Source organism: Afipia sp. GW822-FHT03D08 (assembly GCF_058801645.1).
In genome coordinates this window covers 516,341-574,011 of record NZ_JBXANK010000002.1, presented here as the reverse complement: position 1 = coordinate 574,011, position 57,671 = coordinate 516,341, and the positions used below count along the sequence as shown (strand labels likewise).

Sequence of the window (57,671 nt, the reverse complement as noted above, 5' to 3'; positions counted from 1 at the left end):
TCATGCTCCTTCTGCGAACGGATCAGGCATCTGCGGCGCTGACCTTTGCCACGCTTAACACCACGCGCGCGCGGCTGGATCTGATTCAGCGTCTGGCGAAGATCACCATCCGGGACCCAAATCTCGAGAAGGCGCTTTCCAAGATCATTGAGCGGTTTAATGAGTCGACCGTTGTCCGTAACGAATTCAATCACTGCATGTATATTGTCGACGCGAGCGGCCAGATCACCCACACGCAATCGATGCGCATCGTGCAAACAAAGGATAGTCTTCGGTTCGGTGAAATGAAACCGATGGATGAAGCGCGGCTGAAAAGCATGGTGAAGGCGACAAAGGACATGACGCGCATCAACCGCGATATCTGGGATTTACTGCCGCGCCTGGAAAGTCATTTGGGTTCGGCCAAACCATCGCCTTGATATGGCTTGGTGCAGTTCCGCAATTACAGGTGAGGCGACGGGTTTCGGTGGACAAGCCGCCGAGCTGATTACATTGCCGCTGCGTTCTCGCGTTCCTGCGCGTAGGCTTCTTCTGCCAGCTGTTGCCATGCGCACCGCGATTGCCACAATCCTGACGTGCAAGATTATCCGTTTGGGTGACCCTGACTAGTCGAAAGGATTAGCTTGGGGACTCTCGAATGGCTTAGGAGCCGCTGGAATCACATCGATCGGTGACGTTCGTCTAATGCTTAAGACGATTCGTAATGCTCGAATGTGCGGCTATTCCCCGCCTTCTACATAAGCAACGCTGACGATGCGGAGTCTCGCAAATAATTGCGAGGGGATCGCAGTCGGGAGACCGACCTCAACCGCATCGTAGCGCGTTGACGATCGCAGACGTAGAAGATCAGCGATCTTCGAGGCGATGAGATGCTCCTACCCCATAGGAGTTCGTCATGGGTTATCCGAAGCCGAAGAAGAACGATCCGAATCAAGACCAGAAGCAAGACCAGGATCAGAAGCAGGCCAACTTGCAGGGACAGCTTCAGGGACAAGGTCAAGGTCAGGCCCAAGGTCAAGCCCAGCTCGCTGTTCAGTCGCTCGATTCCAAGAGTGACAATAAGAACGGCAACGACAACAGCAACGATAACAAGAACGACAACAAGAACAGCAACACCAACGACAACAAGGTCGACAACAATCTCGACAACAAGGTAAGCAACAAGGCCGACAACAGCGTCGACAACAATGTTGACAACAAGGTCGAGAATACCGTCGACAACAAGGTCAATGTCGCTGTTGATGTGAAGGTTGACCTTGACCTCAAGGCTGACGGTCTGAGCAGCCCGGTTATTGATCTCCACGGGATCAACGACATCCACAACTCGGTGATCATACCGGAAGTGGTGAACCAGACCCTCAACGGCGGGTACAGCAACGCCTTCGATCTCAATCAGATCAACAATCTGGTTGACAACGACCACCTGAGCGATCCGAAGGTTTCGTTCAAGGGCGGCGAAGGTGACTTCCATATGGACGGGAAGGCCGAGGGCGGCGACGCCAAGCTGGACTCCAAGATGGGAGATGTCATCGGTGCCAACGCAAGCGGTGCAGTTTCGCACGCCGACGCGGCCCTGACACAAGACGCATTCAACCAGACCATCACACAGGGTGCGAACATCCAGTTCAACAGCATGACCATCCAGGCGGCAGGTCACGATATTCAAGACAGTCACGATCTGCACAGCTAATTGACACAATTAGACCCGCGCGGCATCCGCCGCGCGGGTTTTCCCTGAACCATCATGCTCACACGACCAAAAACGATTTGATGTCGCGGCTAGCTCCGCAGGATCGTCGATTCCTTGAGCCTGAAATAGGAGGCTCTCATGGTGCCCGGCGGCATTACCGAAGTAGTTTGGCATTTCGCAGGCTATCTCAAAATCATAAACGACATCGCGCGAGATCGTATCGACTACGATCAGTCGTCGTTTCGGCAAATTCAAGACGATTACGTTGCGAAGCTGCCAGATTACAATGCAAATCCGGATTTCGCTGGTCTTGACGGCCGGGGCTTGGGGGGGCCGGAGGCTCTTCCATTTGAAGACTATCAAGCGTCCCGGGTTCATCCAACAAAATCATTGAGCCCGCCGCCACTCCGCCCCGACCTGGATGATGACGGGATCGGAGGCCTTCCAAGATTGTCATGGCCTACTGCGGCCGGCGGAGCCGGAGGCGTGGGATACGATTTTCATATCACCGTCCAGTATCAGCCGGGCGGAGAGCAGACGTTGCTGCATGTTCATCAAGTCAATGCTCTATCAGATGATGACAGCCTTCTTGTGTTGCCTGCTGGATGTGGAGATGCGGCCGCCGCGCTTGTATCTATTCAGGCCGAACAGCTTACAGCTCATACCGAAGCGATCCTTCAACGAATGGCGGACGAGGCCAACGATCAGATTCCGAAAGAGTGGTGGATTCCCCAAAATGGAACCGGCCTCACGGATCTCGCCAACTCGCACGACGACAACCTTGTCTTGCGCGCTGGAGCACCTGATATCCATTCCGTCGAGCCTGGCTATTATCTGAACGGTGTGTTGCAGGACCCGGCTATGACACCGCCGGACCAAGTGCCGCTACCACCACCTGACCCCGCTCCAGATCTAGGACACGATCTCGGACAGTGGGCGTTGGCCGGAGGCAACAATAGCTGGAACGCCTCGTTGATCGTCGATCTGAGCGAGTCCGGACGCTCGATGATCGTGATGGGCGACTACTTCAAGACCAACGCGATCTTCCAGACCAATTCCACAATGGATCACGACCACGTCGATGTTATGGGAGGGCAAGGGCTTCCAATCGCGACAAGTGGCGATCAGGCAACCAATATCGCCGATTTCGTCCAGCATCCCGGCATTTATGCCGATTTGAAAGCCACCTTCGCTGGGCCACACTGGAATGTGGATGTCGTAGACGGCAACTACTACGACGTGCACACCCTTGTTCAGATGAACTATCTGTCTGACAACGATATCATCGCTCAGAGTAGTTCAGACTCGCACTACGTCATTCAGGCGGGCGGTAATGAGCTTGGTAACCTGGCTCAGATTTTTGATGGATCGATTCACTATGATCTGATCATTGTGACCGGTGCGTATCACGGGATGAATGTGATCTTCCAGAACAACATCCTGTTGAACAATGATTACATCAAGATGCTTGCAGACGGTACAGATCCGTCACAGTCCGTCGTGTCGGGCAAGAACGAGTTGAGCAATACGGCAACGATCGAAAACTATGGCGATAACAATTTCGATCCGATGAATGACAATCTCAAGAGCCTTGTTTCTGCGGTCGGAGACGGTGCGACAACCCTCGATCCTTCTTACGGAAAATTCGTTGACGGGTCCGGCGGCGTATTCAACGTGCTGTACGTCAAAGGTGACTATTACGATCTGAATGCTATCTGGCAGACCAACGTCACGTCTGACGTCAATGTCATCGCGCAGCTCATAGGCGCACCGTCGGCTGCTGCCCAGACCCTCCACCCGGATGGAAACGAAATTCAGTCTGTGACAAGCGGGAAAGACAGCTTGAGCAATGACGCGGCAATCGTCGATGTTGGCGCGACCAACACTTTCGTCAACGGTCAGGTGTACGGCGATACGATTCTTGTGCAGGCAAATCTCCTGCCGGAAGACAAAGGTCATGTGCTGAATCACGATGCACAGGCCCTGGTTCCCGAACTGATCGCTTTCGTCAACGATAGTCAGGAGGAAGCGCCAGTGGCGCAGCCGGTACTAAGTACGCCGGTGCACGAGGATCCAATAGCAAGTGTCACGCACTGAACGGTAAAGGTGCTGTGAAAACGAAGTCATCGAGTTGAACCAGATCGGCGTTGTGGAGGCTGGGGTACATGACACGGGGCGACAACGAACCTCACATTAAGGCCAGCACGTCTGTGCATTTGACCGACGAAGAGAGCGCGAAACTGCGCACTGCGGAGGTTGTCCCTTTTCCCGCCCGTCACGATACGCCAGACGGCACAAACGATGTGGCGCATAAGGAAGCTTCCGAACTGGCGAAAGATCAGTCCGGAGTCGCCGTTTCAATCCAGAAAGCCCTGTCCGCGGCGGACAGCGCAGCCAAGCGATCCGACGATCCCGCGCCACCCGAGGTGGCGAAGACACCACCAGAACCGCGAAGTGATGCGCGTCCGCCGGCAAGCGGCTCACCCGTCAGCCCTGGTGCACCAGTCCCATCCGTAGTGAATGGAGGCGGGGGTGGAGGTAACGGAGCGTCGAACGGCGGGGGAGGCGGAGGAGGCGGCGGCGGTTCGACACCCTTGCATAAGCGTTCCAGCGATAATGAATTCCGAGATGCTCTCGGCAAAGGCCTCGCCAACGCGCGGCGCAACCTTGTGACCGTCGGGATATTCTCCATCGCCGTCAACCTTCTCGTCCTCGCGATCCCCGTCTACCTTTTCAACATGTCGGATCGCGTCATGACGAGCAGAAGCACCGACACGCTTGTCATGCTGTCGATGATCGTGGTGGTGGCGATTGGTGCGCACGTGCTGATGGATATGATGCGCCGTATTATCCTGATGCGCGTTGCAGTCGAAACCGAAGCGCGGCTGGGTGGTCCTGTTTTAAGCGCAGCTGCGAAGGCAGCACAGGGTGGGTCCAGTCGTGAGTTTCAGACACTTGCGGACCTTCAGCATCTGCGCGCATTCATCACCGGCCCGGTGCTTCTGACGATGTTCGACGCGCCGGTAGCTCCTGTGTACTTCGCCGTTGTTTTTCTGATCCATCCCCAACTCGGGCTAATCGTTCTGTCGTCCGGCTTGGGTCTTATGGCTGTCGCCATACTGAATCAAAAGATCACCGCCATTCCGTTTACACGGGCGAATGCTTTTGGAACCCGCGCCAACCTTCAGGCAGAAGCGATGGCGCGCAACGCCCAGGTCATCAATGCCATGGGGATGATCCCGGAGGGCGTTCAGGTCTGGGGCAACGAAACGGTCGAGTCTTTGAAGGCGCAGGTCGCCGGGCAAGATCTCAACATCATGATGACGGGAATCTCGAAATTCCTGCGCCTCTGCACACAAATCGCGATTCTGGGCTGGGGCGCGTGGCTGGCATTGGAGAGCCAACTGACCAGCGGCATGATCATCGCGGCCTCGATCGTGGCGAGCCGCGCGCTTGCTCCAATGGAAGGGACCATCGAGGGGTGGCGTGGCTTTGTGCAGGCGCGTTCCGCCTACGGGCGTGTCAAAGCCCTTCTGCAAAATTCACCGCTGAACATGGACCGTTTACGGCTTCCGCGCCCGCAGGGTCATCTCAGCGTCGAGCGCATTCTGTACGTTCCGCCGCCCACCAAGAAAGTCATCCTGAACGGGATCAGCTTCCAATTGCAACCCGGAGAGTCGCTGGCGATCGTGGGCGACTCGGGAACCGGAAAAACCATGCTTGCGCGCATGCTTGTGGGTTCAATTATCCCGACGGCCGGCAATGTGCGCCTGGACATGATGGACCTTCGGAACTGGGACACGCGTCAGTTCGGCGAAAGCGTCGGCTACCTGCCGCAGGACGTCCAGCTTTTCCCCGCGTCCATCAAGGCGAATATCGCACGCATGCGGCAGGATGCGATCGATGAAGATATCTTCGACGCAGCAGAAACAGCCGACGTTCACGAGATGATATCGAGTTTCGCCCAGGGCTATGAAACCATTGTGGGCATGGACGGAAGCCCGTTGTCCGGCGGTCAAAGGCAGCGAATTGGGCTCGCGCGCGCATTCTATGGCAATCCGCGCCTGATGGTTCTCGATGAACCAAATTCAAATCTAGATGCGAATGGCGAGCGGGCGCTGGCCAAGGCGCTCATTCGTGCAAAAGAGAAGCAGATAACGGTCGTGACGATCACGCAGCGTGCCGCGCTTCTTAGGAGCGTCGACAAGATCATGATCCTCAACAATGGTGCGGTACAGGCGTTCGGTACGCGCGACGAGATCATCCCGCTCATTTCCGGACGCAAACCGAGCGGCGGTGATGGGCCGCCAATGCTGAATTCTTAATGAGGGAAATCTGAATCTAACAGGATTATCGAGGTGCCGTTGTGTCAGACAAAAAACTCATTGCGCAGGGGCCGGTAGCTGAAGGCACTTGGTACGATTCGCTTCCGCGGTCGACGCGTCTCCCGACGATTGGCGGCGTGCTCATTATGGCGGTTATGGTCATGGGTTTCGGCGTATGGGGCAATATGGCTCCGATCGCCGGCGCCATTGTCGCGTCAGGTGTGTTTGTCGCAACAGGCCAAAACAAGATCATTCAACACCTCGAAGGCGGCGTCATACGTGAAATCTACGTGCGCGAGGGCGATATCGTCGAGCAGGGACAGTTGCTGGTTGATCTGGATGAAACCGCTCCGCGCGCCGAGCTGCGTCGCCTGTTTCTCCGCCGCATGCGACTGACGGCTATGGATGCCAGGTTGCAGGCCGAAATGAGCGAAGCCGATGAAATCACGTTTCCCGATGAACTGATTCAGGCGATGGATGAGCCCGAAGTGAAGGAAATTCTGGGTAGTCAAAAACTGACCTTCACAGCCCGCAGGAATAACATGAACAGCGATATCGCGGGCATCAATGAAGGCATCAACGCGCTGAACGAAAGAATTCAGGGTTCCAGGATTCAGCTTGACGGTGTCCGCCGCCAGATCAAGTTCATCGAGGAGGAGATCGAAGCCAAGGAGTATCTCCTGAAGACCGGCTTGGTAAGGAAGCCGGAGGTTCTGCTGCTGCAAAGGTCGCAAGCGAACCTTGATGGAGAGGTCGGCCGGATCATGGGCGATATCGGCGACGCCAAAGAGCGCATCGCGAAGGCTCTTGAACAGATCAACGGCGTCAAGAAGACCGCGATCAAGACCGCAGTAGAGCAAATGCATGAGGTGCGGGGCGAATTGGTCGATGTACGCGAGCGAATGCTGAGTGCAAAGGGTGTGCTAGACCGCATTCACATTGCGGCGCCCGTCAGAGGGGTAGTCGTCAAGTTGCGGTATCACACGCAAGGAGGCGTGATCGAAGCCGGCAAGAACATCATGGAAATATTGCCGCTCAAGGATGAACTTATCATCGAAGCCCGCGTGCGCCCGCAGGATATCGACAGCGTCAGGCATGGGCAGCACGCAACGGTTCGGCTCAGCGCTCTCAATCAGCGCATTACGCCGATGATATCGGGAGAAGTCATCTATCTTTCAGCCGATACGCTGGCCGACGAGAAAAAATCCCAACAAGTTGGGCCGACCGACATCTATATCATCCGCGTCAAGCTGAATAATGAGGAAGCAGCCGCAATCCCGGGTTTCAGCCCGACGCCAGGTATGCCGGCGGAAGTCTACGTCAAGACGACTGAACGAACGTTCTTTCAGTACATCGTGAAGCCGATCCACGACAGCATGACACGCGCGTTCCGCGAGCGATGAGAAAGCGCGTCTACGGTCTTAAATGAGGTTTGCTTAGGAAGGTTGAGGCGTTGATTTGAGGTATTGAGCATAACAAGCGAGGTCATCCTGTGCGCATTGATGTCATAGACACATTGCCGGATTTTGCCCGGCTGGAAGAGAACTGGAACGCAGTCTATGACGCGGATCCGGATGCCCAGTTGTTTATGTCCTGGAAATGGCTTTCAGGCTGGCTAGGGCAGATCTCAAGCCCCTGGTTTGTCCTTGGCGCGAAAGCGAGCGAGAAGGCAGACGCCCCGTACGTAGCCTTCCTGCCGATGCGGATTCAAACCAAATTGGAGAATGCGCGTTTTCACAATGAACTGAACATGGCCGGTAACTTCTCGGCCGACTATACCGGCGTTCTTTGCGCCCCCGGAGCGGAGCATCAGGTCATTCCTGCATTTGCCCGGCACCTGAAGCGGATGAACTGGGCGCGTCTCAATCTCGAAAACATTCGTATGTCAGAGCCGCGCATCCGGCTTCTTCTGGCGCATTTTCCGAAAGCCGGTTTCCAGACCAGTGAAATCAATCGTATCGGTAAAGTCGACAACATCGACAACAATCTCTGCCCGTTCGCGGCACTTCCGCCGGACTGGAACGCTTATCTCAATATGTTGAGTTCCAACACCAGACAGAAGATCAGGCGTCTGTTGAGGCTTGTCGACGAAACCGGCGAGTATCGCATCACCGTGGCAACGCCAGAGACGATTGAGCGCGACCTCAATACGTTGCTGCGATTCTGGGAGATCAAGTGGACCCCGCGCAAGGGTGATCTCGTTCACACGCTTATACGTTCGAACCGGGCCATGCTGACGCGCAGCTTCAGGGCCGATCTGCTGTTCCTGCCGACGCTTTGGAAAGAAGATCGGCCGCTTGCTGCGCTCGCGACGCTGATCGACAGGCGCAAGCATGCCTTTCTGTTCTATATGACCGGGCGAGACGAAACCTTCGACGGCCCGCCGCCGGGTGTGATCTTGCATTCCCACAGCATCCGGCATGCGATCGCCAACGGGTTCACCGAGTATGATTTCCTGCGGGGCAATGAGCCTTACAAGTACTCATTCGGTGTGAAGGAGCGCCGTATCCGGTACGTCATGGTCAGCACCAAGAACGGACTAAATCTCGGCGGCAAGATTGATCAGCGAACCATTCCCGATGTTTTGACAGAGTCAACCGAGCTTCATCAGAAGGGCAGGCTTGTGGAAGCCGAACATGGCTACCGGCAAGTTATGGATGTGGAACCGAAGAATGCGGACGCGATCCATCGGCTCGGTCAGTTACTGGCCAGCAAAGGTGATCATGCCGCCGCAAAACGGCTTTTCAAGACGCTCACGGCGATCAGGCCCGAAATTTACAAACCGTGGTTCTGTCTTGCTCAATCGTGCGATGCGCTGGGACATCATATAGATGCCGTAAACGCTTATCGGGAGGTCATTCGGTTGAAGCCGGATCTGCCCGAGGCTTTCGCGAACCTGGCGGCGATACTCGTCAAACTTGGCCGGATCGAGGACGTCAATGCGGCGCTCGTGACTGCTCTTGGTCGGACTGATAGCGCTCCTAAACTGAATGGTCGCGAGCCGAAAGTACGGCGCGTCACCAACGGCAGAATGGAGCAAGGCGAAGTAGCAACGGCATAGCCAAGAATGGCATGAAATCGAGGCACCAGAACCCACATGAGTAGCAATCTCAGTATGCAGGGGTTGGCCGGAACCGCAATTTCAGACGGATTTGTGTTCGCTGCGAACTCAATCGAATGTCCCGCCGCATGTTCGCCGGCAGCCTTCGTCAATTCCGAACTGCTATTTTCCGGAAATTATGACAGGGTCGGCATTGATCTGATCATTTCCAACGAAATGGAAAGCGTTACAGTTCAGGAATATTTCAAGGGCGATCATCGCGCGCCGCTGATGTCTCCGGAAGGAGCGAGCCTGTCGGGTCGTGTAATTGAAGCGATGACGGCTAGGGCCCAATATGCTCAAGCTGACCAGATCGCAAGTGCGGTCCCTGCTGTGGGCAACGTCGCGAAAGTGAGCGGTACCGCGGTGGTTACGCGCAATGGCTTTCCTGTCGAGTTAAAGCAGGGTGACAAGCTTCTCAAGGGAGACGTCGTCCAGACCGGACCGGATACCACGATCGGAATCAGCTTCGTTGACGGTACGGCGCTTGGTCTTGCATCGAATGCGCGCATCGTCCTGGATGAGATGACGTATGACCCAAACGGATCGTCCAACTCGTCGCTTTTGAGCTTGATACAAGGAACGATTACCCTCGTCGCCGGGCATACCGCGAAGTTCGGGAACATGCGCGTCGAAACACCGGTTGCCACGATGGGCATCCGTGGCACGGCGATTATGGTGGAAATCGCTTCGGACGATGGACCGAGCAAATTTTCCGTATTGAGAGAGCCGGATGGAAAAATCGGATCGTTTCATCTTTACGACAAGGCAACCGGAGAACTTCTCAAGGTGGTGTCTCACGCCGGCCTCGTAACGATTGTCTCGCCGCTCGGCGCGGGACAACCCGTCTCCGCTGTTGATCAACTCAAAACGCTTGCCGATATCCAAAGCGAGAAAAGCCTCATTCAGCAGGTTTTCCAGATTTACTACCCCAACTACAATCCGGACGGCCCGGGAGGCGAAAAAACCGGCTCCAGCGCCAACGCGCTGGCAAGTTTTGCCAGCAATTCCTTTGGCCCGGGAGCCGAATCCGGTGTGCCAGGGTTAATCGCTCTTGCAAGCGGTGTCGCCATCATACCGGTTATCGCGACGGCGCAGGATCTCTTGATTTTCCCTGAAGCGCCCCCGCCTCCGGTTGTGCGCGCGATCGCAGTCGCAAACGTGGTGGACGTCCAGGCATCGCAAGGTCCCGTCGAACGAAACTTTGCCATCAGTGATCAGGTCACGGTTTCGGTCGATGGGCAGGTGGTCGATCGATCGGCGGGGCGATACGTGCCCGGCACCGCCACCGTTACCGGGGTGGAAAGCAATGTGCCGATACCTCAGGGCGTCGATCTCGCCAAGCTGGTGCATGTCGATCCCGCAACTGGCGTCGTGACCTATGATGCGAGCCAATTCGCGTTTCTGGGTGTTGGGGAATCGGCAATCTATACGATTGGCTTCGAGAGCCAGCCTGGATCGTCTGCTGTTCCGGAAACGCTCACGCTGACCATCAACGGATTGAACGATAAGCCAACTGTCGAGCATCCGATTCCGGACCAGCGGGCCAAGGAAGGTTGCAGATTCGAGTATGTCATCCCGGCCTCTGTATTCGCCGATATCGATGCCAACGATACTTTGACGTTCCGCGCGACGTTAGCGAATGGCGATCCGCTTCCGAACTGGCTCACGTTTGATCCGGTGTCGATGACATTCTCGGGAACGCCGCCCGAGGGCGAGGAATGCGTTATCCATATCAAGGTCATCGCGAGTGATGAGCACAACGCCACTGCGGTTGACCAGTTTGACCTCGTTATTGCGGAAAGCCATGATCATCACCACCACCATCACTATTTTGATGACAGTCCGATTGATGCAGTTTCCGGAAACGACCAGGATTTCATCCTGGCAAGCGACAGCCGTGAGCTGTCGGCAGGAACCGACGACATCGTTTCCAATAGTCAGGAACAAGATCACCACAAGTCAGAGCTAAGAGAGGTGGATTCAGCCGGTTGCAACGAAAGATGCTCGAGGGAGCCCTCGCAGGAGAAGGATGATCGCTCAAATTCGTCGAGAGACGTGGGTTCATCATCGTCTGTAGAACATGCTTCGCATGAGTCGTCGTCGAGCGAGAGCCGCGGAAGCGGCGCGATTGATGTGCGAGCGCACGGATCAGCCCAGATCCCCGCTCCAACAGATTTCGACTCAGGCCGTTCTATCTCTACGGATCTACAAACCAGCCTGTCTCGCATGGCAACCGATTATTCAAGCCAGAGCAGTTCGTCTCACCATAGCCACAGTTTTTCAAGCTACGCATTTTCCTGGAACAGTAGCTCTGATCAGCGCGACAGCTTCGATTTCAGATCGGACCTCGGCCGCAATACCGACCATAACGTTCAGTCGACATCCGACCTTATGCAGTCTGATAGATCCTGGTCTGGTGACGGGGTTAATGTGGCTACTCTTGTTCAAGCCATGACAAGCTTCGACTTTTTCACCAGCCATGACGATCACGGGATAACGACCCGGCTCAGTTCGTCGGCAGAACTTCACACGCATCAACACGATTTTCATTTAACCTAGGCCGGTCGGTGAAAGCACGACGGTTCGGGCGGCTAGGGCCCTGCTGCGGCCGGCTGTGCGGCGGCCTTCTTTGCCTTACGCTCGGCGCGCCGGTTCTCTAGCCGCTGTATCACGACAAAGAATGTTGGAACGAACAGAACCGCAAGGCAGGTCGAAGCGAGCATTCCGCTGAACACCGTAATGCCGATTGACTTGCGGGCGCTCGCGCCGGCGCCGGTCGCGAACACCAGCGGAGCTACACCGAGGATAAAGGCAAACGACGTCATCAGGATTGGCCGGAACCGCGCCCGTGCTGCTTCCACAGCAGATTCCAGCAGCGGCTTGCGATCCCGGACGTGAAGTTCGAGCGCAACTTCCACAATGAGAATGGCGTTCTTGGCCGAGAGTGCGATCAGCAGGATCAGGCCGATCTGCGTATAGAGGTTGTTCTCGATCCTCAGTCCCGTCAGGACTGCCATCGGCCCGAGCAGAGATAACGGCACCGCCAGAATGACCGCAATCGGCGCGAACCAGCTCTCATACTGGCCAGCCAGAACCAGATAGACCAGCAGCAAGGCGAGGCCAAACACGTAGTAGATTTGGCTGCCGACGGCTTTCTCCTGATACGACATCGCGGTCCACTCATAGCCCGTGCCCGGCGGCAAGGTCTTGTCGGCGATCTGTTCCATCAGCGTGATGGACTGGCCGGAACTGTAGCCCTGTGACGGCAGTCCAATGATGGTGGCGGACGGGTAGAGATTGTAGAGGCTGATGAGAGAGGGACCTACCGCCGGTGTGACCGTTGCGATCGTGCCGAGCGGTATCATCGCGCCTTGCGAGTTGCGTATCGTGAGATTCTCGATGTCCTTTGTCGTCAGGCGAAACTGGGCGTCGGCTTGCGCATAGACCTGAAAGGTGCGTCCAAATTTGTTGAATTGATTGACATAGGACGACCCGAGATAGGCCGCCAATGTGGAAAACACCTGATCGGTCGTGATATGCAGCGTTTGTGTCTTGATCCGGTCAACCTCGACGTCGAACTGCGGGACCATGGAGCGGAACGGCGAACTGACGCGTTGCAACGCGCTCTGTGTCTGGGCGTTGGCGACGACCGCCTGGGTGACGGCTTGAAGTTTGCCGAAATCGGAGTTGCCGTCACGCAGTTCAACCTGCATGGCAAAGCCGGCGGCATTACCGATGCCCTGAATAGGCGGGGGCGGAAGCACAAAAATCCGCGCCTCCGGTATCGCTTCGAGCTTCTGGTTCAGCCCGACAACGAGCGATCGCAGATCTTCTCCGGGGCCCCGCGCGTCCCAATCCTTCAAAATGAGATATGCAACACCGGCATTGGCGAGACTTGAGCTGTTGTCGAGTGCCGATATGCCGGAGATCCCGATAACTTGCGCTACGCCGGGTGTTTTGCCGGCGATCTCGGTCACCTGATCGAGAACGCGCTGGGTGCGGTCCAGCGCAGCGCCGTCCGGCAACTGCACGGCGGCCAACAGGTATCCCTGGTCCTCGATCGGGATAAATCCGGTCGGCACGCGGGAGAGACCATAGCCGCCGATCGCAATCAGGATCAGCGCGACGACCACCGAGACATTGCTGTGCTGGACCATCCGATCGATGATTGAGGTGTAACCTTTCTCGATCCGGTCATAGATCGAGTTGAAGCCGCGATAGAACCAGTTGCGTTGCTCGGGCGGAACCGGACGCCGGAGCCACAGCGCGCACTGCGTGGGTTTCAGGGTCGCAGCATTGATGGCGCTGATCAGAGCAGTTGCAGCGATCACCAGCGCAAATTGTGCATAGATGCGGCCTGTCAGGCCGGGCAAGAAGGCGGCCGGCAGGAACACCGAGACCAGGACCAGCGTGATCCCGATGATCGGCGCAAACAACTGATCCATTGCCTTGATCGCTGCGTCATGGCCAGACATGCCTTGTTCGATGTTGTGGGCGGCACCTTCGACGACGACGATGGCGTCGTCGACCACGATTCCGATCGCGAGCACGATGGCAAACAGAGTGGACAGGTTGATGGTGAAGCCTAGCGCCGCCATCGCGGCAAAGGCACCGATAATGGTGACGGGGACCGTCGTTGCCGGAACCAGCATGGCGCGCCAGTCTTGCAAGAACACAAGAATGACGACAAGCACCAGAAAACCAGCCTCGATCAGCGTCTTGTAGACTTCGTGGATGGATGCTGAGACAAATTTCGTTGTGTCGAACGGGATGTCGAACTGCACGTCCTGCGGGAACCCGCGTGCCAGCTCGGCCATCTTCTTCTTTACGGCTTGCTGGACCTCAAGAGCGTTCGCTCCGGGCGACTGGAATACGCCGATCCCGGTCGCTGGCTTTTTGTCGAGCGAGAATATCTGGCTGTAGGTCTGGGCGCCGAGTTCAACGCGCCCGACGTCGCGGACGCGCGTGACATCGCCGTTGCTGCCCGTCTTGACAATGACATCGTCAAATTCGCTCGTTTCATCCAGCCGGCCCTGAACATTCAGCGTGTACTGGAATGCCTGTCCCTGCGGTGTCGGCGGCATTCCTATCTGACCGGCCGTGACCTGCTGGCTTTGCTGCTGGATCGCTTGAATGACGTCTTGCGGCATCAGTTCGAGGGCCTGCAGCTTGTTCGGATCAAGCCAGACGCGCATTGAATACTGGCCGGCGCCGAAGACGTTCACGCTGCCGACACCGGGCAGCCGCGAGAGCTCATCCCGGATGTTGATCGTGGCGTAGTTGCTCAGATAGAGGCTGTCGTAGGTGGCATTCGGCGACGTCAGCGTCACGAACAGAAGAATTGCCGTCGATTTCTTCTGAACCGTGACACCCTGGGTTTGAACCGACTGCGGCAACTGCGACAGCGCGCTGGAGACCCGGTTCTGAACCAGCACCTGCGCAAAGTCGAGATTGGTGCCGATCCTGAATGTCACTGTGAGCGTATAACTGCCGTCGGCGCCGCTATAGGACTGCATGTAAAGCATGCCCTCGACGCCATTGACCTGCTGCTCGATTGGCAGTGCCACGGTGTCAATGACCGTCTTGGCGCTGGCGCCGGGGTAGCGCGTTGTGACCTGCACAGTAGGAGGAACCACATCGGGATATTGCGCAACGGCCAGGCTAAACAGCGCAACACCGCCGATCAAAATCATCAGGATCGCGATGACGTTTGAGAGTACCGGCCGTTCGATAAAAAATTTCGAAATCATGGCCGTCCTCGGTCCCTAGTTCGCCGAAGCGCGAGGCTGATCTATCTTTTGTAGCTGAGGATCGACCTTCTGACCGGGGATTGCGCGAAGCAGGCCGGCAATAACGACAGGATCATCGGCCTTCAGGCCGCTCTCGATCACTCGCAATTCGCCCTCGAGCGGCCCGGTCTGAACCTTGCGCTGCTCGACGACATTTTCCTTGTTGACAACAAGAACATATCGTCCCGCCTGGTCGCTGCCGAGCGCGACATCGGGAACGAGCAGGGCATCCTGCTTATCGAGCGGAACGCGGACGCGCACATAATATCCGGGAATCAACACACGGCTAGCGTTTTGAAAGATCCCGCGTACCGCAAGTGTGCCCGTTGCCTGGTTGATGGTTGGCGAGGCGTAGTCGAGTTTACCCGTGTGCGGATAACCAGCCTCGGTCTGTAGACCGACTTCGACGGGAGTGTCTTTGAGGTCTTTCGGTGTCATCCCTCTTTTGGCGGCGGCCGCGCGTATGCGTAGAACGTCCTGTTCGTTGACGTTGAAGTTTACGTAGATTGGATCGAATGCGACAATTGTCGCGAGCTGGGTTGGAGAGGCGGCGCCCACCAGTTCTCCAACCGAAACAAGGTGCGCGCTGACGATCCCGTCAAACGGCGCCGTCACATTGGTGTAGCCGTAATTGACGGCCGCAATCTTGGTGTTGATCTGAGCCTGTTGCAGATTGGCCTGCGCGTTATCACGCGCGGATGTGGACTGTTCGAGCGTAGCTTGCGAGACGACCTGTCTGGTGACCAAGTCCGATTGACGTTTGAAATCGGCTTCTGTCTGCTTCAACGAGGCCTGCGCACCGGCTTCGGCGGCCTGCGCCTGCTCAAGTTTCAATTTGTAGGTTTCAGGCTCGATCGTGAACAGGGTTGTACCTTGTTTTACGAACGCGCCGTCTTCGTAGCTGATTGTCTGAAGGACACCCTGTACGCGCGCCACCAGATCGACTGACTTGAATGGAGCGGTGTTGCCGGTGGCTGTCAAATACCGCGTGATTGTGCGCTGCACGGGAACACCGACATCAACTTTCGGCGGCGGCGGCGGGACGAAACTATTCTGTTCGCAAGCAGTTAGCGCGGCCAGTGAAAATATGACGAGAGGAATACGCGGGATAGCAGATGCGTTGCGCCTGGCGGCGCCGGGAAATTTGATGCTGGCCGGACACGAAGCTCTCATTTCGGTGCCCTATTCAAAATTTTTTGCGGAAATTATTCCGCTCGGAAATTGCGTCCGCAGCCTTATGGATAACAACAATCCACTTGCGGTGGAACCCAAAAGAGAAAATGATATCGCCAACTAAGAATTTGCTGACAAGTTTTTTCGAATTGACTTCTGTTGCGGGCATTGTCCTTCGGACGCCAATAGGGATTTCTTCAAATGACCGACACGTTGAAACGTGTGGCAGCGCTATGGTCGCTCTCTGTAATGATCGTTCTGGCGACAGCAATGTCAGCGATATCCCAGCAACCTACTGACGAACAACGAAATGCCATCCGCTCGGCGTGTCGTTCGGATTATGAAGCGAACTGCGCCAGCGTACCGCCGGGTGGTGCAGCGTCGTTGCAGTGCCTGCAGAAAAACATTTCGAAACTGTCCGGCTCCTGTCAGCAAGCGGTGAAGGCCATCGAACCCGCGGCCGCGCCGAAGGCAGAAACCGCTCCGGCACCTGCCGCTCCCGCACCGGCGAAAGCTGCTGCGCCTGCAGCAGCTCCGAAGGCCGCTGCGACGACAACCTCGCAAAAGCCCACAGACGCACAGACTGCAGCCATACGCAGCGCCTGCCGCTCCGACTATCAGAAGAATTGCGCGAGCGTCCCGCCTGGAGGCGCACCGGCTTTGAATTGTCTGGAAAAGAACAAGTCGAAACTTTCGACGAGCTGCCAACAGGCGGTGAATGCTGTCAGCGGCGGCACTGCCGCTCCAGCCGAGGGGAGCGCAGCACCGGCAGCAAGTTCTGCGGCGGCTCCCGCGCCTGCATTGGTTTTGCGGCCGATGCGGCCACGCGAGGAGCTGTTTGTCCTGCGATCAGCCTGCGGTGGAGACGTTCGCACGCTTTGCGGAGGCGTCGCGCCCGGTGGCGGCCGTATCGTGCAGTGTCTGGCTGTGCGGGCTGGTTCGCTGTCACCCGCGTGCAAGGATGTACTAAGCCAGTTCGCGGCGCAGTAATCGCCAAACCGGCAGTTACTCTCCGCGGAAGGCAAGGATCAACTGGACCAATCGGACGCTCAAGACGATGTAACAGATCGACATGGCGATTTGGTAAGCGATATGCCAATTCAACTTTGAAAGTTTATACAAGCCGTCGAGAAAGTTCAGAACGAGAAGAACGATACCAAACAATTCCACGCCGCGGCCAATGAGGCCGTGACGTAAGTAGCCGAACAAAAGTATGGCGGGGTCAGTGCTGGAGACATGTGCGCCTGCCGATATCACCAATGTAGCCACGATCATCTTCTCGACGTGACCAAACATTTCCTTCGAGGCTGGTTCGACATGGTCAGCGTAGAACGTAAGCCACTTGGCTCTGATATTCTCCATGGTTTTTCCCCACGACTGTGGCCGGTTTCGGATGCGCCGGCTTTGAGCGGTTGCCCGATCAAAGATTTTAAATCGTCTTAGTACAACGGCTACCAGACAAAGAAGCAAGAACCTCCGCCTGTCGTTTCCCCAAGGCGACTGCGGGCGTAATGGGGACTTTGCCTGCCGCGTAGGATCAACTGAATCGGAAAAGGAGCATACACACATGCGACATGTCATACTGATTGCCGCTCTTCTGTGCGTTTCCGGAGCTGCGCATTCGCAGGATTTGACGGCCGAGCAGCGTAGCGCCTGCATGGGTGACTATGAAAAATTCTGTAAGGGCGTCGAGCCGGGAGGGGGGCGAATTATCGCTTGTCTGTCCAAGTCAAGCGACAAGCTCACCGCGGCATGCAAGAAAGTCCTAATCGCTGCGGAGAAGAAGTAATTCAGCGGCGCTGACGGCTTGAGAAAATCGCTTGCTTCAAGGATCAAACAAGACAGCTTTGGGAGTTTGCCATGCGCTCATTTCTGCTTATTGCGTCTGCCGTTCTGGCGTTTTCCGGGACAATGGTTATTCGAACGACGGACGCCGGTGCGGTGGTTTGCGCGAAGGGTGTATACCGCGCCGGTTGCGCTGGAGCTCGGGGAGCCGTTGTTGTTCGCCGTCCACCAGCTGTAGTTTGTCGTACGGTGTGGGTTGATGGCGTGCGTGTACGCCGCTGTAGGTAACACGGGCTCTGCTTGTTGCAGGTCGTCTCTCGGCGTATCGGCTTGATCAGATGTTCAAGACGATGAGTTGCCTTTATCTTCCGGCAAGGCGTCGATACGGTGGGCGACATTCGCACAATGTTTGTGACGGATGGAGCGAGGTGTTCAAGCCAAACACCGACGACATGCGTGATGCACCGCCCATCCCGCTGATCACGGCGCTTCAGGATATGGGAGCAGTCGTGAACGTCTTCGGCGATCATGGCCACTCCCGTCATTGTGGATCTTCGCAATATCTACTCGCCGGACGAAGTCTCGCGAAGTGGCATTCTGTATTGCGGGGTAGGGCGACCGCAGCCGGTAGCAGACGGATTTCCATGATTGCAGAACAGCGCGCGGCGCTAGATGCAGCGCAGCACGCGATCCATGCTCAATTCTGGAAGCGAATTACGCAGCCAACGCTTGCCCGAATTGCTAGTGTGCGGATGAAGAATCGCTCCCGGCGATTGTCATGCTTTCGTGAAGCCATCGGTGCCCGCTCAGCAGACGTGACCAGCTCTTCCTCTACCTCCAATTAACAGGTGCGACATAGATGACAGTCTATAGCGGTCCGGTTTTTGAGATGGCTGTGAAGCAGTTTGGTGTCATCGCGGACTATCTGGCGATTCCGAAGGACGATCGCGACAGACTTCTCATGCCGAAGCGCGCGATTGTTATTTCATGCCCTGTCCATCGCGATGATGGATCGACCGCGGTCTTTGAGGGGTATCGCGTTCAGCATCACCTGACGCTCGGTCCGACCAAGGGCGGAACACGCTTCGCTGCAAGCGTTGATCTTGGTGAAGTTGCCGCGCTCGCAATCTGGATGAGCTGGAAGTGTGCACTTGTTGGCTTGCCATATGGCGGCGCCAAGGGCGGTATCGGCGTGGATCCCTTGAGCTTGTCCGCACGGGAGCTGGAAAATCTCTCTCGCCGTTACATGCAGGAGATGATTCCGTTTGTCGGGCCTCACGTCGACGTGATGGCGCCGGATATGGGGACGAATGAACAAGTGATGGCGTGGTTCATGGACACGTATTCGATGTATCAAGGACGCACCGTCACCGAAATCGTAACAGGCAAGCCGGTCAGTGCGGGCGGGACCTTGGGGCGGCGGGAAGCGACGGGACGCGGGGTGGCTCATCTGGCCAAGCGGGTGATGCTTGAACGCGCCATCACCTTGAACAATGCAACGGCCGTGGTTCAAGGCTTTGGAAACGTCGGATCGATCGCAGCCGCAGAACTGCAAGCAATGGGCGTGACTGTCATCGCAGTCAGCGATCATACCTGTGCCTTGCATCGTGCCACGGGTCTGGATGTCACCTCCTTGATCAGGCATGTCACCGAACACGGGAGCCTTCAAGGATACTCCAAGGAACTGATGTGCGACCCATCTACCATCCTGACGCTGCCTTGCGATGTCCTTGTACCGGCAGCTACCGAGCGCGTTATTGACGCGACCATCGCCGAAAAATTGCAATGCAAAGTTCTCGCGGAGGGTGCGAATGGTCCCACGACACCCGATGCTGACCTCGTGCTCGAAAGACGCCAGGATGAAATTTTCCTGATACCCGACATTCTTTGCAATGCCGGTGGTGTCGTGGTCAGCTATTTCGAATGGGTGCAGGATTTGCAACAGCTCTTCTGGGAAGAAGAAGAGGTGATGCGGCGTGAATATCAGATTCTCGATCGAGCTTTCGATCAGATGGCTGTGCGCGCGAAACGCGACAAGATCTTTAATCGGACGGCCGCCATGGCCATCGGTGTGGAGCGTGTACGCGCCGCAAAGACGACGCGCGGGCTGTTTCCATAGGTGGAAGAGCGGCACTCCGCAATTTCAAATAAATCCCGGCTGTATTCTGAATCCGGGCGATCTCCACCTGCCGAACGATCTTCGCACACAGGGATCATGAAGCCCCGTCTCTGACGATCGTGCATGAAGGCGCCGGCGAGAGTTGTGCGCGGGCCTGTTGTGCGGGTATTTCCCTTTGAAGCGTTGATAAGATTTGGCGTCGGAAAAAATTTCAAAGGCCTTTGCCCGGTATCAGCGGCACCCTCAGACTCGTTTTGACGCGGTTCATCGCGACAAACGTATTGAAGTGCTTCACGTTCCGGTTTTCGAGGAATAGGCGGCGGCTTAGCTGCTCATACTCTTCCATGGTCGACACGGTGAGGACGAGGATGAAGTCCGCAGCACCTGTCACGTAGTAGCATTGCTGAACTTCAGGTGCCGCGGCGAACTCACGACGCGCCGAGTCCATCAGATCCGCCTGTTCGCTGTCGATCTGTACTTCCACGACAATCGTAATAGGCCGCCCAACGCTGGCGGGATCAACAATTGCCACGTTGGATTGAATAACGCGCGCGTCTTCCATCCGCCGGACACGCCGCTGCACGGCGGCGGCCGACAGATTGACGGATTTTCCGATCTCCTGAAGCGAGGTGCGGTTGTTGACCTGCAACTCCTCGAGAATGGCGAGGTCGAATTCGTCCAGTTGGATGCTTTTTGAAGGTGCCATCGATTTCCCGCAAAATTGTTGCGCTTAGACCATAAAATCAGGGGTAAAATAGCACGTCAAGTAAGCTAATTTTGCATCAGAAAGAGGTGCAGATATGATTGAACGCAACAAGAGCATCAACCGCGGCAAGACCCTGCTGGCCCTGGATCAGGAGATGTTTGGACCGGTGGCCGCCGAAAAAGCGCTGGCAATGCTGCGGCTGCACCCGAGTTATCGGCCGTCGCCGCTGCGCTCTCTGGGCGAGGTGGCGGCCACGGCGGGCGTGCGATCGGTTCATATCAAGGACGAGAGCGGGCGGTTCGGGCTTGGCAGTTTCAAGTCGTTGGGCGGTGCTTACGCCGTGGTTTGTCTCGCGCTTGAAGAGGCGGGCCGCGTGCTCGGCCGCTCCGTGCTTCCCGGCGAATTGCTCGACCCCGACGTGCGCGCTGTTGTGCGCAATATCAATGTCGGCTGTGCGACAGACGGCAATCACGGCCGGTCCGTTGCCGCCGGAGCCAATCTCGCCGGATGCCAGGCCAATATCTTCGTTCATGAAGGCGTCAGTCCCGAGCGGATCGCGGCGATTGCGCGCTTCGGCGCCAATGTTATCGAAGTTGACGGCAACTACGATGACGCGGTCGCTGAAGCAGAACGCGTCTGTCATGCCAACAACTGGATCATTGTATCCGACACGTCGTGGCCGGGTTACGAGCGCATTCCTCGTCTCGTGATGCAGGGCTACACCGCGATGGTCTCCGAGATTCTTGATGAAATGGCGGAACTGCCGACGCATGTATTCTTGCAGGCAGGTGTTGGCGGGTTTGCCGCCGCCATTGCTGCAAATCTCACGCTCCGCAGCGGCACTTCCCGGCTCAAATTCATCATTGTCGAGCCGGATCGCGCGGCGTGTCTGCTCGCCAGCAATGAGGCCGACGCGCCGGTCAAGATCGCGCCAGTCGAACCGACCGTGATGGCGATGCTTGAATGTTACGAACCATCGATGCTGGCGTGGGGAATTCTTTCCCGGCTGGCGGAAGCCTACATGACCGTGCGTGATCCCGATGCGATCGCTGCGATGAAGCAGTTAGCTCGAGCGGAAAATGGACGAAGCCGCGTGGTCGCAGGTGAAAGTGGTGGCGCAGGCTTGGCCGGTCTGCTCGCTGCGGCCTCTGATCCGCAGGGCCGCGAATTGCTCGGATTGAACGCGAATTCGCGTGTGCTTCTCTTCAATACCGAGGGTGCGACCGATCCCTCGATCTACAAGAGCCTCACCGGCGTCGATCCGCGCATTCTTGTCCCAGCCTGATCGGGAATTCCTGATCAAGCCATGGCGTCGACTACGCCATCAATCAGGTTGCACGTATATAGCGCCTTGAGATTGATGCCCTGCATCTCGCTTACGGGCCGGATGTCCTGAATGATGTTCAGGACATCCTGATGCTCCGCCCGGCGGATCGCTTCGGCTTCTTCCCGTGAGACAGCTTTGAATCTCACGGTGCGACCGGCGCCGCGGACGCCGAGCAGCGGCAAGTCAGCGGAGATGACCGTGGCGATCTTTGGATAGCCGCCTGTCGTCTGGGCATCGACCATCAGAACAATGGGAAGCTTCGAGCCGGGCACCTGAATCGATCCGGCAACGATACCGTCCGAGACGATGTTGTAGTCGCTCTTGTGTGCAAGAGTTGGGCCGTCGAGGCGAAACCCCATCCGGTCGGATGCCGGCGTAATGGTGTAAGTGCTCGACAGAAATTCGCGGATGGCATCTTCAGTGAAATAGTCATCCTGCGGGCCGAGCACGACGCGGATCGGCTGATCAAAACGCAGATTGCGCTGTTCGCTCAGAGTGACTTCTTCGCGCACCGCGACGTCCTCGATTGATCCGTCGAGCACATCGCCACCGCGGAGCTGCCGTCCGGACATTCCGCCAAAGCCGGCGCGCGTATAGGTCGATCGGCTGCCGAGGCACAGCGGGACGTCGAATCCGCCCTCAATCGCGAGATAAGAGCAGAATGCATCGCCGCCCAGACGCACGCGTACGATCTCGCCTTTGGTCAACCGGATCGACTGTCCTGAAGGGATAAAGGGATCCTCGCGCCCGACGATATCGAGCCCGCCGCCGCTCCCGACAAGGGCCACGCGGACGGATGAGCTGACAACCTCCAGTTCAGGACCGGAGCCGATGATTTCCAGACACGATGCGTTCTGCCCGTTTCCCACTAGCGCATTTGCCAGCGTGAAGCCGCTGCGGTCGAGGGCGCCGGAAACTGGCACCCCGACGTGCTGAAAGCCGCGCCGTCCTTCGTCCTGCACGGTGGTGTGAAAGCCGGGCGCGATAACTTTGAGCACAGAAATCACGCCGCAAGCTCCGTGCTGTCCGGAATGTAGTCATTGCGGTCCACAGCTTTGCGAATTCGGTCAAACTCTTCCGGTGTGACCGGCTCGAACTTGACGCCGTCACCGGGGCCGAGCAGGGACCCCCTTGCCGATGCCGCATCAAAGAAACGAACGGGCGAGGTTCCGATCAAATGCCAGCCTCCCGGGCTCTCGTATGGGTAGACGGCGGTCATGCTGGTTGCGATCGCGAGCGAGCCGGGAGGAACGCGCAGGCGAGGGTCCGACCTGCGCGGCAATTGCAGTTTCTCCGGCAAATCGCCCATGTAGGGATAACCGGGGACAAATCCGATCATGTAGACATGATATTGCGTGCCGGCGTGGAGCGCTGCGACTTCAGAAACCGAAAGACCTTTGGCCTTTGCTACCTCTTCGATATCGGGTGCGAATTTCGGATCGTAGCAGGCGGGGATGGCCCATAACCGCTTATGGTGGGTTGATTGCGTGGGTTGGTCCACGAATGCTGCAATAGCTTGCTCAAGTTCGCTGCCGGTTGTCGTCAGCGGGTCGTAGTTCACGCTGAGCGAACGGAATGTGGCGATCACCTCGGTCACGCTAGGCAATCTGGCTTGTTCCAGAGCCGCGGCCAAGGCCAGGACGCGATCGCTAATCTTGCGGTCGATGGCAGATCCGAACTCGATCACAAGGGCGCTGTCCGCCGCCTTTAAAATCCGGAAATCAGCCATGCGGTCCACATTCGTTTGATTGATATTATAGTACTAAAGATAGTATGACTTCGTCAAATCCTCCTTGAATATCCGTGCAGGCAGGACGAAAATCGAGCGGCATCCAATCGGCGAAAGTTCACGCTTTGGCTCATGTCGCCCCGCCAGCTAGCGCATTGCTTTGATGTCGGCGTCAGTTATGATCTTCGCTGCGAGTCCCAGATTCCAGAAGAAGTAATAATGTGTCCAGACTGTTAAAGGCATACGACCGCAGCAGAGTGCCCCTGTATATTCAGGTCGCATCGGTGTTGAGGACACGGATTCAATCCGGGCAGTGGAGCGCTGGGGACAAGATTTCCACGCTTGAAGAACTCGAACGCGAGTTCGAGGTGGCGCGCGTCACGGTAAGGCAAGCTGTGGACATTCTGCGCGAGGAGGGCCTGCTTCAGGCGCGCCAGGGACTCGGCACCTTTGTTTCGAAGAAGACCCAGGACCGGCATTGGGTCAAGCTTGCGACCAGTTGGGCCACCTTGATCGAATCGCTCAAGGACAACGTGCCGCGGCGGCTGGCGATCGATGAGGGCGTGGCTCCGCCTGTTCTGGGGGAGTCCGATGGCGATCTCGCCTCCAGCTACGTCAAGCTGCGCAGCGTTCAGTACCGCAATGAGGATCCTTATTCGGTCGTCAATCTTCTTCTGGCGCGGGAAATCTTCGATCTGAACCCCGTACGGTTCAAGAATGCGGCCGCGCTTGTTGTCATCGACGCCATGGATGAAATTACCCTGTCCGAGGCGCATCAGACGCTGACGATCGGTAGCGCGGACCCCGAAATCGCAGATCTTCTGAAGATTTCGATCGGCGCCCCGACCGTCGAGGCCCACTGCGTTGTCATTGATGACGGCGGTATCGCGATCTATGTCGGCGATATCATTTACCGCAGCGAAAGCATCAAGCTGCAAATGGACCTTTTGGGTACCAAGCCGCTGCGGGAAAAGAAATCCCGGAACGGGCATAAGGCCGTCAACCTGACGCGGCGGAAATCCGGAAAAGCCTAGTTCCGGTGCACTGAGCAGCTTTTTTCAGCAGCTTTACTTTGTTCCTGAATTGACGTGAAGGAGGTCTTGCTATCGTCCTAAAAATAGGATGAATTTGGCGAGTGGTGTTCCGCCTTCCGTTGAAGGAAATTGGCATGGTTGAGCAAGGGGTAGGCGCGCGGCTTCTCCGCAAGGAAGATGACCGCCTGATGCGCGGACGGGGCGAATTCGTCGGCGATATACGGTTGCCCGGCATGCGCGATGTGGCCTTCGTCCGGAGTCCTCTGGCTCACGCGCGGATCAAGGGCATACGGATTCCGCCCGAGTACCGCGACAGTGTTTTCATTGCGGCGGACCTTGAAGGTGTGAAGCCGATCCGCGCTGTATCGGGCCTGCCGGGTTTCAAGGTTTCCGAGCAGCCGATTCTGGCCTTCGAAAAAGTGCGTCAGGTCGGCGAGCTGATCGCCATGTGCGTCGCGGATACGCGGGCGGAGGCGGAAGACATTGCTGCCGCCGTGGAGGTGGATTTCGAGGAATTGCCCGCCGTTTACGACATGCTGCTCGCGAAGCGGCCGGATTCGGCGCTGCTCCATGAGCACTGGGGGGATAACATCTTCCTGGAGACGTTCGTCGATGTGAATATGGAAGCGGCGTACGATGCGCCCATCAAGATTACCCGAGAAATTTCCACGGCTCGCCAGAGCATGGCGCCGATGGAAGGTCGCGGTACCGTTGCCATGTGGCACAAGCGCATGGACCAACTGGTTCTCTACACCGGAAACCAGCAGCCGCACATCGTGCGCAACGGTCTTTCGGAGTGTCTCGGCCTCGAACAGATTCAGGTGCGCATTGTTTCGCCGGACGTCGGTGGTGGCTTCGGCTACAAGGGCATCGTGCTGACGGAAGACGTCTGTCTCGGCTGGCTTGCAAAGCGTTGCGGCTATCCAGTGCGCTGGATCGAGGACCGCCGCGAGCATCTCACCGCAGGCGCCAATTGCCGCGAGCATCACTACAACATCACCGTCTATGCAGACCGCGACGGCAAGCTGCGCGGTGTTGAGTGTGAGGCGACGGTCGATTCAGGGGCCTATTCGTCCTATCCGTTCTCCGCCTGTCTTGAGGCCGCGCAGGTCGCGAGCATTTTGCCGGGACCTTACGATTTTCCGTCCTATCGCTGCCGGACTTGGTCTGTCGCGACCAACAAGTGTCCGATTCTGCCGTATCGCGGCGTTGCCCGCACGGGCGTCTGCTTCGCCATTGAACTGATGATGGACGCCATCGCCCGTGAAACCGGTCTCGAGCCCTACGAGGTGCGGCTGAAAAACCTCGTGCAGCCGGAGCAGATGCCGTTCGACAATATTACCAAGAAGCATTTCGACAGCGGCGATTATCCGGAGTCGCTGCGTAAGGCGCTGGCCAAGATCGATTTGCCGGCCCTGCGCGAACGTCAGAAGAAACCCGAGGCGGATGGGCGCCTGATCGGCGTCGGCCTGTCGGTCTATTGCGAGCAGGGCGCACACGGAACATCGGTTTACGCCGGTTGGGGCATTCCAATGGTGCCAGGCCACGAGCAGGCGACCGCGCGCATGACGCCGGACGGCGGACTCGAACTGCGCGTCGGTGTCCACTCCCACGGGCAGAGCATGGAAACCACGCTGCCGCAGGTCGCGCATGAGATTCTGGGCATCGATACGGCCAAGATCAAACTGGTGCACGGTGACACCGAATATACGCCGTACTCGACCGGAAGCTGGGGATCGCGCTGTGCGGTAATGGCCGGTGGAGCGGTTGCGACGGCGTCGCGCGAACTCGGCAAACTCGTGCTTGGAATCGGTGCGCATCTGCTGCAGACGGATATCAGCAACGTAAAACTCAGCGACGGCGTCGTGGTCGGGCCGAGCGGCAGCGTCACCCTGCAGGAAGTCGCCTACACCTGGTATCGCCGCCCGCAGGATCTTCCTCCGTCGGTCGATCCGCGTGGCCTCGAAGTGACCATCGGATACAAGCCGGTGCGTGACTCCGGCACGTTCAGCTACGCCTCCCACATCGCTGTCGTCGCGGTCGATCCGGAAATGGGCGGCATCGAGCTCCTCGATTACGTGATCGTCGAGGATGGCGGGAAACTCATCAATCCGATGGTGGTGGACGGCCAGATTTATGGCGGGCTCGCGCAGGGGATCGGCACCGCGTTGTACGAAGAGATGAATTTCGACACATCCGGTCAGCCGCTTGCGTCGACGTTCGCGGATTATCTGTTGCCCGGTCCGACCGAGGTGCCCGAACCCAAACTCGGCCACATGGAGACCTTGGCGCCATACACCGAGTTTGGTGTGAAGGGCCTCGGCGAGGGGGGGGCGATCGCGCCTCCGGGAGCTATCGGCAATGCGGTCAATGACGCGCTGAAGTCGCTCGGTGCTGAAATACGTCACTCGCCGATCACACCGCGCAGGGTGCTGGAGGCAATCGAGGAAGCCAAGAGCACAGCACGCGCAAAGGCCGGTGAAGGAGTGCTCGCGTGAAGCCGGTTAACTTCGATTACGCGCGTCCCGGTGACGTCGGTGCAGCTCTCAAGCTGATCAGTGACGACAGTCTCACGGTCAAGATCATGGCTGGCAGTCAGTCGCTGGGGCCCATGCTCAACATGCGCCTCGTGCAGCCAGATCTTTTAGTGGATATCACCGGTATAGACGAGCTTCGCAGCGTTGATCAACGGTCCGACGAGATCGTGCTTGGCGCATGCATCACCCACGCGGACATCGAAGATCGGCGCGTGCCGGACGTGACCTGCGGTGCATTGCCGACAGTGGCGCGCGGCATTGCCTACCGCGCGGTGCGCAATCGCGGGACCATCGGCGGCAGCCTGACCCACGCCGATCCTTCGGCGGACTGGCATTCGATCATGGCAGCCGTCGGCGCCAAGGTTATGCTGCGTGGGCCAAAGGGCGAGCGTACCATCCCGGTTGAGGAGTACATGGTCGGCGCCTTGGAAGCCGATTTGCAGCCGGGCGAGATGCTGGTCAGCGTCACGGTCCCCAAACTCAGCAGTACGGCGCGATGGGGTTATTACAAGAGCTGCCGGAAAACCGGTGAGTTCGCGCATGCCATCGGGGCATTCCTTTCCGATCCGGATCGCGGGGTCAGCCGTGTCGTCATCGGGGCGACGGAGAGCCGGCCGATCGTGGTCGCTGAAGCCAGCAACATCCTTGGCGACGGACGCGCCGAGCGCCTTGGCGCTGGTTTCAACAGTCAGGCGGTTGGCGAGGTCATTGAAGCGGCGGGTATGACCGATCCGCTCGACAAGCAAACACATATTGTCGCGTTGCGGCGCGCTATCGAACAGGCGCAATCGGCATGAATACAGTCAGCCTCACACTTAACGGTAAACAGGTCAGCGCGAATGTTCAGCCGCGCACCCATCTCGCCGATTTCGTGCGTGAGACCCAGAATCTCACCGGCACTCATCTTGGCTGCGAGCACGGCGTTTGCGGTGCTTGCACGATTTTGGTCGATGGTGTGCCGACGCGCTCGTGCATCACCTTTGCGGTTGCCTGCCAGCAGGCCGACGTGACCACGATCGAGGGTCTCGACAACGACGAGATCGCAACTGAATTGCGCGCCGCGTTCACGCAAGAACATGCGCTGCAGTGCGGCTATTGCACGCCGGGAATGCTCGTGTCCGCTCGCGATGTGGTGCTGCGGATGCAAGCGCCGAGCGAGCATGACATTCGTGTCGCGATGAGCGGCAACCTCTGTCGCTGTACGGGCTATGTCGGCATCATTCGTGCGGTGCAGCGCGTCGTCGAAGCGCGCCGCAGCCGGGGTATTGCCGCGATTCCAAACGGCAATCGGACGCGGCTTGGCCCGTCAGGGTCGGGACATTCGGTCCCGGTGGCTGCCGGCTCTGCGCCCCGTGCAGTCGCGACGCTAGGAACTGCAAAGAAAGTCAGCGCGCCCTCCGCGTCCTCCGCGCGTATGGATCCCGACTGGAAGCCGCAGACAACATTCAACCAGAGCTTTACCGTTGCGCACCCGGTCGATGTCGTGTGGGACTTCTTCGGCAATATCGCCGGCGTTGCCTCTTGTCTTCCCGGCGCGTCGCTGGCGGGGGAGCCGATTGACGGCCATGTCGAAGGTCAGATGAAGGTCAAGGTCGGCCCGATCTCAGCGGAGTTCCAGGGCGTCGCCGATATCACTCGCGATGATGCGAAGCGGACTGGGACCATTATGGGTTCGGGCAAGGACAAGCGCAGCAACTCTGCGACGCGTGGCATGGTCGGGTACGCCGTTAAGCAGGGCGACAACCCCAATGAAACACGTGTGGACGTTAGCATTGGGTTCACGCTGACGGGCGCACTGGCGCAGTTCAGCCGCTCCGGGCTCGTCCAGGACGTCGCCGGACGCCTGATCGCCATGTTTGTCCGGAACCTCGAGGCAAGGCTTTCCGGGAATACAGAGGCAATACAGGGAGAGGCCCCGGGCCTCGATGCAGCTTCGCTCGTGTTCGACGTCCTGAAGGCGAGGCTCAAGCGCCTGTTCGGGCGGCTTTTTGGCTCCCGTTAAGCGACGATATCGATAAAAGATATTGTCTTACTAACAATAGTACCTTATGTTCGGCGGGACCTTAAAAACAAGCACTTCCGCCAATCGCGCTAAATCCGGAGTGAGCAATGACCATCAAGATCAACCTCAACGCAGACATGGCGGAAGGCTTCGGCGCTTATCATATCGGCGACGATGACGGAATTCTGAAGATCATCGGGTCCGCCAACATCGCCTGCGGTTTCCATGCCGGTGATCCGCTGACCATGCGTCAGGTCGTTGCTGATGCTAAGCGCGCGGGCGTCAGCGTTGGTGCTCATCCCGGTTTCAACGATCTCTGGGGCTTCGGCCGCCGGCGGATCGACATGCGCCCCGACGATCTTGAGAATATGATAGCTTATCAGATCGGCGCGCTTCAGGCTCTGGCTTCCTATTCCGGTGTGAAGGTGACGCATCTGAAGCCGCATGGCGCGCTCAACAACATGTCGGCTGAGAACTACGATTACGCGCTTGCGATCGGTCGTGCGATCAAGGCGGTCGATGACAGCATCATCTATCTCGCGCTGTCCGGCTCCGAGATGGAAAAAGCCGGGCGCAGCCTCGGACTGAAGGTCGCGTTGGAAGGCTTCTGCGACCGCCAGTACGAAGAAGACGGTAATCTTACCTCGCGCAAGATTCCAGGCTCGGTTATCAAGGACCCGGCGGTTGCGACCAAGCAGGTCGTCGACATGGTGGTGAACAACACGATTACCACGCGGACCGGCAAGCAGATTCCCTGCAAGGTTCATTCGCTCTGCGTTCATGGTGACGAGCCGACTGCTGTCGCGCTGGCAAAGTCGGTGCGAGAGGGTCTCGAGAAGGCCGGTGTCAAACTGGTGCCGCTGACCGAAATGGCGCTCGACTGAACATTTGCAACTGACGTCGTATCTGAAGAAAGGCCGGTTACATGAGCGCTAAGCCAAGCATTGCTATTCTCGGAGGCACTGGCGATCTCGGTTCAGGTCTCGCAAAGCGATGGCTTGCTGCGGGGTATTCCGTGGTCATTGGTTCGCGTTCGGCGGAGAAGGCTCAGGCCTTTGCCAAGGAGCTTGGCGGCGGTGCCCGCGGCGACGACAATGTCGGCGCGGCGAAATCTGCCGACATAGTGGTGCTTGCCGTGCCGTTCGGCAGTCATGATGAGACCTTGCGCGAGGTAAAGGACGCGGTGCAGGGCAAGATCGTGGTTGATGCGGCTGTGCCGCTGGTGCCGCCGAAGGTGTCGGTCGTGCAGCTTCCTCCTGAGGGGTCGGCGGCGCAGATCGCGCAGACTCTGCTCGGCGAGGGTGTTAAAGTGGTTTCCGCGTTTCACAACGTCGGCGCCACGAAGTTACATGCAGGCGGTCGCGCGGATTGCGACGTGCTTGTATTCGGTAACGACAAGGAATCCCGTGACGTCGTGATCGGACTGGCGAACGAGGTTGCCAGTGCAGGTATCGATGGCGGCGTGCTCGCCAATTCGGCTGCTGCGGAGGCGTTGACGTCGGTTCTGATCGGAATCAATCGCCGTTACAAGGTTCCCGGTGCGGGCATCCGTATCACCGGGCTTTCTCCACCCGCTCCACAATGATCGTTCGCAATGGCGAAGAGCGTCACATATCATGCTGTACCCGGCATCCCGCTGATTGCTCCGGGCGATGATCTTGCTGCGCTCATTGTCGAGTCTCTGAACAAGGCGGAGCTTTCGCTGCTATCCGGCGACATCGTCGTAATCGCCCAGAAGATCGTCTCAAAAGCAGAGAACCGCTACGTTGCATTGAAGGACGTGATTCCTTCGGACAAGGCGCGAATGCTTGCCGATCAGGTCGGCAAGGACGCACGTTACATCGAAGTCGTTCTGTCGGAATCCGACGAGGTCGTGCGCCATCGTCCCAACGTCATGATCGTTGCGCATCGGCTTGGATTCGTGATGGCCAATGCGGGAATCGATCAATCGAACATCGAGCACATTAATGGCGAGGAGCGCGTGCTGTTGTTGCCGCGCGACCCGGATGGTGTTGCGGTGCAGTTAAAGGCCAGGTTTGACGCAGCATTCAGTGCAAAGGTTGGCGTCATCATCAATGACAGTTTCGGGCGTCCGTGGCGCAACGGCGTCGTAGGTGTTGCGCTCGGTGCTGCGGGTCTACCGTCATTGCTCGATATGATCGGTCAGCCGGATATGTTCGGCCGAAAGATGCAGATGACCGAAATCGCGGTGGCGGATGAGATCGCCGCCGGCGCGTCGCTGTTGATGGGGCAGGCGGCCGAAGGTCTGCCGGTGGTTGTGGTGCGCGGTCTGACATTCGACGCAGCGCCGCGTTCTGCATCGGCGCTGGTGCGCCCTCGCGAACGGGACATGTTCCGATGAGCGTCCAACCATCATCGCTTCGTGGACGGCCGGTCGTCGCGCTCTGCGGCGGCGTTGGGGGCGCCAAGCTGGCGCTCGGATTGGAGCGTCTTATCGGCGCCGATCTGACTGTAATCGTCAACACCGGCGATGATTTCGAGCATCTTGGACTTCATGTCTCGCCGGACATCGATACAGTTCTGTACACGCTCGGCGGTCTCAGCGATATCGAGCGCGGCTGGGGCAGGGCAGACGAGACCTGGAATTTCATGGAGTCGCTCGGCGGCTTGGGTGGCGAGACATGGTTCCGGCTCGGCGATCGCGATCTCGCGATGCATGTTGAGCGTACACGCGCGCTGCGCGCGGGAATGTCGCTGACGGATTTCACAACCGCGATGGCGCGCCGGCTCGGGATAGCTTCGCGCATCCTTCCCATGTCGGATGATCGCGTCGAGACCACGGTAATGACAGCCGATGGGCCGCTGCCATTTCAACGCTATTTCGTCGGGCTGCAATGCGCGCCGGTGGTGAAGCGGCTTGAATTCAAGAATGCGGAGCATGCCGCGGCTTCCGATCAGGTTCTGGCGGCGCTCAATAACCCAAACCTTGCTGCTGTCATTGTTTGTCCGTCGAATCCATATCTGAGTGTCGATCCCATTCTGGCCGTTTTGGATATTTGGAATGCTCTCGAGCGCGTGACCGCGCCGATTGTCGCGGTCTCTCCGTTGATCGGTGGGCAGGCGGTGAAGGGGCCAACGGCAAAGATCATGGCTGAGCTAGGTGTGCCGGCGGACTCTGTCGCGATCGCCCGGCACTATCGCTTTATCGACGGATTGATCATCGACGAGACCGATCGTGGCGATGCCGGCAAGATGGATATGCCTGTGCATGTGACATCAACGTGGATGCGGAGCCTGGAAGACCGTGACCGGCTGGCAGCCGATTGCCTCGAGTTTGCGGAGCGGCTGGCAACCGCGGATAGAAGGAAAGTGACGTGATGGAAACGTTCGCTGAAAACCCTTCAAACATCTGGGCTGTTGTTCCTGTTAAACGGCTGAGCCAGGCCAAGCAGCGGCTCGCGCCGATTTTGTCGCACAACGAGCGGGTCAAGCTTGCACGTACCATGCTGCACGAAGTTCTGACGACGTTGTGTGCCTCCGAACTTGCCGGCATTGTGGTCGTTACAAGCGATCCGATGGTTGCAAATCTTGCGTCGTTGTTCGATGCGCGGGTCGTCCACGATGGCACGGAAGCAGGTGTCAATGCGGCGGTTCAGCAGGGTTTGGAATCACTCGATGCAGCGGCAAGTGCACTGATTGTTCCGGCCGATGTGCCGTTTGCTACCGCAAGTGATCTGCGGGCGATCATCGCTGAACTTCAGCACAATCCTGTGGTGTTGGCGCCGGCCTTGTCCGATGGCGGCACCAACGCTCTCGCCATGCGCGCGCCAGATATGATCGTGCCGAAATTCGGCGAGGACAGCTATCTGCGTCATCAGATGCAGTCACGGGCGAAGGGCTTTGCCTGCGGCGTCGTCAGCTCGGACGGCATCGGGCGGGATATCGATCGCCCACAGGACCTGGTCGCGCCGATCGCGACCAGAAGGTATTCGCTGACAGCGGCGCTGCTCGCAGAACTGAATGTTTCAAACCGGCTGGGTGTTGGCGCGCTGCCGCTTTGCGTGAGGCATATGTGATGACGGTCCTTTCTTTGTTGAAGGAATTTCCGCTGGACCACCGATTGAGCCGCGACGAGGCGTCCGAACTCATTCATGTGGGCGATCTCGATCAGCTTCTTGCCGCCGCTGCCGCACGGCGCGACGCTGTCCATGGGCATCAGGTATCGTATTCGCGTAAGGTCTTTATTCCGCTCACGCAGCTTTGCCGCGACGTTTGCCATTACTGCACCTTCGCGCATGCGCCGCGCAATGGCGAGAAGCCTTATCTCTCAATCGAGCAGATGGTTGCCATTGCGCAAGCAGGCAAGAAGGCCGGATGCAGGGAAGCGCTGTTCACCCTGGGGGACAAGCCTGAGTTGCGCTACCGCGTCGCTCGTGAAGAGCTGGACAGGCTGGGACATCTCACCACGCTGTCCTATCTCGCGGAAGCTGCAGCTGCGGTGTTTCGTGAAACGGGTCTGCTGCCGCATATCAATCCCGGTCTGATGAGCGGAGAAGACATCGACGCTCTGCGTAAGGTTTCGGTATCGCAGGGGATCATGCTGGAAAGCATCTCGGACCGCCTTGCCGAGAAGGGCGGTGCCCATCATGGCTCACCGGACAAGATTCCGGCCGCTCGCCTCGAAACGATGCGATTGGCAGGTGAACGGAACGTACCGTTCACGTCCGGGATTCTCATCGGTATCGGAGAGACGCGGCAGGAGCGCATCGACTCGTTGCTCGCCCTGCGCGATCTCAATGATCAGTACGGACACATTCAGGAAATTATCGTCCAGAACTTCCGTCCGAAGGCCGGCACGCGTATGGCGAATACCGAGTCGCCGGATGTCGAGGATCATCTCTGGACGATTGCGATCGCGCGGCTGATTTTCGATCCGGAAATGAACATTCAGGCGCCGCCCAATCTGAGCCCCGGTGCACTGGGCAGGCTTGTGGCAGCGGGCATCAACGACTGGGGCGGGGTGTCGCCGGTCACGCCGGATCACGTCAATCCGGAAGCTCCGTGGCCGCATCTGCGGCTTCTGGAAGCGGCAACCAAGGCGGCGGGCAAGGATCTCGTCGAGCGCCTTGCGATCTATCCGTCGTTCGCGCGCGATGCATCCCGATGGGTTGATGCTGGTTTGCGGACCTCGGTGCTTAATCACATTGACGGTGATGGTGCGCCTCGTGTCGATGACTGGTGCCCCGGCCACGTCGGGCAATTGCCTTCACGTGAACTCGGCTGGATTCAAAGAGCGCCATCGGCCACACCATCCGCGAACCTTGGACAGGTGTTGGCGAAAGCGCAGCGCGGAGTCACGCTGGGCGAAGCAGAAATCGTCCGTCTGTTTCGGGCGCGTGGTGATGACTTCGCGGCCGTCTGCCGTGCAGCGGATGAACTGCGCCGTGAGAAGAATGGCGACACGGTGAGCTATGTCGTCACGCGCAATATCAACTACACCAACATCTGCTCCTTCAAGTGTCAGTTCTGCGCTTTCTCCAAGGGCAAGATGAGCGAGAATCTGCGCGGCAGGCCTTACGATCTGGAGATGAGCGAAGTCGCCGGCCGCGTGGTCGAGGCTTGGGAGCGCGGCGCGTCTGAAGTCTGCATGCAGGGTGGCATTCATCCGTCCTATACCGGACAGAAGTATCTCGATATCTGCCGGGCGGTGAAACAGGCTGTACCGCAGATGCACATGCATGCGTTCTCGCCGCTGGAGATTCATCAGGGCGCTCAGACGCTGGGAATTCCTGTAATTGATTTTCTGCGCGAGCTGAAGGCGGCGGGCCTTGGCACATTGCCGGGAACCGCGGCCGAAATTCTCGATGATGAAGTGCGGGCGGTGCTGTGCGCCGACAAGATCAACACCCAGCAGTGGCTCGATGTGATGCGCGCCGCGCATCAGGTGGGCTTCCGTTCGACCGCTACCATCATGTTCGGTCATATTGAGGGTTATCAACATTGGGCGCGCCACCTGCTGCGCATCCGCAATTTGCAAATGGATACCGGCGGCTTCACGGAGTTCGTGCCGTTGCCGTTCGTTCACATGGAAGCGCCGATCTATCTCAAGGGCCGCGCGCGGCCAGGCCCTACGTTCCGCGAAGCGATCCTGATGCATGCGGTCGCGCGGCTGGTGCTCAATCCGCATATCCCCAACATTCAGGCTTCCTGGGTAAAGCTTGGCGCCGATGGCGTTCGCCAATGTCTGATGGCGGGTGTCAACGATCTCGGCGGCACTTTGATGGACGAGAGCATTTCGCGCTCAGCAGGTGCATCCCATGGCCAGGAAATGACGCCGCAAGACATGGAAGCGATCATCCTTTCGGCCGGGCGCAATCCGAGGCAGCGCACGACACTTTATCGCAACGCGGAAGAGGACGTCCGGTTGCGTTCGTTTGACGCGGCTGCTGCGCGAATGGCGGTCAATGGTGACAAAAACGTGCATGCCGCAAGTATTTCATAGGATCGGACAGCACCGGTCTGGACATCCTATTTTACTAACGTTAGTATCATTCAAATCGGTGTGAGCCTGAAAGAAGTTTGGTATGTCTTCGGTCATCAATCCCGACATAGTCGATAGCAAGCAGCGCGCGAGAGCCATTGCGCGGGTGCGCGAGCGGGGCGTGGTGATGCCGACGTTCTCGCAGCTTGCCAACCCGTCCAGCATTCCCGCCGCGGCGTCGAAGGTGCTGGTGGATATTGCGCCCGACGAACCTCATGCCGCAAATCTCTGGCGGGTCCATTGGTACAACGGGGCCGATCGCACCAGCCGGATCGATGTGCCGGGTTATATCGTGCTCCCGGAAGCGCTCACCGGTGTGAAAGCGCCGATTGTTGTATTGCTCGGCCGGCGTTTTCCGATGATCGGCGCGCACAAAGTCCTGCCTGCCTATTCGGCGCTGGCAGCGCAGCTTGTGACGGGGCGGTTCGATCCGGAGCAGCAAAAGGCGATCTGGCCTTCGACTGGGAATTACTGCCGCGGCGGGGTCTCGGTGTCGCGTGTGCTTGGCTGCCGCGGTGTGGCCGTGCTTCCCGAGGGCATGAGCCGCGAGCGGTTTGAGTGGCTCGAAAAGTGGGTTGCGCATCCGGATGATATCGTGCGCACACCCGGCACCGAAAGCAACGTCAAGGAAATCTACGACAAGTGCGCTGAACTTGCTCGCGATCCGCAGAACGTGATTCTCAATCAGTTCTCGGCATTCTCGAATTATATCATTCACTATGCCTGCACGGGCAGTGCGGCGGAGCAGGCGTTTCTCGCTTTCAACGGCAGCGGCCAGCGGCGTCTCGCTGCGTTTGTGTCGGCGACCGGCTCGGCCGGCACCATTGCGGCAGGCGACTATCTGAAGACGCGGCATGGGACGAAGATTGCCGCGGTCGAAGCGCTCGAATGCCCGACGATGCTGAACAACGGCTACGGCGAGCACAATATTCAGGGTATCGGCGACAAGCATATTCCATTCATCCATAACGTGATGAATACCGACGTTGTCGTCGGCGTCTCGGATCGTGTTACCGACAGCCTCAATCTGCTGTTCGGCTCTGATGTCGGCCGAAAGTATCTTCAGGGTCGCCAGAAACTCGACGGCAAGCTGATTGCAGCCTTCGCGGATGTCGGCATTTCCGGCTTCGCCAACATTGTCGCCTCGATCAAGCTCGCAAAACAGCTTCACTACGGACCCGATGATGTCATCGTCACCGTCGCGACCGATAGTGCGTCGCTTTATGACAGCGAGCGTGACAGCTATCGCGCGAAGCATTTTCCGTCGTTTGACGAAGTTAATGCGGGAGAGATTTTTGGCTCCTGCCTAACGTCGATCGCAACCGACAATGTCGTGGAATTGACCGATCAGTTGCGCCGGCAGGTTTTCAATCTCGGCTATTACACCTGGGTGGAGCAGCAGGGCGTCAGTGTCGACGATTTCGAGCGCCGCAGGCACCAGTCGTTCTGGAATGGTCTCGTATCGAGCCTTCCGGAATGGGATCGCCTGATCGAGGATTTCAACGTTGAGGCCTTCGGGCCGCAGTACAAGACCGAAATGGCAGGCAAGGCAAAGTCATGAGCGTAGGTCAGGATATCGTCCAGCCATATCAGAAGCTGCGAGAGAACCTCGCGCGCCGAGACCGAAGTCTTCGCGAGAAGGTTGTGAGTCTGGAAGAAGCGGCATCATTCGTCGGCGACGGCGCATCGGTTGGGATTGGGGGTTCGACCATATCGCGCACGCCGATGGCCATGATCTGGCAGTTGATCCGGGCGCGGAAGAAAGAACTTTGCTGTTCGCGCTGCATTATCTCGACTGACGGCGATCTGCTGCTGGGATCTGGTGCAGCCAATCACATCATTTCGAGCTGGTTCGCCCAAGGCATCCTGTGGGGCCTTTCGAAGGTGATGCGCCACTATGTTGAAGGCGGAACGGCACGTTACGACGAATGGAGCCACATGGGTGTCGGCATGCGCTTCCGCGCCGGTGCGATGGGTGTTCCGTTCATGCCGATGCGCTCGATGCTGGGCTCCGATGTGGCCCGCATTCGTCCGGAAGCCAAGGAATTCGATTGTCCCTTCACCGGTGAGAAAGTGCTGCTGGTCCCCGCGCTGAATCCGGACGTTGCGGTGATCCATGTGCAGCGCTGCGATGCTTATGGCAATGCCCAGATCGATGGCTTGCAGTTCATGGATATCGATCTTGCGATGGCAGCCAACCGCGTGATCTTGACCACCGAGCGGATTGTTTCCAACGATCAGATCCGTCGCGCGCCTGACCAGACCAAGATTCCATTCTTCTGCGTCGATGCGGTAGTTGAGGTGCCTTACGGCTCCGCGCCGCACGAATGTTATGGCGTCTACGAGCCGATGATGAACCATCTCAATGCGTACGTGGCGCAGGTGAACGGCGATCCCGTTGGTGGAATGAAGAAGTATCTCGACGAGTACGTCTACGGCCCGAAAACCTGGAACGATTTTCTTGCGAAGATCGGGATGGACGAAATCGTGACGGCGAGCCGCAGGGGCAGGAGCATTTTCGATGACTGAACAGAATCGTCATACAGCTTCGGAGATGCTGGCGATCCTGAGCGCGCGCCAGCTCAAGGAAGGTCAGGTTGTATTTGCCGGCATTGGCATTCCCTTGCTGGCTGCGACGCTGGCGCAGCGTCTGCGTTGCCCTGGCCTGACAATCCTGTTTGAAGGCGGCGTGATCGGTGCGTTTGTCGAGCCCGGCAAGTTGCCGCCATCGACCAACGATCAGCGTTGTACCAAGCGTGCCAACATGGTGCTGGGCAGCGCCGAAGTTCTTCTGCTGCTGCAGCGCGGATATGTCGACGTCGGCTTCATGGGCGGCGCCCAGATCGACAAGTACGGAAATCTGAACTCGTCCTTTATTGGCGATTCCGAGAAGCCCAAGACACGACTTCCGGGGACTGGCGGCGGAAACGACATTTCCAGCCTGACCAACATGATCGTTGCGATGAAGCACGAGAAGCGCCGCTTCGTTGATCAGGTCGATTTCATAACTAGCCCTGGCTTTATCCGCGGCGGAAAATCCCGCGCTGAAAGCGGGCTGCCGGAAGGCGGCATGTTCCGTGTGATCACTGAACTTGCGGTGTTCGGCTTCGACGAGACCTCGCGCCGGATGAAGGTACTCGCCCTCAATCCGGGCATCACGCGCGAACAGGTCCAGGACAACACCGGTTTCGATCTGATTTTTGACGATCAGGTCAACGTTACTGAGCCGCCCACCGAGCACGAGCTGACCACGCTCCGAATGCTCGATCCCGATCGTCTCTTCATCGCATAAGAATAAACGAGGAAGCAAACATGACCCTACTGTCGAACACGTTCGGTATCGCCGCACGCAATTTCACTGCCTATCCCGAAATGCCGGATGCGAAAGCGCTGGTGGACTACGGTGTGCGCGTCGAGGAACTGGGCTACGATTCGCTCTGGGTCTGGGATCACATTCTTCTTGGTGTGGACCCGCACTTTCCGATCCTGGATTCGCTGACAACGCTGACCGCAATCGCCGCGCGCACCAGCAAAATCAAGCTCGGCACCGGCATTCTTGTTCTGCCGCTGCGCAACCCGGTTGCACTGGCCAAGCAGTTGTCCAGCATGGATCAGTTCTCAGGTGGCCGCCTGCTGATGGGCATGGCGTCAGGCTGGTACAAGCGCGAGTTCGATGCCATGGGTATTCCGTTCGACAAGCGCGGCAAGCTGATGGATGAAAATCTGGAAATCATGCGCCGTCTGTGGTCGGAGCCGATGGTCGATGGAAAGTACATGGCTCACGACATCTCGGCCGCGGTCATGTATCCTAAGCCGGCACAGCAGCCGACTCTGCCTATCCTTATCGGTGGCTATGTCGACAGGGTCCTGCAGCGCGCAGCAACTGTTGGCGACGGCTGGCTGACCTACTTCTATCCGCCCGAAGCTTTCGCAAAATCTTGGGCCAAGCTCCGCAACTTCGCCAAGGAGGGCGGCAAGGATCCTGACAAGCTTCTCAACGCTTCGCAATTGCCGATCATGATCGGTCCGTCCAAGGCTGCCGTTCAGGATGAGATGAACGAGTGGCTGATTAAGGAATGGGACTTCCCTGAACACAGCGACTGCTCGCGCGAGAGCGCCATCATGGGCAACGTCGATGAGTGCGTCGAGCAATTGAAGGCTCACCAGGCTGTCGGCGTTCAGAAGATCATCTTCGTGCCCTACAAGTACCGGATGGATCAGGTCGAACTGATCGCGAAGGAGATCATTCCAAGGCTGAGGGCGAAGTAACAACCCAAGCTGGAGCGGGCGATGCCCGGTCACCTATCATGATCAGTGTTTTTGATCTGTTCAAGATCGGGATCGGGCCGTCATCCTCTCACACGGTCGCCCCAATGAAGGCCGCAGCGGCCTTCATGTCAGCCCTTGATGAATCTCAGCGCTCGCGCCTGAGACGCTTGCAAGTCACGTTGCTTGGATCCCTTGCGTGGACCGGGCGTGGTCATGGAACGGACAAGGCCGTTATGCTTGGGCTTTCTGGTTTCTCGCCGGAGACTGTCGATCCTGATGATGCGGACCGCCGCATCGCTGTCGTTGCTGCCACGGCCAAGCTCGTACTGAAGGATGGATTGACGATCCATTTCGACCCGGTACAGGATATCGTTTTCAATTTTGATGAGCCGACGCCGGTTCATCCGAATACGCTCCGATTTGCGGCCCTTGATCAGGATGGCCACGAGTTGTGGGCCGAAACCTGGTACTCGCTCGGCGGCGGATTCGTTCAGCGAGAGGGCGAAACGGGTTCTGCAGCAGAGTCGTCCGCGGCCATTCCATTCGACTACCGAAGCGCGGCTGAATTGATCGAAATGTGCGACCGCTCTGGTCTCTCGATCGCGCAGGTAGTGCTCGCGAACGAAACCGCACTTGCGGATGAAGCGTCAGTCTACGATCGGCTCGATCGTCTCGTTGCGGTGATGTTCGACTGTATAGACCGCGGGATACGCACCGATGGTCAGTTGCCGGGTGGCTTGAAGGTCAAGCGTCGCGCTCGCTCGCTTCATGCCCGGCTGCAGGCGTCAGAAAGCCGCAACGTGCGGCATTCCATCGCAGCGATGGATTATGCAAGCTTGTACGCGATCGCTGTAAACGAGGAAAATGCGGCAGGCGGCCGGGTTGTTACTGCCCCGACCAATGGCGCCGCTGGCGTCATTCCTGCAGTTCTGAGGTATTACACCGACCATTGTGAGGGCTCCTCCCAGGACGGCGTCAGGATTTTTCTCCTGACCAGCGCAGCGATTGGCGGGCTCTGCAAGATGAACGCTTCCATCTCCGGCGCTGAAGTCGGGTGTCAGGGGGAGGTGGGTGTGGCATGCTCCATGGCTGCGGCCGGCCTGACAGCGGCACTGGGCGGCAGCAGCCGGCAGATTGAAAATGCCGCGGAGATCGGGATGGAGCACCATCTCGGAATGACCTGCGATCCGATTGGCGGGCTGGTGCAAATCCCCTGCATCGAACGCAACGCATTTGGCGCGATCAAGGCCATTAATGCGGCGTCGCTGGCGCTGAGCGGCGATGGGTCGCATCACGTTAGTTTGGATCAGGTTATCCGTACGATGCGGGATACCGGGGCCGATATGCAAACGAAATACAAGGAAACGTCGCGCGGAGGGCTCGCAGTCAGTGTGCCGGATTGCTGAAAAAAACTTGACGGCGAACGGCCTTTGCAGATGATACTAAGATACTAAAAATAGGACTATCTGGGTTCAGGATAACAGTTAGATAAATACAAGCGGACAACTGGCACAAGCTTTGCTTGAAAAAGACCTGATTTCCGCACTCAAACGGAGGAAATGGAAGATGGCGAAACACACCAAACTACTTGCGACAATCGCGTTGCTGTCGGCCGGCGTTGCCGGCCAGGCCGCAGCCCAGACGATCAAAATCGGCGTCAACGAACCGCTGACCGGACCCTTTGCTGCGTCGGGTACCTATGTCGTCAACGGCGCCAAGATCGCCGCTGATGAAATTAATTCCAAGGGCGGCATTCTCGGCAAGAAGATCGAGCTTGTCATCGAGGACAACAAGAGCAACCCGACTGAAGCTGCAGCTGTAGCCGAGAAGCTGATTACGGCCGACAAGGTGCCGGTCATCATGGGCGCCTGGGGATCGAGCCTGACGCTGGCCGTGATGCCGAAGCTGATGGAATACAAGGTTCCGATGGTGGTTGAGACGTCTTCGTCGGGCAAGATCACGACGACCGGCAATCCCTACATCTTCCGCATCTCGCCGCCGTCGTCGGTCGAAGCCGCGGCGTTCAAGCCAATTCTTCCCAAGCTGTCGATCAAGAAGGCAGACTTCCTTGTCATCAACAATGATTGGGGCCGCGGCGCCGCTGAAGATTTCGGAAAGGTCTTGAAGGCTGACAATATTCAGGTTGGCCTCGTCGAGACGATGGACCAGTCCGCTCAAGATATGAGCGCTCAGTTGTCGAAAATTAAGGCAACCGACTCTGACACGATCATGGTGACGACTGCTGTCGAGCAACTCACGCTCGTTCTGAAACAGGCAACAGCACTCGGCATCAAGAAGCAGATCGTGACGACTGGCGGCTCGCAGAATCCCGATCAGTTGATTGATCAGGCTGGCGTCGCTGCCAACGGAACGTTTCACCTGACGACGTTCGCTCCGTGGTATCCGGACGAGACGCCGAATCCGCCGGCGACCAAGTACTTCCTTGGCGAATGGAAAAAGCGCGGCTTCAACTTCGCCGGCGCGACCGAGAGCTTCCGTGGATACGACGGCATCCGCACGATCGCGGCTGCTATCGAGAAAGCAGGCAAGGCAGAGCCCGAGGCGATCGCTGCCGCATTGTGGCAGACTGAACTGCTCGGCCTGAACGGCAAGATCAAGTTCGAGAAGCAGGGGCCCTCCGGCAAGGAGAGCGGGCAGAGCATGCCCAACGTCTACCTGATCAAGATCGACAACTCGAAGGTCGTTCTTCCCAAGCTGTAAGCATGGAGGCGCGAGCATCGTCTCGATGCCCGCGCCTTTCCATTCCAAAGGCACGGCGGCCTCCGCCGAACGATGAGTTTTGACCTGGATAAAGCTCGATGACTGAATTTCTGCAACACATGATCAACATGCTGATCCTCGGCAGCACGTATGCGCTGCTCGGAATCGGCCTGACTTTGATCTTTGGCATCATGCGCGTGGTGAACTTTGCGCACGGCGAGCTTTATGCGTTCGGTGCGTACTTCGTGTACTTCATCGCTGTGATGCTTGGGTTCAACTTTTTTCTGGCGCTGCTTTTTGCGATTGTCGCCGGATGCCTTCTTGGCGCGCTGATTGAGTTCGTTCTTCTGCGTCCGATGCGAGGTGCCGATATCGACACTACCATGCTGATCATGATCGGTGCGATGATCGTGATGCAAAACGCAGAGCAGTACGTCTGGGGCGGCGTCGCGAAGGCAGTCAATACGCCGTTTCCGGAGACGCCGTTGACGATTGGTCCTTTCTCGGTGTCGTGGTTGAGGCTTTTCGTATTCTTCGCGGCGCTGGCGTTGATCGCCATCTCGTACTTCCTGATCAACCGCACCAAGCTCGGCAAGGCGATGCGTGCGACATTCCAGGACACCGACACCGCCTCGCTGATGGGTGTCAACATTCAGGCGATCTACATGGCCACCTTCGCCATCGGTTCGGCGCTCGCGGCGGCCGCAGGCGCGCTGCTCGGGCCGGTTTACGTGATCTCCCCGCAGATGGGCAACATCGCGTCGCTGAAGGCGTTTGCCATCGTCATTCTCGGCGGTCTCGGCAGCATCGGCGGCGCAACAATCGGTGGCTTCATCCTGGCCTTTGCCGAGGAGATGGGCGCCGGGTACATCTCGTCGGGTTACCGCGACGCCATGGGCTTTCTGATTATCATCGCGGTCTTGCTATTCAAACCGACCGGACTCTTTGCACGATCGGAGCGAATTGGATGAAACGGCTTCTCCCCTGGGTTGCGATTGTCGTATTCGCATCGGTTCCGTTGTGGCTGAAGGATCCTTATCTCCTGAATGCCTTTATCACGACGGGCATCTTCATCATCGCGGCGATGAGCCTCAATCTGCTGCTGGGTTACACCGGCCAGCTGAGTCTCGGTCATGTCGCCTTTTTCGGTATCGGGGCTTACGTCAGCGCGCTGACGGCGCTCGGGTTCGACGTGGAACTGATCGGCGGCATCCGCGTCGTTCATGAGCCATGGCCCGTCTGGCTTGGCTTTATCATCGCCATACTCGTGTCCGGGCTGTGCGGATACATTGTGGGCAAGCTGTCGTTCCGGGTTCGCGGTGCCTACTTCGTCATTGTGACGATTAGCTTTGCGGAAGTCGTCCGACTTGTGGCGTTGAACTGGGTAGAACTGACCCAGGGTCCGCTGGCGCTGACTTCGATTCCGCCCATGACACTCGGACTTCCCGGGCTCGGCTATTTCGATTTCTTCAGCAAGCAATCGAACTACTATCTGGTCCTCGGCGTCGTGGTTATCTCCTACATCATCATCAGCCGCCTGGTGAATTCGCGGGTCGGGCGCGCGATGGTGGCGCTGAAGGAGAATGAATCGCTGGCGGTTTCCGTCGGTATCGATGTCACCCGCTATCTGGTATTGGCGGCTGTCGTATCTGCCGGCATCGCCGGAGCGGCAGGAAGCCTGTACGCGCACTATCTGAAAATCATCGATCCCGACGTCTTCCTCTTTCTCTACACCGTTACCATGGTGATCATGGTGATTACCGGCGGCAAAGGAACGTTGGCAGGGCCGCTCGTCGGCGGATTGATTTTCGGGTTCATCCCCGTTGTTGCGCGCTCGTTCGCCGCTCCGGAAATTCAGTGGATTCTCTACGGGGTGTTCATGATCCTGATCGTGTTCGTGCTGCCGCAGGGGATCGTTCCGGCCATTGAGAAATGGTTCGGGGTCGATGAAACCAGGGATCCTGCCATTGCGCCGGAAGCCAAGATGCAGGATGCGCCATGATGCAGGCTCAAGCAGCTAAGGTTCAAGCAGCCAAGACGCTACCAGCACTCTCGATCGAACACATTGCGGTTCACTTCGGCGGTCTTGTTGCGATCTCGGACATGAACTTCGTCGTTAACGAAGGCGAAGTCGTCAGTCTGATCGGGCCGAACGGCGCGGGCAAGACGACCGCATTCAATGTCATCACTGGCTTCCTGCGGCCGACAAAGGGAGAAGTGATTTATCGCGGCACGTCGCTGAACAATCTGAAACCGCACGAAGTTACGGCATTGGGCCTGGTGCGGACGTTTCAGCGCACCAGCGTATTCCAGAGTGTCAGCGTGTTCGAGAATGTCATGATCGGCCTGCATCGCCGCGGCCGCTCGCAATTGTGGGATACCTTGCTGGCGCTGCCGCGGGAGCGAGAGTCCGAAAAGGAACTGCGGACACGCGCGGCGGAAATTCTGGCCCTGGTTGGTATTGAACGCCGCTCGCGTGAAATGGCAGGCTCGCTCGCCTATGGCGATCAGCGGCTTCTGGGTGTGGCATTGGCGTTGGCTGCGGATCCTTCGATGCTATTGCTCGACGAGCCGGTCTCGGGCATGAACGCAACGGAGACAGCGCGATTCATGCAGCTTCTCGATAAGTTACGCGGTCTCGGCGTCACGATCCTGCTCGTGGAGCATGACATGCCAATGGTGATGGGCGTGTCTGACCGCATTGTTGTTCTTAACTACGGCCGGATCATTGCCGAAGGCCCACCGTCGGCAATTCAGGGTAATCCTGAAGTCATTCGTGCTTATCTCGGGCAAGGAGCGAAGAAACGTGCTAGAGATTAGCGATCTCGTTTGCCGTTACGGCAAGGTTGAAGCGATCAAGGGTATCTCTCTCTCGATCAAGCAGGGGCAGCTCGTCGCGCTGATTGGCGCGAACGGGGCCGGGAAGAGCACGACATTGCGCTCCATTTCTGGAATCTTGCCCTCGGCGTCCGGCCGCATGATCTTCGAAGGAGAAGACATCACCCGGTGTTCGGCGCGGGAGATTCTGGCGCGAGGTATTGCCCACTGTCCTGAAGGACGCCGGGTGTTCCCTGACATGACAGTCGAGGAGAACCTCGATATGGGGGCGTATCTGCGGCGTGACGCTGATGGTGTTGCAGAGGATCGTGATCGGGTTCTCACGCAGTTTCCCCGGCTTGCGGAGCGGCGCAGTCAGGTGGCAGGGACTCTGTCGGGCGGCGAGCAGCAGATGCTGGCAATCGGCCGCGCGATTATGTCCAAACCGAAGCTGATGATGTTCGATGAACCATCCCTGGGGCTCGCGCCGAATATTGTGGAGCAGGTGTTCGAGATCATCGACGGAATCCGCAAATCAGGCACCACGGTGCTGATGGTGGAGCAGAATGCCTACTCCGCGCTGGATATGTGCGACTATGCTTATCTGATGGAAGCTGGGTCGATCGTGTTGTCGGGGCGAGGAGAAGAGTTGATCGACGACAAGCACATTCGCGAGGCCTATCTCGGTGGCTGACGATCTGGCGGCGCAATTGTGCGCGGCACTTTGTGGATAAAAAAATCGCCGTGCTCCTTCGTGGAGCGCGGCGAAAGCTTTAGCGCGTGCCTTAGCTGGCGCGATTCTGGGTTGTCTCCCGGCGAATGCCGCCGGCGGTTTCCTCGCGTTTCACTTCCGGAAACAGCCACATCGCGAACACCATGAAGACGCCCAGAAACACCACGAGATACTGAATGCGCTCGTGGCCGAGCGTGTGTTGCATATAGAATGCGACAGCCGCGACAATGATAACGACCAAAGACAGCGCCAATTTGATCTTCACGGGCATCGATTGCTCCTTTGGTTATATGGACGGAAAGTCACGACAGGATCGCGAACGCTGAACCGCCGACTTTGGCAAGTACGGCGAGCGCCAGGATCTGAATGCCGACCAGTACGGATAGTTCGATTGTCGCGTTCCGCAGGGGCCAGCGCCATTCCTCGAATAGCGCTGGCGTGAACAAGAATATAAGTCCGCTGACGACGACCAGCGTGCTCCACCGCAGTTCGACATATCCGTAGAGTCCAGTGCCGGCGAGCAGCGTCGCGAGCAGAACGACGTTGCCGATAATCAACAAGGTTGCGGGAAGCGACCTTGCCGCGTCGGGCCGGGCATCGAGCGGAAATTTTCCAGCAATTATGAGAAAGGCAACGCCACAGACGGTTGCCAGTCCGGCGAACCAAACCAGGGACAACCAGTTCGGCTCAATCGTGCTCATGTCGAATCTCCCGCGCGGACTGCGTTTATTCGGCGGGCGTGGCAAAGCCCGAGCGCTGGCCGACAGCGTCGGGTTTTGGCGTACGCGAGGTTTTACGCATGTTTTTGCGGATGTAACGGGTGTCGTAGCCGTTGAAGATGTGGCCGATCAGTCCGCGATCGAGATCCGATGTGCCGAACAGCCAGTCCATCACGGGGAAGGTCAGGTTCATGTTTCGCTCCATCATGATCGATTGATTGTGATGAGCCGCATGATGCCGCCGGATAGTGTTGACGAACGGCATGTTGCGGACAAACCAGTTTTCGTCGACGTGGCAGCAGAAGTGCATGAACTCATAGATAAGATACATCGATGTCGTGGTGCAGATCAGCAGCCAGCCGACGTTCGGTGACACCAGCCACCCCAGCACGAGTGCCGGCGGAATCGACATCAATGTGAAGGTGACCAAGGCGTAGGGCGGGAAAAACGTCACGCGCCAGTCGTTATGGTCCGCGAAGCGCATCTCCTCTTCGGTGAAGAATTGGTGATGCATCAGGGTGTGCCGGTTGTAGATCGCACGGAATGCCTTGATCTGCGACGGCCGGTGCATGACGAACCGGTGAATCCACCATTCGAAGAAATTTGCCGCCAGGAAGGTGACAGGCACGATCAGCCATTCCCACCAGCGAACATTGCCGATGTTGGCGATGTAGACCGAGAGGGCAGTGAGCCCGATCACATAAATGACGAAGGCGTGTAGCCAGCCATTGTACCAGCCAGCGATGCGATCCCTGTAGGTGGCCCGGTATTTACGCTGCCGGTCGGTCATTGGGCTGGATGAGAGTTCCATGGCGCAATCTCCGTCATTTTCTGAACGGCCGGCGACGTCGTCCAGCCTCTTCGATCTGACATATCACCAATCTATTAGGCCGGCAACCGGCATTGCGACACTGCGGCACGCAAAAAGTGCTTGCTGAAATCTGTCTGATATATTTATCGTATGGCAACGGCGCACGGCAGATGCGCTTAGCTTACATGGGAGGATATCAATGAGGCTCACCCGTCGTGCCTTTTCGAAGTTCGCAGGTGCCGGTGTTGCCGCCGCCGCGGCGCCCCAGCTATTTGCCCCGGCCATTGCCCAGGACAAGCCATTCAAGATCGGCATCATCGCACCACGCTCCGGTGTCGCCGGTACCGCCGGCGAATGCGGTATCCGCGCCGTGCAATGGGCGGCGGACCGTATGAACAAGGAGGGTGGCATTGCCGGACGCAAGTTCGAGCTTGTCATTGAAGAAGAGACCAACCCCAAGGACACGATCGAACGTTTCCGTCGCCTGGTGCTGCAGGAGAAGGTCGAAAGCGTCCACGGACTGATCTCGACCGGCGTCAGCCTTGGCGTAGCTCCTGTTGCGGAAGAAGAGCAGTCGCTCTTGGTGATGTGGGATGGCACAACGCAGGACGGCGTCAAGGAAGTGATGCCGAAGTCGCGCTATGTATTTCGCTCGACTGACAATGAATGCGAGGCTGTGATGGCGTCGCTGCTCGCGGTCAAGCACTTCAAGGGTAAATTCAAACGGGTCGCTGGCATCAATCCGGATTACTCCTACGGCCGCAACAACTGGGAAGCTTTCCGGCAGATTCTCGCACGCTATGGTGTGGAGGCTGAGTTCGTCGCCGAGCAGTGGCCAAAGGTTGGCACCCTTGATCTGACATCACATATCGCCGCGCTCAAGGCCGCCAAGCCCGATCTGATCTTCTCATCGATGCTGTTCGCCGATCTTCCGGTATTCATGAAGCAGGGCGCTGCGGCGGGTCTGTTCGACGGCGTAAAGGTCGTGCTGCCGGCGGCCGGCTGGCAACTCAATCAGCTCAAGAAAGAATTCATGCCCGAGGGCGTGATCTTCGGACACAACACCCTCTATTTCGATCATCCGCAGGCATCGCCGCTGCAAAAGGCTTTTGTTCAGGATTACATGGATCGCTACAAGGAGGCGCCGCACTGGGAAGCGGATCGTGCCTACTTCGCGCTCGCAAGTTACAAGGCGGGCGTTGAAGCCGCGCAGAAAGCCGCGAAGAAATGGCCGACGCCGGATGTGGTCGCGGAAGCAATGCCCGGCCTCGAAGTGGAAAGCCTCGGCGGCAAGGGCCGATTCCGCAAGGACAAGATCGCGGAGCAGGTGTTCTATCAGGGGCCGTCGACAAACACGAACAAGTACGATTTCCCGACATTGGCTTCGATTGACACATTCCAGGCCGAGCAACTGCAGAAACCGCCGGGCGCGGATTTCTGGGAATGGATCAAGACCGCCAAGATGCCTGTCTGAGCCATGACGGCGATCGTCGACATCATTCTCGGTGGGACATTCCACGCCGCCATCCTGTTTCTGGTGGCGGCGGGGCTTCAGCTCGTATTCGGCGTGCAGCAGATCGTGAATCTCGCCTGTGGCTCATTTTATGCCCTCGGCGCATATTTCGGGATTACTGCGGTCGCTGTTGCGATGAAGTTCGGATTGCCGCCGCTCATGTTCTTTCCTGTGCTTATTCTCGCGGGGCTTGTAATCGGCGTCGTTGGACTGCCAATCGAGCGGGTGCTGCGTACGGTGTACCGCCGGGACGAGAGCTATCAGTTGCTGCTCACTTTCGGCCTGCTTCTGATGTTTCAGGATGTCTTTCGCTTCACGTGGGGCGCGACGCCGCGCACCATGGACAATGCCTACATGATATATGGCACGACCCATATCATGGGTGTGCAGGTGCCGACCTATAATCTGCTGGTGATAGCGGCGAGTATCGGCATTGCCGCCGCGCTAGGGCTGTTTCTGCAACGTACGAAAACCGGCCGCATCGTGCGGGCGACTGCGGAAAACCGCGATATGGCCGAAGGACTCGGTGTCAATGCGTCGAAAATTTTCGCGCTTGTCTTCACCGTTGGCTGCATGCTCGGAACGGTCGGCGGCGCACTGGTTGTCCCATCCAGTGCTGCGTCGCTCGACATGGCCGTTGAGCTGGTCGTGGAGGCGTTTGCCGTCGTTGTGATCGGCGGGCTGGGAAGCATGCGCGGCGCGCTTGTCGGTGCGTTGATCGTCGGACTGATGCGTGCGGCATCGATCTCGATCATGCCGGAAATGGAGCTGCTGTCAGTCTATCTCGTGGTCGTCGCGGCGCTCATCCTCAGACCCGCCGGATTGTTTGGCAAGGTGACGGCATGAGTGAACAATCCATCGATCTCTCGCTGAGTGCGCCGAGGCGGAACCCGCTCCCCCGGATCAAGGGCCTCTGGGTCTTTTTCGGCTTGATCGCGATTATGGGTCTGCTTCCGCTTGTCGCATCGCCGTATGCGCTTCTCCTGCTCGTGCCGTTCTTTGCCTACGCAATCGCGCTGTTTGGATTCAATCTTCTGTTCGGAACGACGGGCCTGCTGTCGTTTGGGCACGCCCTCTTTCTTGGCGTCGGTGCGTATACTGCATCGACACTGACGTCAAAATTCGGTGTGCTGAGTTTCGAACTGATTGTTTTGACCAGTGCGGTGGTCTCCGCTCTTGTTGCGCTTGTTATTGGCGTTCTTTGCGTTCGCTACACCCGAATCTTCTTTGGGATGCTGACGCTGGCTTTCGGGATGCTGTTTCATTCCTTCCTGTTCAAGTTCTACAGCGTTACCGGCGGCGACCAGGGGATGCGCGTGTTGCGTCCGCTGCTGTTCGGCATGGAATGGCGCGGAGGCAAGACCGCATTTCTCACGGGGCCTTTCTATTACTATGTGCTGGCGTTGCTGGCGCTGTTAGGAGCAACGATGTGGCGCATAACCCAGTCGCCATTTGGTTTGCATCTGAAGGCAATCCGGGAAAACGCCGGCAAGGCGGCTTACGTAGGCGTGCAGATTTTCCGGATGAGGCTGGCGGCGTTCGTGATCTCGGCGGTTTATGGCGGGATCGGCGGAACGATTCTCGCAATCACCACTGGCCTGGCCGATCCCGAACTCGCGTATTGGACCCACTCCGGCAACCTCGTTTTCATGGCGGTCCTTGGCGGTAGCGGAACTTTTGTCGGCCCGGCCATCGGCGCGCTCGCCTTTGTGCTGTTGCAGGACTTCGTGATGGCGATCACGCAGTACTGGCGCTTTGTGATGGGCGGCGTCCTGGTTCTGCTTGTTATCTTCTTGCCACAAGGCTTGTCAGGTGCCGTCGAGATGCTCGTCTCTCGCAAAGCAGGGGGCAGATGATGCATCCGATCAGTACATCGCCGGATGTCCGGGCGCGGCTATTCGAGACCATCAGCGTTTCCAAACACTACGGCGCATACAGAGCGCTACAGGACGTGTCTTTCCACGTCGCCGACGGCGAGTTCGTTTCGATTGTCGGACCAAACGGCGCAGGCAAGACCACCCTTGTTAATGTTGTCACCGGCCTGTTGCGGCCGACCATCGGCGAGGTTCGCTTTCTCGGGAACGACATCGCAGGTGTGGGTCCGGTTGAGTTGGCCCGGCGCGGAATGTCGCGTGCTTTCCAGCTCGTGAATGTATTTCCGGCGCTGACGGTACGCGAAACCCTTGCGGTTGCGGTTGCTTCGCGCCTGCGGCGCATTGCCAATCCATTCCGTTCGCTGTCGAAAGACAGCGAACTTCAGGCCGACGTTGAGCGCGTGGCGGAGGTTCTCGGTCTTCGCGCCAAGCTGGATACGGTGGCATCCACCCTTTCCCAGGGTGAAAAGAAGCTGCTGGATATTGCCAGCGCTTTTGCACTTAATCCGACAGTCATCCTGCTCGACGAGCCGACAAGCGGCGTGTCCACGGGAGACAAGCATTCCATCATGGAAGTTCTCGTGTCGGCAGCGAAGGCGGCAGGGGTACGAGCCATCGTTCAGGTCGAGCATGACATGGATCTCGTGGCGCGCTATTCGCACCGGATCGTGGCTCTGCAGGAGGGCAAGGTCCTGGCCGACATGCCCCCAGACCGGTTCTTTGCCGATCCGGCGATGATTTCGGCCGTCGTTGGAACACGGCCGCCGACCTTGAGGAGGGCGTCGTAATGCTCGAGCTCTCCAACGTAAAAGTCGATATTCAGGGCAGCCGCATTCTCAACGGTATCAGCCTTTCGGTTGCGGCGGGCGAACTCGTCTGTCTGGTCGGCCGTAACGGAGCGGGCAAAACCACGACATTTCGCAGCATTATGGGTTATCGCCGTCCGCTATCCGGTGAGATCACTTTTGACGGCGCCGATCTGACGAAGCTTCCGACGTGGCGGATCGCCCAGAGCGGGATCGGCTTCTCACCAGAAGAGTCTGAAGTTTACGCCGACCTTACCGTGGCTGAAAACATCGAGCTTTCGACATGGACGCGGCCGACCGGTCGGCCGGCTCAGGAGCGCATCGAGGAAGCTTATGCGGTCTTCCCGAAACTGCGGCAGTATCTTGCGCGCGGCGGTGCGCAGTTGTCAGGCGGCGAGCGCAAGATGGTGTCCATTGCGCGTGCGCTGACGCTTGATCCGAAGCTTCTGTTGCTGGACGAGCCGTTCGAGGGATTGTCGCCAGCCATCATTCCGCTGATTGCAGAGGGCGTCGCGTCGATCCGGGCAATGGGGAAGGGCGTGCTGATGGCGGAATCGAATGTCCATCACATCCCTGACTACGTCGATCGCCTGTATGTGCTGGAGCGCGGCGAACTGATGTTTTCCGGCTCTCTGGCAGAAGCGCACCGCGACCGCGACGTCATGCGTGTGATCGCCGGCGAGGTGGAAGTGACGCACTAGTCCGATCGGCAGCCGGGACGCAATGAGTGGAGAGAAAGAATGAAACATTATGTTGGCGACCGGACGATCGACGGCGTGAAGGTGACAGTCGACGGTGCACCGTTGAATCCCCGAACCGATGTGATGGAGTACAGCAAAAATGGCTTTGAGTGGAGCTATGAGGGGCCGGAGCCGCGCCAGCTCGCGTTGGCGCTGCTCGCCGACCATCTTGGCGACGCGGCTGCTGCGAGAACGGCCGTCGATCCGTTCATGCGCGCCGTTGTGGCTAACTTCGGCAACGAATGGGAGATGACGTCATCCGATATCGATCTGGCGCTCAAGGCGCTGGGTGGTTCCGGAAAGGCAGTCGCATAGATGCCGCTTCAGTATCGCGCGGCAGTTCTCCACGCAGCGAAGGCGCCGCTCGTCATCGAGACCGTCACTGCGGCTGCGTTGAAGCCCACAGACGTTCTGGTGCGAATTCTTGCGGCGGGATTGTGTCACACCGATCTTGAAGTAATTGAAGGATCTTTGCGCTTTCCGATGCCGATCGTGCTTGGCCACGAAGCAGCTGGCATCGTCGAGGAGGTCGGCTCAGCCGCGCGGGGTGTAAGGAAGGGCGATCACGTCGTCTTGTCGTGGAACCCGCACTGCGGCCATTGCTTCTATTGCGATCGCGACTTGCCGATCCTTTGCGAGGAATATCTCGGCGAAGGTCCGAAGGCGAGGTCATTCGATGGAGAGAGCCGCGCAAGGCTTGCTGACGGCCGTGACGTGCAGCAACTGATGTTTCTCGGATCGTTTGGTGAATATTGCATCATACCGGATCAGCAGGCGATTGCAGTGCCGAAGGAGATTCCGTTCGATCGTGCCTGCTTGATCGGTTGCGGCGTAATGACCGGCGTTGGGGCTGCCCTGAATCTGGATGCGATCAAACATGGCGACGCGGTCATGGTGATCGGTTGTGGCGCAGTGGGTCTGGCGGCGGTGCAGGGTGCGCGGCTGGCAGGGGCTGGTACGATCATCGCTGTTGACCTCGATCCTGCAAAGCTTGCATTGGCGCTAACCATGGGCGCAACCCACACCGTCAATGCGTCAAATGACGATCCTGTCGCTGCGGCAAAGAGTGAGACGGGCGGCCGCGGTGTTGACGCCGTGATAGAGTCCGCCGGCAGCCTCGTGGCTTTCCGTGTCACCGCCGAAGCGGTTCGGCCAGGCGGCAACGTAATCTGGCTTGGCAAGGTCGACGTGCAGCAGAATGTATCGTTCCGGTGGGGTTCCCTCATGCAGGAAAAACGCATCCGCCGTGTCAGTTATGGCAACGCGCGGCCGCGCCGCGACTTTCCGATGCTGGCGCGCGCCTATCTCGACGGATCGCTGATGTTGGATGATCTGATTTCGCGCCGTCTCTCTCTCAACGACATCAATGCGGGATTCGACGCGCTGAAACGTGGCGAAACCATTCGCAGCGTCGTGATGTTCGATTGATCTCGGATCAGGTATCGAGCGTCTTACGCGCGAAATCCTCGATATAGTCGATCAGCTTATCGGAGGCGGCGGCCGCGATTTTGGGCTTCTTCCCGGCGACAGCTTCTGCGACCGCGGCATGCAGCTTCGCGGCCAACGGCAGATCTGCAACTTCCTGATAGTGCTGATACCAGAAGCGGCGGGAGAGAGCGTTCATGAGGCCCATCGATCGCCGCGCAAATTCATTGCGCGCGGTCGTTGCGATCAGGAGATTGAATTTCTGATCGAGGCGCATGAATTCGATGTCGTCCGCCTGAGCCGCCGCCTTGAGCATTCCACGAGCCACTTCGGCGAATTCCTGACGTTCTTCGGGGGTGGCGCGTTCTGCTGCCAGTTTCGCCATCAGCCGCTCAAGCTCGCGGCGCACTTCGAGCAGCCGCAATTGCAGCCTGAGATTGATTTCCGAGACCATGATGCCGCGCCTCGGCATAATCACCACGAGACCGTCCCGCGCGAGACGTTGCAGCGCCTCACGAATCGGAGTCCGGCCGATCTTCAGTTTTAGTGCAAGGGTGTGTTCGGACAGTATGGTGCCGGGAGTCAGCTGAAGGGTGACGATCATTTCTTCGAGTTCTCGATAAGCACGATCTGTCAGCGTTCCGTCATCGGCCTCCGGATTTTGCGCTGCGCGCTTTGTAATCTTTTTAGATTTCAATTCACTCCCCATCCGCCGTAAATCGATCCGATCAGCCCAAGCATATATTCGTAGTATATCAATGACAAGAACTCGTGCTCGCACGAGACAGGGGAGAGTCTTTGCGACGGCAGACGCGGTCTGTCCGACGCTTTACGCAACTCTGGAAAGGCAACTGGCTCGTCAGGTCAGATATGCATAGCCATGAATTCTCCAGTACAAGTACCGAATTGTCTGGTTGCGGGTAAGTCTCGGAGACTTGCATGGCGCTGGCGGTCTCCATAAATGCGGGCTAACGTAGGGGCTCGACAGGAATGAAAACACTGAGCGAGTGCTTGGACAATGACGTCGGGGGCTTAGCGATGCAATCGAAGGTGTTATCTGATCGTTTCTGGAGCTCCGGACGAAACAAATCTCTCCTGGCGCTTGTCGCCGTTGCAATTGGGATCGGTCTGGCCGGCTGCGAGAAGCCGGCTCAAGCGCCCGCTGCCAGTGCGCCCGCTGTCACGGTCGCCAATCCGACAAAAAGAACGGTGACGGACTGGGACGAGTTTACTGGCCGCTTTGATGCGATTGAGCAGGTTCAGGTCCGCGCTCGTGTGACAGGCTTTGTCATGAGCGTCGACTTCAAGGATGGCGCCATCGTCAAGACCGGCGATCTTCTTTATGTCATCGATCCACGGCAGTATGAGGCGGCAGCCGAGCAGGCTCGTGGTCAGCTTGCGGACGCCAAGGCCAAGGTCGACCTGGCAGAGCGCGAGTTGGCGCGAGCTGAAACGCTGGTGAAGACTTCAGCCGTCTCCGAGAGCGTTGTTGATCAGCGTCGCCAGACGCTGTCTGCGGCCCAGGCGGCAACCATGCAGGCGGAGGGTGCTCTAAAGCGAGCGCTTCTTGATGTTGAGTATACCAGGGTGGTCGCCCCGATCGACGGCCGCGTCAGTCGCCACCTTGTGACGGTGGGTAATCTTGTACAGGGAAGCGAAAGCGGTGCGACGCTGCTGACGTCCATTGTCTCGCTCGATCCGATCCACGTCTATTTTGATATGGATGAGTCGATTTACATCAAGAACAGTCGATTGTGGTTTGAAGGAAAACGGCCGAGTTCGCGCGACACAGCCAATCCGGTTCAGGTGATCCTCTCCGGTGAGACGAAGCCCTCGCACGAGGGCTTTGTTGATTTCCTCGACAATCGACTCGACATCGGTACGGGCACATTACGAGGCCGAGGGCTGGTTAAGAATCAGGATCTGTCAATTCTTCCCGGTCAGTTTGCGCGCGTTCGGGTGCTTGGCAGCGCGCCTTATGAAGCGTTGCTACTGCCCGACACCGCCATCGCGACGGACCAGTCGCGCAAGATCGTCTTTGTCGTCAAAGCCGATAATACTGTCGAAGCGCGTCCCGTCGTTCTTGGTCCTCTTGATGATGGTCTGCGGGTTATTCGTGAGGGTCTGAAGCCCGACGACCAGGTCGTCATCGACGGACTTCAGCGCGTCAGGATCGGGGCCAAGGTTACGCCGCATCCGCCAGCTGCGAGTGGCGGGGCCAAGCCATGAATCTTGGACGCCTCTCCATAAACCAGCCGATTCTGGCGATGGTTTTGTCGATCGTGCTGCTTATCATCGGTGCGATTGCATACACGACTTTGCCAGTGGCGGAATATCCGCAGGTGGCGCCGCCAACGGTTGTCATCACCACGCAGTATCCGGGCGCCTCCGCGCAAACCGTGTCGGACACCGTTGCGACGCCAATCGAACAGGAGATCAACGGCGTCGAGGATATGGAGTACCTCTACAGTCAGGCGACATCGAACGGCCAGTTGAACATCACCGTCACGTTCAAGCTGGGGACGGATCTGGATAAGGCTCAGGTGCTGGTTCAGAATCGGGTGGCGATAGCACAGCCTCGCCTGCCAGAGGAAGTTCAGCGCAATGGTGTCGTTACTCGCAAGAATAGCCCCGACCTCATGATGGTCGTGTTCATGCTGTCGCCCGATGACACTTACGACCAGCTCTATATTTCCAACTATGCTTTGCGGCAGGTGCGCGACCAGTTGCTGAGGCTCGACGGCATCGGAGATATCCAGATTTTCGGAGCGCGCGATTATTCGATGCGCTTGTGGCTCGATCCGGACAAGATTGCGACGCTGGGTATGACGGCAGGCGACGTGATTGCCGCTATACGGGCGCAGAACCTTCAGATCGCAGGCGGTCAGATCGCCGAACCGCCCATTACGGATCGCGCTTTTCAGCCGAATCTTACCTTCACCGGCCGCCTGAAAGATCCTCAGCAATTCGAGAATATTGTGATCAAGGCGGGAGCCGATGGTCGCATCGTCCGGCTGCGCGACGTCGCGCGTATTGAGCTTGGTGCGCTGAGCTCAACGACCAATGGTTTCCTGCTCCGGAAATCAGCTGTCGCAATGCTGGTTTTCCAGCGCCCCGGCTCGAATGCGCTTGCCACCGCAAAGAATATCTCTGACGAGATGGCGCGGCTCAAAACCGAGTTTCCGAAGGGCCTGGAATACAACATCGGTTACAATCCGACCGAGTTCATCGCTGAGTCGGTTCACGAACTGATCAAGACCATTTACGAGGCGATGGTTCTGGTGGTCATTGTCGTCCTTGTATTCTTGCAAGGCTGGCGTCCAGCGATCATTCCCATCATCGCGATCCCGGTATCGCTTGTTGGCACCTTTGCGGTGATGGCAGCGCTGGGATTTTCGATCAACAATCTCACGCTGTTCGGG

Annotated in this window: 53 protein-coding genes (2 of these 53 running past the window's edge); 43 read left to right on the top strand and 10 right to left on the bottom strand. The window is 58.0% G+C overall.

The genetic code is table 11. From position 1 onward, the window contains the following. From AC1RM7_RS17635 to AC1RM7_RS17605, 7 genes are all read left to right on the top strand, one after another. Positions 1-419, top strand: the 3' portion of a protein-coding gene (locus AC1RM7_RS17635; RefSeq protein ID WP_006019451.1) for a hypothetical protein. Its footprint begins 151 nt before the window's first position; only the last 419 of its 570 coding nucleotides appear in the window; its start codon lies off the left edge, out of view; it ends in the stop codon at positions 417-419. 476 nt (positions 420-895) lie between these two features. After that, the gene (locus AC1RM7_RS17630; protein ID WP_006019452.1) at positions 896-1,690 is read left to right on the top strand and encodes a hypothetical protein; all 795 of its coding nucleotides are present in this window, start codon (positions 896-898) and stop codon (positions 1,688-1,690) included. A 138-nt stretch (positions 1,691-1,828) separates the two neighbouring features. Further along, positions 1,829-3,787, top strand: coding sequence for a hypothetical protein (locus AC1RM7_RS17625; protein ID WP_492839054.1), 1,959 nt, complete (start codon positions 1,829-1,831; stop codon positions 3,785-3,787). A gap of 68 nt (positions 3,788-3,855) precedes the next feature. Beyond that, positions 3,856-6,015 carry a type I secretion system permease/ATPase gene (locus AC1RM7_RS17620; RefSeq protein ID WP_492839056.1) on the top strand — a complete coding sequence of 720 codons (2,160 nt, stop codon included), beginning with the start codon at positions 3,856-3,858 and terminating at the stop codon, positions 6,013-6,015. A 41-nt stretch (positions 6,016-6,056) separates the two neighbouring features. Next, positions 6,057-7,418: an HlyD family type I secretion periplasmic adaptor subunit gene (locus AC1RM7_RS17615; RefSeq protein ID WP_006019455.1), complete on the top strand. Its 1,362-nt coding sequence runs from the start codon at positions 6,057-6,059 to the stop codon at positions 7,416-7,418. 89 nt (positions 7,419-7,507) lie between these two features. After that, complete coding sequence (locus AC1RM7_RS17610) at positions 7,508-9,076, top strand: GNAT family N-acetyltransferase (RefSeq protein ID WP_492839058.1); 1,569 nt, start codon at positions 7,508-7,510, stop codon at positions 9,074-9,076. A 36-nt stretch (positions 9,077-9,112) separates the two neighbouring features. Further along, on the top strand, positions 9,113-11,677 hold the full coding sequence (locus AC1RM7_RS17605; protein WP_492839060.1) for a putative Ig domain-containing protein: 2,565 nt from the start codon (positions 9,113-9,115) through the stop codon (positions 11,675-11,677). 32 nt (positions 11,678-11,709) lie between these two features. Here AC1RM7_RS17605 and AC1RM7_RS17600 read toward each other — a convergent pair whose 3' ends face one another. Together AC1RM7_RS17600 and AC1RM7_RS17595 are read right to left on the bottom strand one after the other, a co-directional pair. Next, positions 11,710-14,868 (bottom strand): efflux RND transporter permease subunit, encoded by a 3,159-nt coding sequence (locus AC1RM7_RS17600; RefSeq protein ID WP_492839062.1) that lies wholly within the window; start codon positions 14,866-14,868, stop codon positions 11,710-11,712. Between the two features lie 15 nt (positions 14,869-14,883). Further along, positions 14,884-15,987 (bottom strand): efflux RND transporter periplasmic adaptor subunit, encoded by a 1,104-nt coding sequence (locus AC1RM7_RS17595; RefSeq protein ID WP_492943912.1) that lies wholly within the window; start codon positions 15,985-15,987, stop codon positions 14,884-14,886. On the opposite strand from AC1RM7_RS17595, the gene AC1RM7_RS17590 reads away from it, so the two are divergent. After that, positions 15,878-16,204, top strand: coding sequence for a hypothetical protein (locus AC1RM7_RS17590; RefSeq protein WP_245258773.1), 327 nt, complete (start codon positions 15,878-15,880; stop codon positions 16,202-16,204). The genes AC1RM7_RS17595 and AC1RM7_RS17590 overlap by 110 nt on opposite strands. Positions 16,205-16,281: 77 nt before the next feature. Continuing rightward, entirely contained in the window at positions 16,282-17,070 is a 789-nt protein-coding gene (locus AC1RM7_RS17585) for a cysteine rich repeat-containing protein (protein WP_492839064.1), read from the top strand. 15 nt (positions 17,071-17,085) lie between these two features. Here AC1RM7_RS17585 and AC1RM7_RS17580 read toward each other — a convergent pair whose 3' ends face one another. Next, entirely contained in the window at positions 17,086-17,442 is a 357-nt protein-coding gene (locus AC1RM7_RS17580; RefSeq protein WP_006019461.1) for a hypothetical protein, read from the bottom strand. 205 nt (positions 17,443-17,647) lie between these two features. Between AC1RM7_RS17580 and AC1RM7_RS17575 the strand changes: the two genes are divergently transcribed. The 4 genes from AC1RM7_RS17575 to AC1RM7_RS17560 all read left to right on the top strand — a co-directional run bounded on the left by AC1RM7_RS17575 (position 17,648) and on the right by AC1RM7_RS17560 (position 19,984). Beyond that, a complete protein-coding gene (locus AC1RM7_RS17575; RefSeq protein WP_492839066.1) occupies positions 17,648-17,869 on the top strand; it encodes a cysteine rich repeat-containing protein in 222 nt (73 codons plus the stop codon). Between the two features lie 71 nt (positions 17,870-17,940). Then, positions 17,941-18,153 (top strand): hypothetical protein, encoded by a 213-nt coding sequence (locus AC1RM7_RS17570; RefSeq protein WP_083875159.1) that lies wholly within the window; start codon positions 17,941-17,943, stop codon positions 18,151-18,153. A gap of 50 nt (positions 18,154-18,203) precedes the next feature. Further along, positions 18,204-18,710, top strand: a complete 507-nt coding sequence (locus AC1RM7_RS17565; RefSeq protein ID WP_492943899.1) for a UDP binding domain-containing protein — start codon at positions 18,204-18,206, stop codon at positions 18,708-18,710. Positions 18,711-18,724: 14 nt separating this feature from the next. Next, positions 18,725-19,984, top strand: a complete 1,260-nt coding sequence (locus tag AC1RM7_RS17560; RefSeq protein ID WP_425993217.1) for a Glu/Leu/Phe/Val family dehydrogenase — start codon at positions 18,725-18,727, stop codon at positions 19,982-19,984. Positions 19,985-20,195: 211 nt separating this feature from the next. On the opposite strand, the gene AC1RM7_RS17555 is transcribed toward AC1RM7_RS17560, so the two are convergent. Continuing rightward, complete coding sequence (locus tag AC1RM7_RS17555; RefSeq protein WP_006019465.1) at positions 20,196-20,690, bottom strand: Lrp/AsnC family transcriptional regulator; 495 nt, start codon at positions 20,688-20,690, stop codon at positions 20,196-20,198. Positions 20,691-20,784: 94 nt separating this feature from the next. Here AC1RM7_RS17555 and AC1RM7_RS17550 point away from each other — a divergent pair, with 94 nt between their 5' ends. Beyond that, positions 20,785-21,975, top strand: coding sequence for a diaminopropionate ammonia-lyase (locus AC1RM7_RS17550; protein ID WP_492839069.1), 1,191 nt, complete (start codon positions 20,785-20,787; stop codon positions 21,973-21,975). 14 nt (positions 21,976-21,989) lie between these two features. Here the strand turns inward: AC1RM7_RS17550 and AC1RM7_RS17545 are convergent, their stop codons facing one another. Further along, on the bottom strand, positions 21,990-23,024 hold the full coding sequence (locus AC1RM7_RS17545) for a 5-oxoprolinase subunit C family protein (protein WP_006019467.1): 1,035 nt from the start codon (positions 23,022-23,024) through the stop codon (positions 21,990-21,992). Continuing rightward, on the bottom strand, positions 23,021-23,746 hold the full coding sequence (gene pxpB, locus AC1RM7_RS17540) for a 5-oxoprolinase subunit PxpB (protein ID WP_492839071.1): 726 nt from the start codon (positions 23,744-23,746) through the stop codon (positions 23,021-23,023). Before pxpB ends, AC1RM7_RS17545 begins: the two co-directional genes overlap by 4 nt. Positions 23,747-24,003: 257 nt before the next feature. Here pxpB and AC1RM7_RS17535 point away from each other — a divergent pair, with 257 nt between their 5' ends. From AC1RM7_RS17535 to AC1RM7_RS17440, 20 genes are all read left to right on the top strand, one after another. Continuing rightward, positions 24,004-24,780, top strand: a complete 777-nt coding sequence (locus AC1RM7_RS17535) for a GntR family transcriptional regulator (RefSeq protein WP_492839073.1) — start codon at positions 24,004-24,006, stop codon at positions 24,778-24,780. Between the two features lie 134 nt (positions 24,781-24,914). Continuing rightward, positions 24,915-27,278, top strand: coding sequence for a xanthine dehydrogenase family protein molybdopterin-binding subunit (locus tag AC1RM7_RS17530; protein ID WP_492839075.1), 2,364 nt, complete (start codon positions 24,915-24,917; stop codon positions 27,276-27,278). Next, positions 27,275-28,114 carry an FAD binding domain-containing protein gene (locus AC1RM7_RS17525; RefSeq protein WP_492839077.1) on the top strand — a complete coding sequence of 280 codons (840 nt, stop codon included), beginning with the start codon at positions 27,275-27,277 and terminating at the stop codon, positions 28,112-28,114. Before AC1RM7_RS17530 ends, AC1RM7_RS17525 begins: the two co-directional genes overlap by 4 nt. Next, on the top strand, positions 28,111-29,319 hold the full coding sequence (locus tag AC1RM7_RS17520; RefSeq protein WP_492839079.1) for a xanthine dehydrogenase family Fe-S subunit: 1,209 nt from the start codon (positions 28,111-28,113) through the stop codon (positions 29,317-29,319). The genes AC1RM7_RS17525 and AC1RM7_RS17520 overlap by 4 nt, the downstream gene beginning before the upstream one ends. 107 nt (positions 29,320-29,426) lie before the next feature. Next, positions 29,427-30,203 carry a LamB/YcsF family protein gene (locus AC1RM7_RS17515; protein ID WP_006019473.1) on the top strand — a complete coding sequence of 259 codons (777 nt, stop codon included), beginning with the start codon at positions 29,427-29,429 and terminating at the stop codon, positions 30,201-30,203. Between the two features lie 41 nt (positions 30,204-30,244). Then, positions 30,245-30,904 (top strand): NADPH-dependent F420 reductase, encoded by a 660-nt coding sequence (gene npdG, locus AC1RM7_RS17510; protein WP_492839081.1) that lies wholly within the window; start codon positions 30,245-30,247, stop codon positions 30,902-30,904. 9 nt (positions 30,905-30,913) lie between these two features. Continuing rightward, the gene (cofE, locus tag AC1RM7_RS17505) at positions 30,914-31,681 is read left to right on the top strand and encodes a coenzyme F420-0:L-glutamate ligase (RefSeq protein ID WP_492839083.1); all 768 of its coding nucleotides are present in this window, start codon (positions 30,914-30,916) and stop codon (positions 31,679-31,681) included. Then, positions 31,678-32,658: a 2-phospho-L-lactate transferase gene (gene cofD, locus AC1RM7_RS17500; RefSeq protein WP_006019476.1), complete on the top strand. Its 981-nt coding sequence runs from the start codon at positions 31,678-31,680 to the stop codon at positions 32,656-32,658. The genes cofE and cofD overlap by 4 nt, the downstream gene beginning before the upstream one ends. After that, complete coding sequence (gene cofC / locus AC1RM7_RS17495) at positions 32,658-33,356, top strand: 2-phospho-L-lactate guanylyltransferase (RefSeq protein WP_492839329.1); 699 nt, start codon at positions 32,658-32,660, stop codon at positions 33,354-33,356. The genes cofD and cofC overlap by 1 nt, the downstream gene beginning before the upstream one ends. Further along, a complete protein-coding gene (gene cofH, locus AC1RM7_RS17490; protein WP_492839085.1) occupies positions 33,356-35,782 on the top strand; it encodes a 5-amino-6-(D-ribitylamino)uracil--L-tyrosine 4-hydroxyphenyl transferase CofH in 2,427 nt (808 codons plus the stop codon). Before cofC ends, cofH begins: the two co-directional genes overlap by 1 nt. Before the next feature lie 82 nt (positions 35,783-35,864). Then, a complete protein-coding gene (locus tag AC1RM7_RS17485; RefSeq protein WP_492839087.1) occupies positions 35,865-37,382 on the top strand; it encodes a pyridoxal-phosphate dependent enzyme in 1,518 nt (505 codons plus the stop codon). Then, positions 37,379-38,350, top strand: a complete 972-nt coding sequence (locus AC1RM7_RS17480) for a CoA transferase subunit A (protein ID WP_492839089.1) — start codon at positions 37,379-37,381, stop codon at positions 38,348-38,350. Before AC1RM7_RS17485 ends, AC1RM7_RS17480 begins: the two co-directional genes overlap by 4 nt. Continuing rightward, entirely contained in the window at positions 38,343-39,113 is a 771-nt protein-coding gene (locus AC1RM7_RS17475) for a CoA-transferase subunit beta (RefSeq protein ID WP_006019481.1), read from the top strand. The genes AC1RM7_RS17480 and AC1RM7_RS17475 overlap by 8 nt, the downstream gene beginning before the upstream one ends. A 20-nt stretch (positions 39,114-39,133) precedes the next feature. Next, entirely contained in the window at positions 39,134-40,090 is a 957-nt protein-coding gene (locus tag AC1RM7_RS17470; RefSeq protein ID WP_006019482.1) for an LLM class flavin-dependent oxidoreductase, read from the top strand. Between the two features lie 38 nt (positions 40,091-40,128). Further along, entirely contained in the window at positions 40,129-41,496 is a 1,368-nt protein-coding gene (locus tag AC1RM7_RS17465) for an L-serine ammonia-lyase (protein ID WP_492839092.1), read from the top strand. Positions 41,497-41,656: 160 nt separating this feature from the next. Next, positions 41,657-42,811 (top strand): ABC transporter substrate-binding protein, encoded by a 1,155-nt coding sequence (locus AC1RM7_RS17460; RefSeq protein ID WP_006019484.1) that lies wholly within the window; start codon positions 41,657-41,659, stop codon positions 42,809-42,811. Between the two features lie 98 nt (positions 42,812-42,909). Then, on the top strand, positions 42,910-43,782 hold the full coding sequence (locus AC1RM7_RS17455) for a branched-chain amino acid ABC transporter permease (protein WP_006019485.1): 873 nt from the start codon (positions 42,910-42,912) through the stop codon (positions 43,780-43,782). Next, on the top strand, positions 43,779-44,813 hold the full coding sequence (locus AC1RM7_RS17450) for a branched-chain amino acid ABC transporter permease (RefSeq protein ID WP_006019486.1): 1,035 nt from the start codon (positions 43,779-43,781) through the stop codon (positions 44,811-44,813). The genes AC1RM7_RS17455 and AC1RM7_RS17450 overlap by 4 nt, the downstream gene beginning before the upstream one ends. Continuing rightward, on the top strand, positions 44,810-45,631 hold the full coding sequence (locus tag AC1RM7_RS17445) for an ABC transporter ATP-binding protein (protein WP_425993235.1): 822 nt from the start codon (positions 44,810-44,812) through the stop codon (positions 45,629-45,631). Before AC1RM7_RS17450 ends, AC1RM7_RS17445 begins: the two co-directional genes overlap by 4 nt. Then, positions 45,618-46,322: an ABC transporter ATP-binding protein gene (locus AC1RM7_RS17440; protein WP_006019488.1), complete on the top strand. Its 705-nt coding sequence runs from the start codon at positions 45,618-45,620 to the stop codon at positions 46,320-46,322. The genes AC1RM7_RS17445 and AC1RM7_RS17440 overlap by 14 nt, the downstream gene beginning before the upstream one ends. 91 nt (positions 46,323-46,413) lie before the next feature. On the opposite strand, the gene AC1RM7_RS17435 is transcribed toward AC1RM7_RS17440, so the two are convergent. The 3 genes from AC1RM7_RS17435 to AC1RM7_RS17425 are packed head-to-tail and all read right to left on the bottom strand — an operon-like array spanning position 46,414 to position 47,891. Beyond that, entirely contained in the window at positions 46,414-46,632 is a 219-nt protein-coding gene (locus AC1RM7_RS17435) for a hypothetical protein (RefSeq protein ID WP_492839095.1), read from the bottom strand. 31 nt (positions 46,633-46,663) lie between these two features. Beyond that, entirely contained in the window at positions 46,664-47,062 is a 399-nt protein-coding gene (locus AC1RM7_RS17430) for a hypothetical protein (RefSeq protein WP_492839097.1), read from the bottom strand. Between the two features lie 25 nt (positions 47,063-47,087). Then, positions 47,088-47,891, bottom strand: a complete 804-nt coding sequence (locus AC1RM7_RS17425; protein ID WP_006019491.1) for a sterol desaturase family protein — start codon at positions 47,889-47,891, stop codon at positions 47,088-47,090. Positions 47,892-48,090: 199 nt separating this feature from the next. On the opposite strand from AC1RM7_RS17425, the gene AC1RM7_RS17420 reads away from it, so the two are divergent. The 7 genes from AC1RM7_RS17420 to AC1RM7_RS17390 are packed head-to-tail and all read left to right on the top strand — an operon-like array spanning position 48,091 to position 54,252. Next, on the top strand, positions 48,091-49,365 hold the full coding sequence (locus AC1RM7_RS17420; protein WP_492839099.1) for an ABC transporter substrate-binding protein: 1,275 nt from the start codon (positions 48,091-48,093) through the stop codon (positions 49,363-49,365). A 3-nt stretch (positions 49,366-49,368) separates the two neighbouring features. Continuing rightward, entirely contained in the window at positions 49,369-50,250 is an 882-nt protein-coding gene (locus tag AC1RM7_RS17415) for a branched-chain amino acid ABC transporter permease (protein ID WP_006019493.1), read from the top strand. Beyond that, positions 50,247-51,260, top strand: a complete 1,014-nt coding sequence (locus AC1RM7_RS17410) for a branched-chain amino acid ABC transporter permease (RefSeq protein ID WP_492839102.1) — start codon at positions 50,247-50,249, stop codon at positions 51,258-51,260. Before AC1RM7_RS17415 ends, AC1RM7_RS17410 begins: the two co-directional genes overlap by 4 nt. Beyond that, positions 51,260-52,066: an ABC transporter ATP-binding protein gene (locus AC1RM7_RS17405; protein WP_492943898.1), complete on the top strand. Its 807-nt coding sequence runs from the start codon at positions 51,260-51,262 to the stop codon at positions 52,064-52,066. The genes AC1RM7_RS17410 and AC1RM7_RS17405 overlap by 1 nt, the downstream gene beginning before the upstream one ends. Then, positions 52,066-52,785, top strand: coding sequence for an ABC transporter ATP-binding protein (locus AC1RM7_RS17400; RefSeq protein WP_492839106.1), 720 nt, complete (start codon positions 52,066-52,068; stop codon positions 52,783-52,785). The genes AC1RM7_RS17405 and AC1RM7_RS17400 overlap by 1 nt, the downstream gene beginning before the upstream one ends. A 39-nt stretch (positions 52,786-52,824) precedes the next feature. After that, entirely contained in the window at positions 52,825-53,139 is a 315-nt protein-coding gene (locus AC1RM7_RS17395; protein ID WP_111835275.1) for a DUF6166 domain-containing protein, read from the top strand. After that, positions 53,140-54,252 carry a Zn-dependent alcohol dehydrogenase gene (locus AC1RM7_RS17390; RefSeq protein WP_492839108.1) on the top strand — a complete coding sequence of 371 codons (1,113 nt, stop codon included), beginning with the start codon at positions 53,140-53,142 and terminating at the stop codon, positions 54,250-54,252. Positions 54,253-54,259: 7 nt separating this feature from the next. On the opposite strand, the gene AC1RM7_RS17385 is transcribed toward AC1RM7_RS17390, so the two are convergent. Next, positions 54,260-54,958, bottom strand: a complete 699-nt coding sequence (locus AC1RM7_RS17385) for a GntR family transcriptional regulator (RefSeq protein ID WP_006019501.1) — start codon at positions 54,956-54,958, stop codon at positions 54,260-54,262. Between the two features lie 329 nt (positions 54,959-55,287). On the opposite strand from AC1RM7_RS17385, the gene AC1RM7_RS17380 reads away from it, so the two are divergent. After that, positions 55,288-56,478 carry an efflux RND transporter periplasmic adaptor subunit gene (locus AC1RM7_RS17380; RefSeq protein WP_492839331.1) on the top strand — a complete coding sequence of 397 codons (1,191 nt, stop codon included), beginning with the start codon at positions 55,288-55,290 and terminating at the stop codon, positions 56,476-56,478. Next, positions 56,475-57,671, top strand: the 5' end (the start) of a protein-coding gene (locus tag AC1RM7_RS17375; RefSeq protein ID WP_492839110.1) for an efflux RND transporter permease subunit. 1,974 nt of this gene lie beyond the right edge of the window; 1,197 of the gene's 3,171 nt are visible here — the first part of the coding sequence; its start codon is at positions 56,475-56,477; its stop codon lies beyond the right edge, outside the window. The genes AC1RM7_RS17380 and AC1RM7_RS17375 overlap by 4 nt, the downstream gene beginning before the upstream one ends.

Bases quoted from the DNA above. Each gene is read 5' to 3' on its own strand.
- AC1RM7_RS17515 (WP_006019473.1), top strand. From the start codon at position 29,427: ATGACCATCAAGATCAACCTCAACGCAGACATGGCGGAAGGCTTCGGC.
- npdG (WP_492839081.1), top strand. From the start codon at position 30,245: ATGAGCGCTAAGCCAAGCATTGCTATTCTCGGAGGCACTGGCGATCTC.
- AC1RM7_RS17455 (WP_006019485.1), top strand. From the start codon at position 42,910: ATGACTGAATTTCTGCAACACATGATCAACATGCTGATCCTCGGCAGC.
- AC1RM7_RS17460 (WP_006019484.1), top strand. From the start codon at position 41,657: ATGGCGAAACACACCAAACTACTTGCGACAATCGCGTTGCTGTCGGCC.
- AC1RM7_RS17570 (WP_083875159.1), top strand. From the start codon at position 17,941: ATGCGCTCATTTCTGCTTATTGCGTCTGCCGTTCTGGCGTTTTCCGGG.
- AC1RM7_RS17430 (WP_492839097.1), bottom strand. From the start codon at position 47,062: ATGAGCACGATTGAGCCGAACTGGTTGTCCCTGGTTTGGTTCGCCGGA.
- AC1RM7_RS17405 (WP_492943898.1), top strand. From the start codon at position 51,260: ATGCATCCGATCAGTACATCGCCGGATGTCCGGGCGCGGCTATTCGAG.
- cofH (WP_492839085.1), top strand. From the start codon at position 33,356: ATGACGGTCCTTTCTTTGTTGAAGGAATTTCCGCTGGACCACCGATTG.
- pxpB (WP_492839071.1), bottom strand. From the start codon at position 23,746: ATGGCTGATTTCCGGATTTTAAAGGCGGCGGACAGCGCCCTTGTGATC.
- AC1RM7_RS17530 (WP_492839075.1), top strand. From the start codon at position 24,915: ATGGTTGAGCAAGGGGTAGGCGCGCGGCTTCTCCGCAAGGAAGATGAC.
- AC1RM7_RS17410 (WP_492839102.1), top strand. From the start codon at position 50,247: ATGAGTGAACAATCCATCGATCTCTCGCTGAGTGCGCCGAGGCGGAAC.
- AC1RM7_RS17480 (WP_492839089.1), top strand. From the start codon at position 37,379: ATGAGCGTAGGTCAGGATATCGTCCAGCCATATCAGAAGCTGCGAGAG.
- AC1RM7_RS17475 (WP_006019481.1), top strand. From the start codon at position 38,343: ATGACTGAACAGAATCGTCATACAGCTTCGGAGATGCTGGCGATCCTG.
- AC1RM7_RS17555 (WP_006019465.1), bottom strand. From the start codon at position 20,690: ATGGCACCTTCAAAAAGCATCCAACTGGACGAATTCGACCTCGCCATT.
- AC1RM7_RS17605 (WP_492839060.1), top strand. From the start codon at position 9,113: ATGAGTAGCAATCTCAGTATGCAGGGGTTGGCCGGAACCGCAATTTCA.
- AC1RM7_RS17625 (WP_492839054.1), top strand. From the start codon at position 1,829: ATGGTGCCCGGCGGCATTACCGAAGTAGTTTGGCATTTCGCAGGCTAT.
- AC1RM7_RS17485 (WP_492839087.1), top strand. From the start codon at position 35,865: ATGTCTTCGGTCATCAATCCCGACATAGTCGATAGCAAGCAGCGCGCG.
- AC1RM7_RS17415 (WP_006019493.1), top strand. From the start codon at position 49,369: ATGACGGCGATCGTCGACATCATTCTCGGTGGGACATTCCACGCCGCC.
- AC1RM7_RS17445 (WP_425993235.1), top strand. From the start codon at position 44,810: ATGATGCAGGCTCAAGCAGCTAAGGTTCAAGCAGCCAAGACGCTACCA.
- AC1RM7_RS17600 (WP_492839062.1), bottom strand. From the start codon at position 14,868: ATGATTTCGAAATTTTTTATCGAACGGCCGGTACTCTCAAACGTCATC.
- AC1RM7_RS17435 (WP_492839095.1), bottom strand. From the start codon at position 46,632: ATGCCCGTGAAGATCAAATTGGCGCTGTCTTTGGTCGTTATCATTGTC.
- AC1RM7_RS17465 (WP_492839092.1), top strand. From the start codon at position 40,129: ATGATCAGTGTTTTTGATCTGTTCAAGATCGGGATCGGGCCGTCATCC.
- AC1RM7_RS17575 (WP_492839066.1), top strand. From the start codon at position 17,648: ATGCGACATGTCATACTGATTGCCGCTCTTCTGTGCGTTTCCGGAGCT.
- AC1RM7_RS17395 (WP_111835275.1), top strand. From the start codon at position 52,825: ATGAAACATTATGTTGGCGACCGGACGATCGACGGCGTGAAGGTGACA.
- AC1RM7_RS17400 (WP_492839106.1), top strand. From the start codon at position 52,066: ATGCTCGAGCTCTCCAACGTAAAAGTCGATATTCAGGGCAGCCGCATT.
- AC1RM7_RS17550 (WP_492839069.1), top strand. From the start codon at position 20,785: ATGATTGAACGCAACAAGAGCATCAACCGCGGCAAGACCCTGCTGGCC.
- AC1RM7_RS17520 (WP_492839079.1), top strand. From the start codon at position 28,111: ATGAATACAGTCAGCCTCACACTTAACGGTAAACAGGTCAGCGCGAAT.
- AC1RM7_RS17385 (WP_006019501.1), bottom strand. From the start codon at position 54,958: ATGGGGAGTGAATTGAAATCTAAAAAGATTACAAAGCGCGCAGCGCAA.
- AC1RM7_RS17470 (WP_006019482.1), top strand. From the start codon at position 39,134: ATGACCCTACTGTCGAACACGTTCGGTATCGCCGCACGCAATTTCACT.
- AC1RM7_RS17580 (WP_006019461.1), bottom strand. From the start codon at position 17,442: ATGGAGAATATCAGAGCCAAGTGGCTTACGTTCTACGCTGACCATGTC.
- AC1RM7_RS17560 (WP_425993217.1), top strand. From the start codon at position 18,725: ATGACAGTCTATAGCGGTCCGGTTTTTGAGATGGCTGTGAAGCAGTTT.
- AC1RM7_RS17390 (WP_492839108.1), top strand. From the start codon at position 53,140: ATGCCGCTTCAGTATCGCGCGGCAGTTCTCCACGCAGCGAAGGCGCCG.
- AC1RM7_RS17630 (WP_006019452.1), top strand. From the start codon at position 896: ATGGGTTATCCGAAGCCGAAGAAGAACGATCCGAATCAAGACCAGAAG.
- cofD (WP_006019476.1), top strand. From the start codon at position 31,678: ATGAGCGTCCAACCATCATCGCTTCGTGGACGGCCGGTCGTCGCGCTC.
- AC1RM7_RS17565 (WP_492943899.1), top strand. From the start codon at position 18,204: ATGTTCAAGACGATGAGTTGCCTTTATCTTCCGGCAAGGCGTCGATAC.
- cofC (WP_492839329.1), top strand. From the start codon at position 32,658: ATGGAAACGTTCGCTGAAAACCCTTCAAACATCTGGGCTGTTGTTCCT.
- AC1RM7_RS17425 (WP_006019491.1), bottom strand. From the start codon at position 47,891: ATGGAACTCTCATCCAGCCCAATGACCGACCGGCAGCGTAAATACCGG.
- AC1RM7_RS17620 (WP_492839056.1), top strand. From the start codon at position 3,856: ATGACACGGGGCGACAACGAACCTCACATTAAGGCCAGCACGTCTGTG.
- AC1RM7_RS17420 (WP_492839099.1), top strand. From the start codon at position 48,091: ATGAGGCTCACCCGTCGTGCCTTTTCGAAGTTCGCAGGTGCCGGTGTT.
- AC1RM7_RS17585 (WP_492839064.1), top strand. From the start codon at position 16,282: ATGACCGACACGTTGAAACGTGTGGCAGCGCTATGGTCGCTCTCTGTA.
- cofE (WP_492839083.1), top strand. From the start codon at position 30,914: ATGGCGAAGAGCGTCACATATCATGCTGTACCCGGCATCCCGCTGATT.
- AC1RM7_RS17450 (WP_006019486.1), top strand. From the start codon at position 43,779: ATGAAACGGCTTCTCCCCTGGGTTGCGATTGTCGTATTCGCATCGGTT.
- AC1RM7_RS17380 (WP_492839331.1), top strand. From the start codon at position 55,288: ATGCAATCGAAGGTGTTATCTGATCGTTTCTGGAGCTCCGGACGAAAC.